Genomic DNA, 56058 nt, shown 5'->3' on the forward strand with positions numbered 1-56058 from the left:
CTTTATGATTATGTTTGATGATCGTATTAGCAGGCATTTAATCTAAATGGCAGTTACACAGAATCTGGGATGGTCTCGCTCAGTCACTAAAACAACCTTTTTCACTTAGCAGTCGAAAAACCTTATCTATTTCTTCCAAGATTTTATCTGCCATCGTGCCTTCATTTATCATTAACCATGCCTCACTCGAACCTTTCCAGTCCTGCGGATCAAAGTAGTAGTAAGCAGGCCACTGAGCAGAGGAGCTCACTTTTTTATCAGTTAGCATCGTATTCAGTACAGTTTTCATACCTTCTGTATGTAGACAAGCTTTCACGGCTTCTACAGAAGTAAACTTAATACCTAAAATTGGACGATCAAACCCTGCATTATCAAACTCGAAGCAAACCCAACCCATATCATAGCCAGGAATTATGAATCTAATCTGTTCGTATCTTCTACCCTCGCCGATATAACTAAGATCTAATTCGTAATCAGTTTTTTTATATTTTGCTAACAAATCTACTTTTAACTTGGCTATCAGTTCTTTCTTCATTCGATCTACAGTGTTAGACACCTTGATACTGGCATCAATAGTAGCTGCATTCTGTTTAATAATATCTAAAATTGCGTTGTCTTCATTCATATCTTCTATCCCCATAAACTGCTTTTGAATAAACTTAGTTAGCTGTGCAATAAACTCACTGACACTATGATTCTGACACTCTACTTGACATGCTTTAAGCCAACCAATCAGATCGCTAAAACGAAGATGACTGTATTCCTTGTCTTTTTTCCATTTTTCTAAAACTCTAGCATCGACACTCTTCTCATCAGGTGTACCGTTATACTCATTGAGATAAACAATATGACGACTACTATGACCTCTTTCCTTGAGCTCATGATAATAATCAATCAGTTGATTAGACTGATCTGCTGCATAAGGTTTATTTTCGATACAAATACCGTAGCTTTCATCACCCACCTGACATCTTAAGTAAATATCCATACGCCGCTGAGTGTTACTTTTTCCCGTCACTTCTTCAAGAAAAACCTCTGTTTTCTCAAGGTTGTTAAAGAAAATCTGCCAGTTATAGTCTTGATATATAACAGGCAAACAATGCTCAACAAATAACCTTAAAAAGCTTTCCTGCTGAGCATGACTCCCTTTAGGATCAAGCAGAGCTGCCAAAATGCGACTAAGCCCTAACTCATCGGTACTAATATACTCAAAAGTACTAAAATCTGGCGACAGTTGACGACTATAGAGTGCTTGAGCTGTCTCTAACGCATTAATCTTTTGACTCACACCATTTATCAAACTTTGCACGGTACTCATACTCATCTATCCTCTTAAAATTTCACTCGGTTTTATTTACTTATATTGCTGGTCATTGATTTGCTTCAGCATCTTGATAGTGTTTATATCGTAACTGCCTTCGTAGAACTGGTATAAAAGCTGCTCAAAAATACACTTGTTACCAGCGGCAAAGGCAAATAATGTTAGCGAAGATTGTAGCTTCAAGTTATCTGGTGAACCAAAGATATTTAAAGCGCTTTTATCAGGATGGAGCAGTAGTAATTCAGCACACTCTATTAACCGTGCTCCAAGCACCTCATGCTGCAAATATGTTTTTGCTTGCTCCAAACTCTCTATTGCAAAGCGTCGAGACATTTTACTGTGCCCTAACCCTTTCACCTGTGGAAAGATAAACCACATCCAATGCGTACGCTTACGACCTTGGGTCAGCTCTTCAATCACTTGTGAATAGATAGTGTTTTGGGCTTGGATAAAATCGTCGAACAGGGTTTTATTCATAGTGCTACTCCTGTCTATTTATTTTTCATAAAGTACCAATGCACTATGCAATCGATCCAGAATAACGGCTTTCAAATCCACCGGCTCTACGACCACGGCTAGCTGAGACATACTCACTAGCCAATCTTGTAGACGAGTCGTATTAGCAACTGTAGCGCTGACTTGATTCCAGGTGTCATCGATAATGGTAATTTTCTGATCTGTCGATAATGGGCGCTCGTATAAATGCTGACAGGCAAATTTCTGTACTTTTAAAACCAAGTTGATTTCGACATTTTTACCAAACTCTAGCTTGCCTAGCTTCTGTAAGCTATTTAATGTAAAAACGTCACGCCCTACCCAGTCAGGTATTGGCTTATCTATGACTATTGCCTCGGTAATACGATTGACTGCAAAATTACGATGCTCCTTTAGTAACACATCATCATCGATATGATCATCAGCAGAATTAAAACCTGTGAGATAGATCATATTGTCAATAAAGATCAGTCCTTTGGGATATATCACTCTTTGAACTGGTTTTTCGTCCCATTTATTTTGATAGCTTATTCGTAATTGACGATTCTGTAGCAGAGCCTGATGAATACTTTCAAGCACATCACTATCAAGCGTTGGTGCTTGCACGATACTAGGTAAGGTGATGAGATGATCTGGCCATTGCCCTAGCGGACTTTGATGAAACTTATCTTTATCCTGTCGACGTAATTGAGTGAGCTTGTCTGCGATTTCTTGTTTAAAAGATACTGGTAAGTAGTTTGCGGTATATTTATCCAGCATCTCCCAAAAGAACACGGTTTGCTCGTTAATAACATCGATGCTAAAGCTGGGGTCAATATAAAACCGTGCTGTCTTGCCACTGATATTATTGCCCCATGCTGGCACTCGGACTAAGGCGTCACTATAGAAGATATCGTTAAAGATTTGATTTAGGCCAATCAAATCGTTCTCTAAGTTTTTACGCTCATTTGTATAATTATCAGTATTATCACCATAGTTTTGCATAAGCTCTGTCAGTGACATAGCATCTGCTTCACTTCGAGGCAGGCTTTGATATAAAGCAAATAGACGTGCTGACTTTGTATAGCTGGCAATTTGATGTGCTGGCATAGTATCTTCTCTATTAGACTGATGAAGTAATTAACTCGTTATTAAAATACAGGTTCAATCAAAACGAACCAAAATCGCGGTACCATTATCATAAGCATTGCCATCGGAATCATAAACTTGGTTCTTAAGAGAGATGAGCCAAGCTTGTAAATCGGTTTCATCATTGACAAGTTGCCAATGACGACTCGGCACCAAGTCATGAATACCATCCGTACAGACCAAGATACAATCGCCGCTATTAACCTTAATGTTGCAAGAACTACCTTTTGGTGCTTCACTGCTTGTATAACTGTCATCAGCCGTTAATGCAAAGCATTCAGTAATACTATATAAACTCCCTGCCATACCTTCTCGGTTATAGTCAGCGAACTTCGCTTGGCTACCTTGCTCTTGTGCCCTTTGGTCAATAAGCTCATTCAATAGATTATGATCTCGAGTCAGGCACTGCCACTGTGACGTCCCTTTAGGCAGCCAGTACACACGGCTATCACCTACATGCATTATCGTCGCCTTTATGGTTCCATCGCCCTTTAACTCACAGGTAACCATCGCGAGGGTTGCCGCCGCGCCATGACGCTTAGATGAATGCTTGGTTTGATTAATCAGCTGATGAATAACCTCTGAAGTAATACTCTTCTGATTAACCCATAACCGTCTGACTGCTTTTACCACTGCTTTTGAGCAGTGCTGCGAGTGATTAGAGCTTGCCACGCCATCAGACACTGCTAAACTAAATGGTAATGCAACTGGTGTCACTGCCATCACACCTAGATCTTCTTGATACCAATTATCTAGAAAGAAAAAAGCGTCTTGCTGCAGGTTATTACTAGCATTCCCCAGAAAGGTAATTGCACAGGCCTGTGCAATAGAAGGAGTTTCTTTTAAAGGACAATGGTCAAGAGGAGCAGGAGCAGGAGCAGGAGCAGGAGCAGTCATGATGGTAAGCCTATATGTTTGTCATAGAGGCTAGTATAGCGGACAACCTTTAAATTTATTTTCTAGGTTGAAATATAAGATCATTTAGATAGTACATGAGTAACACAGAGTTGCTTTATATAAATAAAAAGGTGATGAACGTTCGCCCATCACCTCTTATGCACTATCTTAGGTCAATAAACCTTAATACTCTCTTACCATATTTTTTTGGGCTTTGTCATATTTAAAGCAAAAAGGTTGATCTACATAGCTGTCAGACATTCTATAAGCGTCTATATCGCCAGAAAAACAAAAGCGATTCGATTTGATACTAAAATCAAAATCAATCGTATCGCCTTTCTTATTAACGATCATTGGCTTACCATTTGAGTCAACTGCAGCTGATAACGAATAACGAAAAGGTACTACTGTCTTCTTAGCAGGGTCAATCACAACCAAACGATAGGGCTTTTTGTTGACGTACCCTGTGTCATTGGTTTCAAAGATATAGATAATCTGATTACCATTGAAGTTAGGCTTACGCTCTTTCATAACAGTTGCATAGCTTTTCAAACGACTGTCTGTGCAAAATTTCTCGTCCTCATAATCAAAATCACATTCAACTACTGTGACACCATATTTTGTTTTAGGTGCTGCGTTAGCCGTAGAGGATAGACCTAAGATAATCATCGATGCTGCTAGTAGCAGGCTTGTCCTTTTAAACATGAAATTTTTCCTATAAATTTAAATAAATTAAGTATTTTCTATGCGGCTCACTTTCATATGTCAGTAAGTATCCATTTTTAAGAATAGATGTGAGAAATTACTGATCGTTTTGCGGATAGCGTTCTTGATCTATCTCATTCCAATCTGTGTAGGTTTTTTGGGAAAGCACTTTTCCTTGGCGGTCTAATGTATAGCGCGTGATACTCTCGTAGCCATTATCATAAGCATTAGCGCTTTTAGTGTTTAGGTTATAGACATCAAGTTTCCCATTTTTATAGCGACCACCATCGACATCTACGGCATCCCCCATTGGCTCCATATAAGCCATGTCATATTTTGGTGAGACAACGACCTTTCCTGTTTTATCGATGATGCCCCACTTACCACTTCTATAGTCTCCAATCTTGACAGCAGACAGTCCTTCTGAAAACTCCATTGCCTCATCCCATTTGGCTGCTATCACTGTTTTGCCAGAGGTGTCTACAAAACCTGTTTTGCTATCTTCATCACCCAATGTAGATGTGTTATATCTGGCCAATCCTTCTGAATAGTCATCTAGCCAGTTAAATTTAAACGGTACGACTGTTTTACCTGTTTTATCAATTGCTCCAAATTTATCATTTTTACTCACCACTGCTAGCCCATCATTAAAATCACCGGCACTCTGATATAAATAAGGTATGGTCATTTTCCCTACCTTATTCATATAGCCGTATTTACCGTCTTTGTATGCGGCTACCATCCCTTCTTGGAAATCTCGGAAATCAATGTAATAGCCACCAGTCATCGGTGCTTGATGCTCAACAGGTATGACTAATTTGCCCGCTTCGTTAATATAGCCTTGCCAGTACAGATAGTCTTCGTAGTCCTCACCGCCGTCATAGCCTTTGACCATTCCCATTTTCATGATTGCGACACGAGCCATACCTTCAGAGAAACCACTACAACTATAATATTTTGCTGGTACGATGACTTTCCCTCTGTCATCTTTGTAGCCACACTGAGGTTGCTCCGTATTCTCCAATTCAAAAGCTTGTAAGCCAGCGGTTGCACTACCTGCGGCTAACGCTGCATATAGACCCAATAACATTGCCACTTTTCTATTGTTTTTTTTCATTTCAATCTCGTTTGTAGGGTATAAACGCTCTCTGTGATCCAAAAATATATCTATGAAATACAGCCTATAGATATCATTAAATTAAATAAACAATAGTAGTCAACTTTATTTTAATTATCAATACATATGTTATCCGATATAGTAATTTTAAATAGTCTCGAAGAATCTAAAGGCACAAAAAAAGACACAACGTTATCGTTGTTTCCTTTCTATGCTTATAAAGCTTTATACGACTTTGGCATTACTCGCAAATCTATAATTTTCTGGTCAGACTTTTGTAGCAAGCCTTCAAAAAATCCTATTTAAAGGATTTTTACTTGCGAAGCTAAAATTACAGTGTAATTTTTTAACGCTTCTCACCCTTAGAAATTAGGGAGCGGTTTAGACGGAGCTGTTGGGGTTTGCTAAATTAGTTAACCACTACGTTGGTTGCTATTAGTATTACCCTACCAAGCTCACTAATATCGTTATTGCATACATTCAGCCCTGTTAGCTTATTAAGTTGACCAATGCTTTCAGGTATGTGCTTAAGCTTGTTTTACCAAACATCAATCTGATCCAGATTAATGAACTGAGAAATGCTATCAGAAAAATCTCCAAAATTATTATCACCAATATAAAGAAACGCTAACTTAGTAAGCCGACTAATTGAGCTATGCTGAAAAAACCGTACACCTAAACTTGGTAAACTAAGCGTATTAATCGGAGTTTATCATGACCAAGAAAATAAGAAGCTACAGTGACGAATTTAAAGCCGAGGCCGTCAAGAAGATAGCAGACAATAATGGCAATATCTCAGCGACCGCAAAGCACCTTGGCATCGCCATGCAGACCTTATCTAATTGGCATAATAAAGCCAATCAAGGCAAGCTTATCGGCACAGAACAATATGATCCTGATCTTATGACGGCTCTTCAGGAAATAAAGCAGCTCAAACGACAGCTTAAAGTAGCCGAAGAGGAACGAGAGATATTAAAAAAGGCGACGGCGTACTTTGCCAATGAGGAACTTTAAGAAACTGGCCCCTGACGTCAAATCCGTACAGTTAAACTTGGGAGATTTTAATTACGCAGCCTGATGATAAAAGTCAAACCACATCTGCCTTGGCGATCTATAGCCTAAACCCTTTTGAATTCTCGTCTGATTTTAGTAGAGCTCGATATATTGTGTGTTATCGCTGATCGCTGTAAACCTTGTTTTATAGTCCTGATGGTATACAAGCTCATTCTTTAATGTACCCCAGAAGCTTTCTATCGGAGCATTGTCGACACAATTGCCTTTACCACTCATTAAACCAGTAAGCTGATGCTGTTTGATGATTTTGTGATAGGCATTATTGCAATACTGGCTGCCTCTGTCAGAGTGCATAATCAATCCTTGGCTGGGTCGTTTATTTTTGATAGTCATGTTAAGTGCACGGCATACTAAATCTGCTGTCATGCGTTTGTTGATAGCGTAACCGACCAGCTCTTTGGTGTATAAATCTTTAACGCCTGCTAAGTATAGCCAACCCTCGCTTGTCCAGATATAAGTAATATCGCTTACCCAAGACTCATTAGGGCGACTGGCATCAAACTGCTGATCCAGCACATTTGGGTAAATCAGCTTGTTGTGATTAGAGTCGGTGGCCACTTTAAAGCGCTTATGACGACGACATTTAATCCCGTGTTCCTCTTTGATGCTTCTTACCATATATAGGCTAATGTTGTGGCCTTGCTCGCTTAGATGAGCATGCAGTCGATCTACGCCATAACGTTCTTTCGTTTCACTGTGAGCCGCTTTAACCAGTAATTCAGACTGGTTGCGATGTATCTGCTGGTCACTGATGTCACGACTGATCCAGTCGTAATAGCTTGAGGGCTTAACCCTTAACACACGGCACATAGTGCTGATGCTAAAGAAGTGCTGGTTATCTTTGATAAAGGCGTACCTGACTAACTGTGCTTGGCAAAGTACGCCGTCGCCTCATTCGAGCATAGCTCTTATCTTGCGTCGGGGCGAAGCAGTGCTTCGCTTTATCCCTCCTCATTTAGGATCTCGCGTTCCTCTTCAGCCACTTTAAGCTGCTGCTTGAGCTGCTTTATTTCTTGAAGAGCACTCATAAGATCAGGATCATATTGTTCTGTGCCGATAAGCTTGCCTTGATTGGCTTTGTTATGCCAATTTGAGAGCGTTTGCATGGCAATGCCAAGGTGCTTTGCGGTCGCTGAGATATTGCCATTATTGTCTGCTATCTTCTTGACGGCCTCGGCTTTAAATTCGTCACTGTAGCTTCTTATTTTCTTGGTCATGATAAACTCCGATTAATACGCTTAGTTTACCAAGTTTAGGTGTACGGTTTTTTCAGCATAGCTCAACAGTCTGGGAGACTGTTTTAGTGACGCAAGGCATAGCGATAGCGAAGTACCAAAAGGTGGTTATGAGGACATCGCTGAGGCTAAAAGTGCCATTATTGATTATATCTGGAACTACTATCAAACCGTGAGACCACATAGTTTTAATGATTATTTGCCACCAGCAGAAAAAGAGAGACGTTACTTTAATCAAAACCTCTTATTAGCTGTCCTAAATTAGTTGACCACTACACTCAGTACCGTCAAGAAATAAATGGCGAAGCACCTAAAGTCGGCAACGCCTTAACAGATGAGCAGCGAGAGCTCCAAGAACTGCGTAAACAGGTTAAACGGCTGACTATGGAGCGAGACATACTAAAAAAGGCTTCTGCTCTGCTGGCCTTGGACAGCCTGAACGGCTATCGTTAATCAGTCAACTTGCAGAGCAAGACAAGCAGGTCAATAAAAGCCTTCTGTGCAAGCTGTTTGGCGTGATGAAGAGTAGTTACTACTATGGACTAAAGCCCAAGCCAATTAGCCTTGAAGCCGTCAAAACTAGAGCCTTAATACGTCAAATATTCAACGATTCAAAGCACTCAGCAGGTGCTCGTAGCATTGCCGCCATCATGATGAATGAACATGGCATCAAGCTGACTCGTTATATAGCAGGTAAACTCATGGCGCAGATGGGACTTCAAAGTCGTCAAATAAAAATGCATAAATATAAGCACGCTGATAACACGCATAAAATCCATGGAAACCTATTGAACCATAACTTTAGCCCAACAGCACCCAATCAAGTTTGGACAGGTGATGTGACCTATATTCGCATCAAAGGCGGCTGGTGCTACCTAGCCGTTACTTTAGACTTGTATGCCCGTCGTATTGTTGGCTTTTCTGTATCAGATTCCCCTGATAGCGCACTGACCGCTAAGGCGTTGCAGATGGCGTATCAGACTCGCTTAAAGCCAAGTGGCGTGTTGTTTCACTCTGATCAAGGTACCCACACCAGTAAGACATTCGCTGAATCCGTGGCCAGTTGTAATGGCATAACGCAAAGTATGAGCCGTCGCGGAAACTGTTGGGATAATGCCCCAACAGAACGATTCTTTAGAAGCCTTAAAACAGAATGGATACCAAAAGGTGGTTATGAGAATATCGATGAGGCATCAACCGCCATTACTGACTATATTGGGGGCTATTATCAAACCGTGAGACCGCATACTTTCAATAATTATCTAACACCAGCTGAAAAAGAGAAACGCTACTTTGATAAAAATCTCTTATCAGGTGTCCTAGATTAGTTGACCACTACAATCCTAGAGTGGTTCAATCATCCATGCCGTACATGACGCTTTTGGTAGCTAATAGCATATTTATCCAACTCATCTTTGTGACGAGAGTATTTATACCAACGCTCTATATTTTCTAATCGTCCTTTATGGTCTATATTCTTACTTGGATTGATAAAGCTATCACCAAAAGTAGGCGTGTACACAAACCTATTAGGATTACCCATAATGATTTTAAAACTCTCTTTCAGGCACATTGCCATATCTCGTTGCCACAAAAACATATGATCATGGATAAGATTGAGTTCAATGTTATTAAAAACATGGCTTTCTATTTCATTAGGTTGTAATGCGCTATCTAGGAGCGCCACACTGCTCGTCATCACTAAGTCAGCTTTCCCTCCTGTGTTAACTAAAGGCTGAATAAAGTAATAATCATCAAACTTAAGTAAGACTGTTGGTACCGAAGCTACATTTTCTGCAATCATTGAACTAGAGTAATTTAAGGTGGACTCCTTACTCACCAATTTAATGTTAGCAGTGGCAAATATAGGTTGGTACTTAGCTTGTTGATTACTAGGAATCAATAACCAATAATCGATAATATGCTGCTGGTAGTTTGTCCAAAATATATAGCGGTTGATAGAGATACTACGATTACTTTCAATATCTTCATCGTTGACTTGCGCGATGTACCTCACCGCTTTTTCTAATTGGTAATAGTTTCCTGCCCCCAGCCAGCAACGCAGAATCTGTTGATATTCTTTACCTAATAATTGCTTGAATGCAGGATTTTTATTCCACTCTTTTAGCCATATATGAATATCCGTAAATTTGTGCGTTTGCTTTTCGAGTGTCGATAAATCTGTTTTGAAGTAACGATTACTAAAAATCGATTCAGCACGACTGACGGCAGAATGTATATCGGACCGACGCTTGAGATAAGGGTTAATGGCGCGGCTATAGGAAGATAGTTGTTTTTCTGTCAGTTTTAGATATAGAGCAAGCCACTCTTCATTTGCTTTACTTTCAAAATCCGTACTCACTGGCAGTTTATGCTTGGATAACAGTTGATGAACTGTAATATGGTTTTCTAATGCTACTGTAGCAAAATGGCTAGGTTGCTGAGACAATAAGGCTTTCACTGAAAGCTTAAGCATATTGTCTTGCCACTTATAACTATCATCTGCTAATAACATTCCTATTAGTGCTTTTAAGGCATATATATTAGCAAATTTCTCATACAACTCAGGGTTTCGCTGATATTGCAGTACCAATACTAAGCTGGCATATAGTGCCTGTTGATCCTCCATCTCTAGAGCAGATAGCCACCAATTATTAGTGACAGTTTTAGCAATGGCTTTATTTTTCCATTCTTCATTTTCGATGATCACTAATGCCAGTACATCAATAACACTAAAGGCACTGGTCTGGTTTATTTTTAAAGTATCAAATTTTTGCTCGGCACGTTTTTTAAGATCAGCATCGATATCCACTTCTTGCAAAACACTCAGATCCAATGTTTGCCAGGGCATGTTATCAAACAAGCTCTGATGAATTAATGATTTCATGGTGTCAGCATTAATGTGAGAAAAGTCGGCAATAAAATTAACAGACATACTTTTTTTCATAGCGAATAGTTACTCATATTTGTGGTGCTGAGGTCATTTGATTCAGTTTCTCAACTGTATCTTCTGGAGCTTTTAAAGAAGTCTCTTGGTCATCGCCTTCTTTGAACTCAAACCGTATGACCACGTTTCTATCATCTGGATTGGCGACTTCATCTGGGGTGCTGGCATCATTTTCGCCACGTCCAACGGCCGTCAGCTTCTGTAAAAATTGTTGTTTATAAGCAAATTCTGGCATGCTGTCGACGTGTGCCAAGATAGCGTTTGCACGCTGACTACTTAAGGTCATATTTGAGGTATAGCTACCAACTCTATCGGTGTGACCTTCAATGACAATACGATCAATCCTACTTTGTTGCTCCAGAGTCAATCCAAATATAGCTTTGGCATAGACTGGCATAATAATATCGAGGCTTTGTTTACCCTCGTCCTTAAGCGTAGCCTCTCCATAACCAAAATTGGTTTTTTCTGAAACAATAAGCCTTCCTGTTTTTTTATCAATATTGGCAGGGATACCCTTCTCTTCTAGTGCTTTTTTTAAATTGTCCGACACTGCCAAAATAATGGCATCTTTTTTATCTTGCTGCATAGACAAGATAGCAATACTCAATGCCAAAAATATTGCCATCAATCCTGTCATCATATCAGCCAAAGCAATCCAAGTGGTGGCATCCTCTTCATAACTCTCTAAAGGTTCATCGTCATACATTAGCATGTGTGTGCTCCTTTATTCGTCATCTTGATTTATGCTATTACTGGCAGTCAACAATACCGCGGAGGCAGTAATCATCTCTTTCATCATTTTTTCTAAAACTGCATTACTAGTGTTAAATTTATTAATATAAGCATCATTTAGCGTCTCAAAGGCTTTGGTAAATTCTTTTGGCATCGTCTGCCCTAATTCTTTAAGTGCGTCATTAATGTCATCAGTGTGATCTTGCATAGCTCGTAGGTCTTTGACTAACGTACTTTGACCTTTATTCAAAGTGGTTGCGATGGTTGCCATTTGATTCAGGAGTGGCCCATACACTTCGCGTGATCTATCTATAGTTTTTAATGATTCTTCATTAAGTTTTCGTTGTGCCTCATCCATACCTTCAAACTGCTTACCGAGTTGATCTGTCGTTTCCTGTAATCTCTTATTCTGGACGCCAAGGGTTTGCTCAAGGGCTTCATTCTGTTGTGTGAAGAAGGTATCTAGGCTAAATTGATACTCTGTTCTGAAGGCTTCTAATTCGTCTTTTAGTTTTTTTGAGGAGTCATCTAATGTCTTATCAATATCACCTAAAGTATCTCTTAATGCACTGGCACTAGAATCAATCAAGACAGCTGCTCGTGACCCTGTATCTGAAAGCTCATCGTTCATACGAGTTAAATGACCATTCATATTGCTATCGAATTTGACTAATACACCACCTAAATTTTCAACAACGTCTTCAGATATTTGAGTAATAACACCACTCATCGCCGTATTCATGGCGGTTGTTGCCAAGGTAATCGAACTTACCATTCCATTTTTAGCAGTCTCCATACCGTCTTCGATAGCAGGCTGAATACTTGCAAGGTTCTCTTTTAAACCCACATTAAAGTCTGTTAGCGTTTTGTCCTGAGTAACCTGCAACTCACCCATTTTAGCGACTGTCGATGATATTTCTTCGACACTGCTTTGTATTGCACCTTTCATAGCAGTGGTTGCTAATGTAATTGAGCTTGTCATGCCGTCTTCAGCAGCTTTCATACCCTTTTCAATGGCAGGCTGAATACCAGCAAGATTGTCTTGTAGATCAGTATTGAATTCTTTTAATGTTTTATCTTGATTTTGCTGTAACGTTTCCATCTGATCTACTGTAGACGCCATTGCGCTGACTAGTAAATTTGTATTTGTGACAAAATTACCCATCTGCTGAGTCACATCCCCCAGTTTTACAATCAACTGAGTGTTAGTGACTTGACTTTTATCAACTGCCTCAATAACTTTACTGGTCGTCTCATTGGTAGCGGCAATTTCATTTTTGATAGGTATTAATATATCTTCTTTTAAATCAGCCAATAACTTATGAATGACATCACTATTATTTTTTTCTAATGCCTGAGTCATTTTAGCTAAGGGTTCTGTGAGTACTTCTCCAATTTTTTCAGAAATAACATCGCCCAGCTTGTCCATATCGTAGCCAGTTTCGATATTTGTAATCGCACTAGACATACGAGTCAAAGTATTACTAAGAGTCATAAATAGTTGCTGCTGCGCTTCTGCTTGGGTTTTTTGCACATCACCTTGCTGCTTAGTCAGACCACTTATTTCTTGTAAATAATCACTTTGGATATTGGTTTTGGATGAAATATTAGCCAAATTGTTCAGATACTGACTATGGCTTTTCAGTTCATTTAAAGTTGACATATTAAGTGTATCTAACTTAGTTTGGCGACTTTGCATTTCAACTTTAGAATTAACTTTTTGATTTAAAATTTGATTGTTTCTACGAGCCAATATGGAGAAGTTAACAATCATAAAAAATATTGCAGAGCTTATACCTAATATAGAAAAACTAAAAACTGAACCTAAGCTTTTAATGAAGTCAGACAAATTTTCATTATTGATATTACCTAAATCATTTAGCTGTAACCCTACTAAAGATTCGGTAAGAGCAAAAAATGTACCTAATAGCCCTAAACTGGTTAAGATACTAGGCGCAAACTTTAGGATACTACTTGCGCCATTGTTAGTCTTTTTCAGCGCTAAAGCACCAGTTGCAATAAAAAATAAAAATGCTATTAAAATAGCAAAGAATATATAAGGGTTATGTTCTAATGCCATTGCCGTAATTTCAAATTTATTAAAAACCAGCCCAAGTATACTCTGTAATATATTACCTAAATCCATATGACTCTCAAATTAAACAAAAGGTTAAAGGTTAAAGGTTAAAAAAAAGTTGCTCTTTTTTGGTTAGATTTTCTAGCAAAACACTGTAGGGAATATGACATTTTCTATCTGGATGCTGACGAGCATAAAGTGAATAAAAAACACCATCTCCATTTATGCCTTTTTCATCAGGGTCAAGCATTAGTATCAAATCATGCTCTAGATATTCATTTAGTTGACTCTCGCTATAAGTCAGTCTTAATGCTGTAAGCTGGCAATTCTGTTTTTGGTTCAACAGTAAAGTACGTCTGCTTTTATAATAATTATTTTCAACTTTACTGAGTTCAGGAAGTGGGTTTGTACGTAAATAATCATCGCATTGATGCCATAGATTATTATAATAAACTGCATGAATTAGCCAAGTCGATGCATCTTGGGTCTGTAATGGTTCTAGCATTTCTATATTCCATATTGACTAATATTGAGCACTGAAATTTTAGTGCTTCATATCAATTGAAGCTATGTTGTCTGAATCTCTTAACCGCTTCTGCTTTGTAGTGGTCAACAGCAACAGTGAACTACTCTCAGTCGTCTCAAAACTAGTTTGTTTGTTTTTGCTAAAGAATGCATTAGCTCCTAGAGCGACAATAACTAACCCAGCAGAACCTGCTACTAACATTTGATTGGCTGTAACTTTAGTTTTTACAAGCTCTTTAGAGTGCTTGACAGCAATATTGTCTCTTGCTACTTCTACTTTCGCTGGAGTGTTATTTTGTTCTATCTTAGATTGTAGAGCAGCAATCGTTGCTTGAATGCTTGCAATTTCACTTTTAGTAATCGTAGATGAAGACTGCATATGTGTTTCTTGCTGCTGTATCAGCTCATCTTTTAGCTGGTTGAGCTCTTGTTGATATTCAGCAACACGCTGTTGTTCTTGCTTTTCTAGCATTTCTTGGCTCAATTGGTTCTTACCTTGTAACTCTAATGTTTTTCTAATTTCTCTAACTATTTTATCAGGCTGTTGATTCATTTTATTATTGGTATATCTCAGCAGAACACCGTATATCTGTACTAGATCATTTTGCCTTTCCAACATATCGTTGAAATCGTGATAATTAGTTACTTTCCAGTAGCCATCTAACTCAATAGGTAATCGATAGCCCTTTACCTCATTCACAATCATAAAGTCAATATATCTGTTACCTCCATTTGAATCAGTAAAATGAAATTGTGCAGTGACATCCTCGGGGCTTATTTCGGGAATTTTAGCTAAAATACTTCTAACAAAGTTTTCTTCATACCCCACAACGTGCTCAATTTGTTTTCTATTTTCTGCTATCCACTGTTCCCAATTCATTAATACTATCTACCTATTACCAAGATCATTGATTGATATCCGTACAACTCCAATGGTTGTTGGCTTTAACGCATGCTTATATGACGGTTCAATTTAAGACCAAATGTAGGTCGAGTTATATGCATATTAGCAGCATCCAAGCTTTTAGCCTAATACATAGTGCTCTCTTATAGTACTGCTCAGTTTTTGTTTAATGATCAGCTATATGATTCGAATAATAGGGTCTGCTTATTGAAATAATGGCACCATTTTTTTCTAGTACTAAATAACTGTTGGAAGTATTCGGCTTCATACTTTGAAAATCGATTTATATGAGCTAGACAAGCGTATTACCAACCTGAAATAAAACTATCGAAATTCATAAATGAAAATATATTTCATTTATGAAAAGGTACTAAATAATTAAGTGTTTGATTTATATATAAAAAAATACTGGCATATAATTTGCTAATTAAAAGATAGTCGATTTAACACAGGGATAGTCATGGATATTTATAGAGTTAATCAATTAAAAGAACTCCTCGTAGATCAGCTTAATTTGAAAGTAACGGCACACTTGAAAGTGGTAAAAATGAGCGGTGGTGCTATCCAAGAAAATTGGTTGATTCAAGATAACGATTTTGCATTAGTCCTACGAAAAAACTCAGAAGCTGCTGTTTCGGTCAGCTCTGACCGCGAGCAAGAATATCGACTACTCTCACGTTTATACCAATTAGGAATTAAGGTTCCTAAACCAATCTATTTTAAAAAAAACCCAAATTTTTTGAATAGTGATTTTTTCATTATGCAGAAAATCAACGGAGTGGCTGAAGGCCATAAACTGGTTCGGCTGGCCGATGCCAATATCCGAAAAAACATCACGCAAGATATCGGTAGGTCATTGGCTTCTATTCATCAAGTACCTCTTGGTGATGAATTAACGGAATTTTTACCTAAACCTAATAAAGATCAATATCTTGCAGACAAAATTCACTCTTTTCGAGCGCAGTTAGATTTGCTGCAAGCAACTAACCCTATTTTAGAGTATGCCATTAGTTGGATGGCTGATAATTTACCTAGTATTGATGAGTTGGTGCTGGTACATGGAGATTTTCGTACGGGCAACATCATGATTGAAAACAATCATATTTCAGGCATTCTTGATTGGGAGTTTACCCAATGGGGAGATCGCCGTGAAGACATTGGTTGGTTCACGGCTAAGTGCTGGCGTTTTGGTCAAAATAAGAATATTGCTGGTGGCATTGGCTCTTATGAAGATTTCTCTCAAGCATATACTGATGTTTGTGGTGCTGATGTGCCAAAGATCGAATTAAAGTTTTGGCACATACTATCTCATGTGCGTTGGGCGATCATTGCTATGCAGCAGTCAAATCGCAATGATGATATGGAAATACCTTCTTTAGAACTGGCTTTAACCGAGTTTATGGTACCTAAGCTTGAGAAAAACATTCTAGATATCTTGGGAGATAAAGTATGAAACAGCAAACGTTCATTGACTTAATAGAAACCAGTCAAACTGTTATTAAAAATGAGCTCTTGCCTACCTCTGACAATAAATACAGCTTATTGATGGTTATGAAAAGCTTTGAATTATTGAAAAGCTATCTCTTAGAACAAGAAAATCATGCCTCAAATATTCATAAGATATTAGAACCAGTATCCGATATGCCAATTGAAGATAATGAACAAGCCTTAGCATTGTTGAGCCAGAACATTCGAGAAGGTAAGAAAATCTCTAACCTTTCTACGGTTTTAGAATCATTAAACAATGAGGTATTAAAGATAACTGATCCTAAGGTAGCAAATCATGACTGATTCTTGGCTACGTATTTTTCTAGTACGGCATGGTCATGTGGCTTATTTTGATGAAAATAATAAGCCCATAAACCCAAAATATGCTCAGTTATCGCCACAAGGTATTGAGCAAATTAGCTTACTCGCTGAGTGTTTAAAAGACATATCTTTTGAAAGCGTTTACTCATCTACTATGCCCCGCTCTATACAAACGGCGGAAATATTAACCCAATATCAACCTTCAAAAAAGGTATTGGCAGTAGATGCTATTAGAGAGATTAAGTCAGGAAGGCTCAAAGACTTACCTAACGATCAATCTGAAACAGCGTTGAAAGAGGCGTATCTACTGCAGACCAATCAGCTTGAAAATTTTATTCAAGGCGAAAGCTGGAAAGAGTTTAGCCATCGAGTGATTGATTGGTTCGAGCAGACGATATTGTCTAAACCAAGCCGTCAAAACATCTTGATATCTTCTCACGATGCAGTCAACCGAGTGATAATTAACTGGATGTATAACCATCACTTAGCAGACATTTATACCCAAGAGCAAGATTATGGGTGTTTAAACATTTTAGATATAAAGGTTAAAAACAATCAAATTTTGCACAAACGTATAAAGCTCCAAAATTTTACTATTTATAATTCGCTTAAAAATGGGTTATTCAATAGTGCCATGGACGATGTTTATAACATGTATGTCAATAACAATGGGTTTAAGGAATAAACATATGATTACATTATCAGACGATTTATTAGCGTTACAACAACAGGTAAAAGATTTCATCGCCAAAGAAATCATTCCTTTTGAGCAGGACCTTCGTCAGGACAGCCACGGTCCAAGTACTGAGCTGCGTGACGATATTGTTAGCCGTGCTAAAGCGGCAAAACTGCTCACACCGCATGCCAGTGTTGAGATGGGGGGACTGGGTTGGTCACACATGCAAAAAGCCATTGCATTTGAACAAGCAGGCTATTCTGCATTAGGCCCTATCGCTATGAATATTCATGCCCCAGATGAAGGTAATATTCATTTGTTAGATTTAGTCGCTAATGCAGAACAAAAAGAACGTTGGCTACGAAAAATGGTGAGTGGTGAGACGCGTTCTTGTTTTGCTATGACGGAGCCTAGTCCAGGTGCAGGTTCAGACCCTTCCATGTTGCAAACCACTGCTGTGTTAGAAGGTGACGAGTACGTCATCAATGGCCGAAAATGGCTCATTACAGGCGCTGATGGTGCGGCATTTGCCATCATTATGGCAAAGATGGAAGATGGTAGTGCTTCCATGTTTTTGACAGATACCGATGTGCCAGGATTTATATTAGAAAGAAATATGAATACTATGGATTCTTGTTTTGCAGGTGGTCATGGTGTGTTAATGTTCGACAACCTACGAATCCCAAAAGAGAATGTACTAGGTGAAGTAGGACAAGGCTTTAAATATGCTCAGGTTCGATTAGCACCTGCTCGTCTAACCCATTGTATGCGTTGGCTTGGGCAAGCTCAACGAGCTCATGACATTGCTACACAATATGCCAGAGAGCGTCAGTCCTTTGGTAAAAGACTGGGCGACCATCAAGGCGTGGGGTTTATGTTGGCGGATAATGAAATAGATTTATTAAGTACTAGATTGGCCATTCATTATTGTGCTCAAGTACTAGATGCAGGACAACGAGGTAACTATGAATCAAGTCTGGTAAAAGTTATTAGCTCTGAAGGTATCTGGCGAGTGATTGACCGAAGTGTTCAGATCTTGGGCGGACAGGCCATGACAGATGAATCTATCGTCTGCAAAATTTTTAAAGATGCTCGTGGCTTTAGAATCTATGATGGCGCAAATGAAGTTCATAGAATGAGTGTCGCAAGAAAACTACTAGGCAAGAAAGATTAAGGAGACGATGACAATGAGCTTATTTGATGTTAATAACAAGAATGTTCTTATTACAGGTGCGTCTGGCGGCTTGGGCAAACATATCACTACTTTATTTGCCCAAAAAGGCGCAAATGTTATTATCTGTGCCAGAAGTGCTGATAAATTGCAGCATCTAAAAGCAAATCTTGAACAAGACTTTGGTATCAACGTTCATAGCTTTGTATTAGATGTAAATGACCGTCAAGCTTTTAACCAAATGATAAGTAGTTTAGAGGACAATGGTGTCAGGGTAGATGTTCTTATTAATAATGCAGGCGTCAGTGATACCAAAAGCTTTTTGAATTATGATGACAACGATTGGGACAAGATTGTTAACACCAATCTAAAAGCTCCTTGGCAGTGCTCGCAAGAAATCGCGCAGCACATGATTGCTTCACATAATAAAGGGGCTATTATTAATATTACGTCTGTCTTGTCTGAGTCAGTCAACTTAGGTGTTAGTCCATACTGTGCGTCTAAAGCGGGTTTACGCCATCTAACAGAAGTGATGGCCGTTGAGCTGGCTCGGTTTGGTATCAATGTAAACGCGGTGGCTCCTGGATATATGGTGACTGATATTAATAAAGAATACCTAATGAGTGATTTGGGGCAACAATTGTTAAAACGTATTCCAAGTCGCAAATTTGTTGATTTTGAAGAATTAGATGGTGCGCTATTATTACTTGCATCAAGAGCAGGTAAAGGAATTACTGGTGTAGAGATTAAAGTAGATGGTGGGCACAGCTGTGCTCCTATATAACGTATATTTTTAAGGGTGCAACGGATGTCTAATAACAAACCTATTAATATTTTATTTACCTATATCCATACCCCAAATATTAATGGGATTCGTTCTTTGGTCGAACAAGCCATATTAGAGATTGATTCACAAGATATTGGTTTTGTTGAATGTCATATTTCTGATGTTGAAGTAGTAGCGCAGCAACTGACCATCAATGGTTGTCAAATAATCTTGTGTACAGGAGCAACGGCTAGTTATTTACAAAAGATACTAAGTATTGAAATTCAGGTCATTAGAACAGGTATGTTTGATGTTATCCAAGCCATCTCTAGTTTGAAGCAATACAAACGTATTGCTTTACTCGGAAAATCTACCACTACAGTCAGTCTAGAAGATTATTCAGAAGTTTTTTTGCTAGATATCGAACAGTTCACTTACGATTCTTATTTCGATGCCAAAAGAACCGTTCAGCTAATCAAAAAAGAAAAGTTTGATGCTGTCATTGGTTCACCTATATCAGTAGAGCTGGCCATTAATGAAGGTCTGGTCGGACAATTAGCGATGACTGTGGTATCGCTTAAAGATCTGTTCGCGAATGCCTTGAGAAGTTTAGAAAAAATAAGGAGAGAACAATCTACCATTATCCGTCTTACGGAGATATTTAACCATCTAAATGAGGGTGTTTGTTTTATCACCAAAAATAAAAAAATATCTTTTATCAATACATCCATGGCCGAACTGCTTAAAAAGTCTCCCGCTGACGTACTGAATAAATCACCTGCAGATATCTTTGGTAACTTAAATCTAGATACCGCTGCTCATAATCCACGCCAACTACTTGATATCGAAAACTACCAGTTGGCGGTTCATATTTTAGAGATGAACAACGATTATATTAATGGCTATATTTTAAGTGCTCAAGAACTCAACGCATTAGAATATTCTAGCAGCGAATTTAGAAAAGTATCTTCTAGAAACTTCAATACCCGCTACCGTTTCAACCAACTCTCTACTCTAAACGCCATTTTTAAGACCACTTTATCCTTAGCGAAAGCCTATGCCAAAACTGACAGTACTGTGTTAATTACAGGTGAGAGTGGAACAGGTAAGGAAGTCTTAGCACAGAGTATTCACAATCATAGTAGTCGTAGTAAAGCACCTTTTGTAGCTATCAACTGTGCCTCTTTCCCAGAAAGCTTATTAGAAAGTGAACTATTTGGTTATGCCGAAGGTGCATTTACTGGCGCCAAAAAAAATGGCCGGATTGGGTTAATAGAGTCTGCACATAATGGAACTTTATTTTTAGATGAAATTGGTGACATGCCTCTGCATTTACAGACACGGTTTTTAAGAGTGTTACAAGAAAGACAAATTAGCCGGCTAGGTTCAACTGCTAGTCATCATCTCAATATTCGCGTTATCGCCGCCACACATGCCGACTTAGAAAACTTGGTTGCCAATGACAATTTTAGGGCGGATTTATATTATCGTCTCAATATTCTTCGTTTATCCATACCACCTTTGAGAAACCGACCAGAAGACATATTGACATTGGCTGATAGTTTTCTAAAGAAGTATAGAAAGTCGATCAAAGACCTACCAGACGCCCTTCCACACTTGTTAAAGAAATACAGCTGGCCTGGAAATATTCGTGAATTAGAAAATATTATAGAGAGAATACAGGTTCTGTTTTATTTTGATAAAAGTCATACTCAGCCGAATTTCTTATCTCTGCATTTGCCAGAGCTTTTTTCATCTACCCAAAAAACAAATGACACCTCTCTGTTAAAGAAAGCCAAGATAAATCAAGAATCACTACTGATAGAACAAACACTTCAGGACGTTGATGGCAATCTAGAATTGGCTGCCAAAAATCTAGGTATTAGCCGTACAACGCTATGGCGTAAAATGAAAGTTATGGATAGTAACGTTTCAAAAGTGAAATAATTTTTCAAAATGAAAATATCTTTTTATATTTAAGCTATTGATTTATATAATTAAAATATTTGGCATTATAGTTGCATCATCATTAACATCGACCATCTTAACTAAGGAAAGAAAGATGATTAATGGAATGATGATGCATTGTAATCTAAATATCACTTCTATCATGCAGCATGCTTTAGCACTCTATTCTGAGCAGAAAATCGTAACTCTAAAATCAGATGGTGTGACTACACATGAGTATACCTATAAAGATGCTTTTGATCGAGTTGCCCAGTTTGCTAATAGCTTAGACCGACTTCAAGTTAGTAAAGGTGCTAAGGTCGGAACGATTGCTTGGAATACTTACCAGCATTTTGAACTCCACTATGCCATTCCTTGTTCAGAACGCATTTATCATACTATCAATCCAAAATTACCCCATGAGCAATTAATACAAATTATCACATCTGCTCAAGATGAAGTTATTGTTGTTGAGCAAGACTGTCTGCACATTATCGAATCCCTCCATGAACATCTTAAACCTTTCGTGAAATATTTCATTGTACTAGGTGAGATAGACAAAACATTAGAGTCATCACTTGATTTTATATTCTATGAAGAGCTTATTGCTAAAGAGTCAATCACTTATGATTGGCCTGATATCGCTGAACAAAGCGCAAGTGGTCTTTGCTATACGTCAGGTACGACAGGTGTTCCTAAGGGTGTGCTTTATTCACATCGTAGTACGGTGTTACACGCACTAACTCTGAGTATGCCTAATGTGGTAGGTCTTGATGAAAGCAGCTGTATCATGCCGATTGTACCTTTGTATCACATCAGTGCGTGGGGTATACCGTTTAATGCAGTGCTATGTGGAGCAAAAATTGTATGGCCCAACTCCTTTGCTGGCCAAATTCAAAAGATTTATAACCTGATTCAGACTCAGTCAGTAGATGTCTCAATGGCGGTACCCACTATTTGGACAGCGCTGAAAAACCATCTGCAAGAAAACAATATCACCGAAACTACTTTAAAACGAGCCATCTCAGGCGGTTCTGCAGCTTCCTACTCCTTAATCGAGAGCTTAAGTCATCATGGTATTGCTCTTGAGAACGCATGGGGTATGACTGAAACCAGCTCTTTGGGCGCTTGCAATAGAGTAAAAGATCTAAAGAATATACCAAAAACGCAAGTACTCAAATGCGGTAGGCCTATTTTCGGTATGCAAATGCGATTAAGGGACCAACATAATAAGTTACTGCCCCACAACGGGATCTCTGAGGGTGTGCTAGAAATCAGAGGACATAATGTCGCACAAAGCTACAGCAATATTGAGAGCAACAATGATAGTAAACAATTGACTAATAATATAGCTGAAGACAAAGAGACATGGTTTGATACAGGGGATATAGCAACGATCGATATGCATGGCTATATGAATATTACTGATCGGGCAAAAGACATGATTAAGACTGGTGGCGAATGGGTAAGTAGCGTCGAAATTGAAAATGCCATGCTGAGCCATCCAAACGTTGCTGAAGCGGCAGTAATTGCCGCTAATCATTCAAAATGGGGAGAACGCCCGCTTTTAATTTTAGTCGCAAAGCCCGAAACGCAGATCGCACATATAGATATAGAAATGTACCTGACCCATAAACTGCATAAATGGTCGATTCCCTCTGCGACTGTTTTAATTGATGAAATGCCTTATACAGGCACAGGTAAAATTAGCAAAAAAACGTTAAGGGAGAAATATTACAACTATTTTATGGAAAGCGAGTAAAGATAATTCTATCAAAAGGACTTTGATATGGATGGCCAGAATTATAGAGATATAGTTTGAGACATCAAAACCAGTCAAGATAAATAAGGCTACAGTCTTAAAATCACATCATAAGAAGAAGCATAACGAATAAATAAGGACGAACTGCAAAGATTGTCACTCGAATTAACAACTTATGGACTGTTATTCACTTAAAAAATCAAAATAAGGTGCCCTACGCTATAAAGACACTAGACTCATATCCACATTGATCCAAGTCTTTATACAAAAGTCACTGAAAATAATACAAGGATGTTTGCTATGTTGACTATGCTAACCAATGCCAGTGTAAAACTGGTCAATCGTTATTTACCATCGTCTTTTGTTTTTTCCATTATTCTCACTCTTATCGCATTTGCAGCTGGTCTTATCTTAACTGGACAAGATATTTTATCTATGGCAGGCCACTGGGGCAATGGCCTATGGTCATTGCATGGTTTTGCCATGCAAATGGCATTAATTCTAATCACTGGCTATGCCCTTGCCAACGCTCCTTTTATTCAGCGATTTTTGGATGCTATGGCAGATAAAGTACATTCGCCAAAAGCTGCTATTATCATAGTAACGTTAGTAGCAATGGCAGGCGCTTTGATCAACTGGGGTTTTGGTTTGGTAATTAGTGCTGTTTTTGCTAGATCTCTTGCCAAAAAAGTAACTAAAGTGGATTATCCCCTATTGGTTGCTTCTGCTTACTCTGGATTTCTAGTTTGGCACTCAGGGCTATCTGGATCAATCCCTTTGGCACTAAGCAGCGGTGGCGATACGTTAAAACAACTTTCAGGAGACATCTTGACCGATGCTATTCCTCTATCACAAACTATATTCGCTCCCTACAACTTAGCTATTCTAATTACCTTAATCGTAGTTATACCCATCCTTAATAGCTTTATGCACCCCAAAAATCCGACGTTAGTTGATCCCAGTATCCTAAAAAATGAGGTTTACCAAGCGCCTAAACATGATACACCAGCCCAAAAGTTAGATGACAGCCGTCTTATTGCTTTTGTCTTACTAGCGCTTGCACTCATGTATTATGTGAATGAATTTACCAGTAATGGCTTTAGCTTAGGATTTAACATAGTCATTGGCCTGTTTTTATTTATGGGATTATTAGCCCATGGCACTCTTGAGCGCTACTATTTGGCTGTCAATTCAGGTATCAGCAGTATTACTGGCATCGTATTACTGTATCCATTCTATGGTGGTATTATGGGTATAATGACAGGAGCAAACCTCAATGGTATTTCAATTAGTACTGAGGTGACTGAATTTTTTATCAATAATGCCTCAGCAGACAGCTTTCCCGTGTTTGCATTTTTAAGTGCTGGTATCGTAAATGTTTTTGTGCCTTCAGGTGGTGGTCAATTCGCCGTTCAGGGGCCTGTCATGATACCCGCTGGTACAGCGCTTGGGGTTAATCCTAGTGTGACGGCTATGGCAATTGCATGGGGAGATGCCTGGACAAATATGATACAGCCATTCTGGGCATTACCGTTATTAGGTATTGCAGGACTTGATGCACGTGCCATTATGGGATATTGCTTGATTGTGTTAGCAGTTTCAGGACTGGTTATTATGGGTGGACTTTGGTTTCTGGTTTGAGAAAAATCATTGTTTACTGAAATCAAAAACCATAACTAAAAGTAAAAAATTATCTAGGACAATGCATTAGATGCATTGTCTTTCTACTCGATGTTTGCTTAAAAAATCTTGTTAATAACGAAGTTCAACAATTTTAATTGTAGTGAACTGCCTCAAGTATATCGGAAGTTGAGTAATCAAGTCAGTCGATGATACCTTACTAAGTTAAAAACTCATAATACCGTTGTTCAAACTCAAAAGATGACACATAAACAGTAGTGAGCTATGCTAAATAAACCTTGCACGTAAACTTGGTAAACTAAGCGTATTAATCTGAGTCTAGGATGACCAAGAAAATTACAACCTACAGTACGGAATTCAAAGCAGGAGCCATCAAAAAGATAGAAGACAATAACGGCAACATCTCAGCGACTGCAAAGCAACTTGGCATCGCCATGCAAACGCTATCGAACTGACATAACAAAGCCAATTAAGATAATCTTGAAGGAACTGAGCAGTACGATCCACAGCTTATGGCCGTGATGGAAGAGAACAAGCGCCTCAAAAGACAGCTTAAAGTTGCTGAAGAGGAACGAGAGATATTAAATGAGGAGGAATAAAGCGAAGCACCGCTTCGCCCTAACGCAAGATGAGAATTATGCTCGAATGAGGCGACGGCGTACTTCGCCAATGAGAAATGTTAAGAAACATTCCAGTAGACTGTTTTAGTGACGCAAGACGCAGGGCTATGACAGCAGTGACAGCAGTGACTGAGCTATGCTAAAAAAACTGTAGAACCAAACTTGGTAAACTAACGACTCAATTAGGAGTTTATCATGACTAAGAAAATCAGAACCTATAGTGCAACATTCAAAGCAGAGGCCGTTAAAAAGATAGCAGATAATGATGGCAATGTTTCAGTAACGGCAAAGCAGCTTGGCATCGCTATGCAGACATTATCTAACTGGCAAAACAAAGCTAATAAAGGCAAGCTAATCGGTACTAAAGAATATGATCCTGAGCTTATGGCTATACTAGAAGAGAATAAACGTCTTAAACGTGATCTCAAAGTTGCTCAGGAAGAGAGAGATATTCTAAAAAAGGCCACGGCGTACTTCGCGAAGCACAGTTGATGAGGTACGTCTTTATCAAGGATAACCAGAAAATATTTAGCATCACTTGTATGTGTCACGTATTAGATGTCAAGCCATCAAGCTATTATAACTGGATAAATCGTGGTGTTAGTAATCAGCAGATCCACCGCAACCAGTGTGAGCTGCTGGTTCACGTGGCTCATGATGAGACTAAGCAGCGCTATGGCTATGAGCGATTGCATGCTTACCTTACAGGGCAAGGATATGCCATAAGTAAATATATGGTTAGACGCATTAAAGAAGAGTGCGGCATTAAATGCCGTCGTCACAAGCGCTTTAAAGTCACCACCAACTCAAACCATAACAAGCTTATCTACCCAAACCGTCTAGAACAGAAATTTAATGCCAATCGCCCTAATGAGGCTTGGGTCAGTGACATCACTTATATTTGGACAGATGAGGGTTGGCTATACTTAGCAGGGGTTAAAGACTTATACACCAAAGAGCTTGTCGGTTACGCTATTAACAAGCGTATGACCGCAGATTTAGTATGCAAAGCATTGAACATGGCCATCAAGAACAAACGGCCCAGCAAAGAGCTAATAGTTCACTCTGACAGAGGCAGTCAGTACTGTAGCCATGCCTACCACAAGATCACTAAACAGCATCAGTTTACAGGATCTATGAGTGGCAAAGGCAATTGTTTCGACAACGCTCCGATAGAAAGTTTCTGGGGCGTATTAAAGAATGAGTTGGTGTATCACGAAGACTATAAAACAAGGTTCGAAACCATCAGTGATATCATTAAATATATTGAGCTTGAGTACAATCAGACTAGAATCCAAAAGGGTTTGGGCTATAAAACGCCAAGACAGGTGTGGTTTGATTATTATCGTCAGGCTGCGTAACTAAAATCTCCCAAGTTTAAGTCTACGGGATTGACGGCAGGGGTCAACCTTTATCATGCTGCATTTTGATGGGTTTAGATTTTTCGATTTGGTATTGCATATGAGTAGGACGCTCAAACGCCGTAATCCGCTCCCAGAACTTAACGGGTCCCGTTTGAATGCTACGTAAAGCTTCGACGCCATTGCGCTCCTCGTCACCTTCATTCACCAACTTAGCAACCCCCACCGCTTTAAATGAGCCATAACTGGCATGGTCACTCAGCGCTTCAAATACCTGATCAATCGGTTTTTTGACAATGCGCTCTACTTTTATTTTAAACATAATATGATCTCGTTAAGATTAAAGTTATTTAGCTTACGGCTATTTCAGCAATAAATATAGCCGTCACATTGTGAAAAATTATTACCGCGAAGAGCCTCGTCCCTTTGAAGGACGCCTGCCATTAGTAGCAGGTTTACCATTGCCTCCAGATTTACCATTACTGCCTGACGGCTTACCACGACCAGTAGGACGTCCATCCCTACCTTTAGAACCTGCTGGTTTTCTAGCATCGTCCTTGGCGTATTTGTTACGCCCCTTTGCTGCACCTGCTGATTTTGTAGATGGTTTTGACTTTGACGAAGCATCCGCACGAGGTTTCTTTCGTGGCGTATTGCGGGATTTCTTGTTTGAGTGATTGTCTTGCGAAGAGGAATCTTCTACAGATTTAAGCAACACAGACAGCTCTTTTGGGGTTAAGTCTCGCCAGTCACCAACGGGAAGACCTTTGAGACTTACATTCATAATCCGCGTACGTTCAAGCTTAACGACTTCGTAGCCAAAGTGCTCACACATACGGCGAATTTGACGGTTTAGACCTTGAACGAGCGTGATGTTAAAGACATTAGGAGCTACTTTAGTCACTGGGCATTTTTTGGTCATCTTGCCAAGCATCGGTACACCGCCCGCCAGACCTTCGATAACACTATCCGTTAACGGCTTATTTACTGTAACTAGATACTCTTTTTCATGGTTATTACCAGCACGTAGTACCTTATTGACCAAATCACCGTTATTAGTCAAAAAGATCAAACCTTGAGAATCTTTGTCCAAACGGCCAATTGGAAAAATACGCAAACTATGTCGCACAAAATCGACAATATTATTTTTCTCAGAGCTTTCCGTGGTGCTCACAATGCCCACTGGCTTATTCAACGCAATAAAAATAAAATCATCAGGCTCTCGTGGCTCAATAGGCTGCCCGTTGACTTTTACCGCATCTCCAGCAACCACTTGATCACCTACCGACGCACGTTTGCCATTGATGTATACATTACCTTGTTCAATAAAGCGGTCAGCGTCTCGCCTAGAGCAAATACCACTTTCGCTGATGTATTTATTTAAACGAGTCGAGGAAGCGTTGAACATAAAGCACCGTTTTACCTGATAAGAAGCGTTTTTTGCTAAGAAAAAAGCCTAAATTGAATGGATCAACAATAACGAAATAGCTCACATTATATAGGAAATCGACTGACCCTTTGAGGAGAGATGGGTAAAAACTTAGAAATGTATCGCGTCATGTAATTTTGGATGATGTCGAAAGAACTTATTTATGAGGTTGTGAGTTTAAAAAGCCTCACCATTCATCATACGAGCAGTGAGGCTTTTTTCTAGTTTTTCAGCTATATAATTTTTCAAATCTGTTCTTTTGCTGATTACTCTACTAACTTATCTTCCACACTACTCAGCATCATCCAACAGTTTGTTAAGCTCGTCTACCATTGGATCGTCAATGATGCTGCCTTCTACATAGCTGATTATCTCATCTACAGTCGTCAGATCCATTTCACGAATACCTAAACTGGCCAGTTGCGCATTAATAGACTCTAAGCTGTCGTTATCTTCAGCATCATCTAGCAAATCTTCTTCAAATCTACCTCTGACAAACCAATACATCTTTTCTAATACGGTTTCTTTTTTGGTTAAAGTAGAATAACCATCGCCATAAATAAATAGATTGAAATGATAAGGTATTTCTACATCGTTAATGAAGAAAGTACGCTGACACTCTAATGTATAGGCTTGAATCTCTTCACTCTCAGCGCTTTCATCACTTTTGTTATCTTCATCATATTCAATCGCCTCTTCTATCAACTCACCTAATATCCGATAGTCGCCGACTTTGATTTTATGATTATAAATGATAGCAGAGTCTGCGATTGCATCAAAAATAATGGCACTGACATCTAAGGTATGGTTGTCGATATCATAAAATGCTTTTAACGCTGGCAAAAACTCGGTCAGCTCTTCTTCTGGCACTTGAATGAGAAACTGCTGCTCGTATATTTTAATCATATCTTCAGGAGCATAGGTATTAGCAGTATTGGTCTCGTTTCTACCTGTTGGCTGCAAAGGTAAAAAATTATACGGGTTATGTTTGGTCATTCAGAACTGCCTTTTTGCTTAAGTTAAATTTATTAAATGTCTGTTGCTCAATCTCTAAGAGCTTTTGAACGCGCTACTATGCTTCAGTACCGTAAAACTTTAGGATTTATGGGCGTATTGTCTCTTATTCAGGCAATTTTAGATAGACAGTTATAAATATACAAGTTCAATCACTCTGGTTTATACAGACAGTTAGAATAATAAAGACTAAGAAAAGATACTAGCCAGCAGCGGCTCAATATCTTCTTCTCTTTTCTCCAGAGCTATTACATACTAATTATTAATTCACTTGCTGCCATCCTGACGTTGAATGATGCTCATCTTGATGTGCAAATAAAGGGTGAGCTTTGGCTTCATGCAAACTCAGTACAGGGGTCACACAGACATCTTTTGCTGAAAATACACGTTGCCAATGCTCAAGCGTTTGACTGGCGAATTTTTTCGCAATTGTGTTGGTCGCGGCTTCACTCTCAGGTCTATTGGGCATGATACCAAGTTGCCAGTGTATTTCTTTAAGCGACGGTAGCTCCAATACCTCACATAGCCCTTGCCAAAACTTAAGCTCCAAGGAACCAACCGCCATATGGCGCTGGTCAGCGGTTTGGTACAATCGATAGCATGGCAATGCACCGCCTAAAAAGTCATGCTGCGGCAGTAGAGTGTCGTTTAAGCCATTTCCTGAAAGGCTATTAATCAGTTTGCCTGTGACCTTTGGCATGACCATATGATTGTACAAACTGTGCGTCATGCTAATAGCAATGTGTCGTCCCCTGCCCGTACGCTGCGCGGCAAATACGGCAGCCAACAGTGCTATCACTGCTGTATCACTACCACCTGCCAAATCCGCAAACTGAATATTGGGCATGGCCTGCTCACCCTGCGCTGTCCTTAGTTGATCTAGTACACCGCTCATAGCCATAAAATTGATATCATGACCTGCCTTATTGGCCCAGTCATGATTCACTTGAGAGCTGTTTTTTGAATCAGCATCTTCTAAATAAGCACCTTCTTTTGTGTAATTGCCTGCTACGCCATAGCCAGTGATTGACACTATTACTAGCTTTGGATTGATGGCATGCAAGGTCTTAGCATCTAGCCCCATTTCTGCCAAGACACCTGGGCGAAAGCTATCTAGCATCACATCAGCTTCTTTAAGATGTGCTTTTATAGCTTCAATCTCTTTGGGATCATGAAAATCATATTTTTCGGTCGTCTTACCGTGGTTTAGAGCTGCGAATAATTCACCAAATACCCGAGCAGGATCACCTTGTTTGGGTTCGATTTTAAGGACGTCTGCGCCCAAGTCCGTAAGCAAGCGCGTGGCAAAAGGTCCTGGTAGATTACGAGTCAGATCGACCACTCGTAACCCTCGTAGACAGTCCGCCATTTGATCATGATTTGATAAATGCGCATCAGTCATCGGAGAACGTCTCGCCTTTGACTGCCATGTCTAACAAGATTTGAGCAGGCTCAAAACGCTCACCATATTTCGCGGCCAGCTCACGGCTACGCTCAACAAACGCACTCACGCCCATTGCATTGATAAATTGTAGCGTACCACCATGCTGCGGGGCGAACCCCCAACCAAAGATAGACCCTATATTGGTGTCGGCAACTGAGCGCACAACATTTTCCTCATAGCACTTAGCAGATTCATTGGCTTGAATAAACATCAAGCGATCCACCAAATCTTGCTGCGATGGTTGCTCTGACTTTGGCGGATATAAATTTATCAGATCAGGCCATAGATGTTTATCACCCTCTGTTGGATAGTCATAGAATCCTTTGCCATTTTTCTTACCTTCGCGCCCATGCTCATTAACCAATGTTTTTAGTATGTCATAAGAAGGACGCACTACGATTGGCTTACCTTCGGCTGCCATATCCGCTTGCTGCTGTTCGCTGACATGCAATGCTAGGCTTAACGACACTTCATCTTGCAATGCTAAGGGCGGCATCGGCATACCTGTTTTCATACCGGCAACTTCGATGCTACGCGGATGCACACCCTCTCCTAGCATCGCGATACCCTCTGATACATAGGTGCCAAATACCCGCGAGGTATAAAATCCGTGACTGTCATTGACGACGATAGGCGTTTTACCTATTTGCACAACATAGTCGAAAGCTTTGGCCAATGTTGCATCATCAGTTTGCTCGCCCATGATAATCTCAACGAGTGGCATCTTGTCTACTGGCGAGAAAAAATGAAGACCGATAAACTGGTTTGGTCGCGTACTGGCTTTTGCCAGTCCTGTAATGGGTAACGTTGAGGTATTAGAAGCATAGACGGCCGTGTTTGAAATCACTGCTTCACTTTGCTGGGTACATTTGGCTTTAATTTCTCGGTTTTCAAATACTGCTTCAATAATAAGATCACAATCTGCTAAATCATCGTAAGAGACTGTTGGCGTGATACGTTCTAGTAGAGCTTGTTTTTTCTCTTCGGTAGCGTGCTTTCGGCTGATGGCTTTATCCAAAATATTAGCAGAGTACGCTTTGCCTTTTTCAGCATTAGCAATCTCTGTGTCCAATAGCACGACATCTATACCTGCTTTGGCAGTGACATAAGCAATGCCAGCGCCCATCATGCCAGCGCCCAAGATACCGACTTTTTTAGTGGTTGTGCGTTCAAATCCTTGAGGACGAGACTGACCTTTTTTGATGCTATTCAGCTGCGTCCATAAGGTGTTGATCATGTTTCTAGATTCAGTGGACCGTACGCAAGCGGCAAAATAACGCGACTCGATCTCAAGCCCTGTATCGATATCCACTAGGCATCCTTCAAACACACAAGACATAATATGGGTGATCGCAGGATAGTTACCATGTGATTTCTGATTAGCCATGGCTGGGGCGATAGAGAATATAGGAACTACCTTTGGATGCTTGCTATCGCCGCCAGGAATTTTAAAGCCTTTCTTATCCCATGGCTGCTGCGCACTTGGATTATTTTGAATCCAGTCTTTTGCTTGCTTCAGCATATCTGCTTGATCAGTAGCAGTCGCATCAATAAGTCCGATGTCTTTTGCAGCAGCAGCGCGAAGTTCTTTGCCTTGCGTCATCAGCTCCAGTGCTGCTTGAATACCGACTAACCTTGGTAAGCGCTGAGTACCACCGCCGCCAGGTAATAAGCCCAGTTTCACCTCAGGCAAACCAAGCTTGGTCTTGGGTGTGTCAATCGCAATACGATAATGACATGCTAGCGCGAGCTCTAAACCGCCGCCTAATGCAGTTCCTGTCATAGCAGCGACGATAGGCTTGCCTGAGGTCTCAAGCTTGCGCAAACTCCCTTTTAGTTCTTCGGTCAATGCAAACGCTTGCTCGGCTGTCTTTATCTGGTTCAATTGATCAATATCTGCGCCAACCACGAAGGTTTCTTTAGCCGATGTGAGTATCAAGCCTGTAGCTGAATCATCATTGATGAAACTATCGACTATCGTGGCGAATGTCTCCGTAAAGCCATCACCGATGACATTCATTTTGCGTTTGCTTTGGTCAATCGTGACGGTGACGATACCGTCGTCATCATGCTGGGCAGAGAAGTTTTCTAATTCATTAATGGCTGTTACGCTATCTGCTGTTTGGTTAGCTGCCTGGTTATTTGTCATCATTTTTATCCCTTAAATGATTCTTTGTATATTGCGTTTTAGTCTAATTGGTTTCAGTCTATTTTAGAAAAAAGTTAAACGCGCTCAATAATGGTGGCAATACCCATGCCACCGCCCACACATAGCGTAATCATAGCGGTCTGTAGGTCGCGTCGTTCTAGCTCATCAAGAACAGTCGTCATGAGCATCGCGCCAGTTGCCCCAAGCGGATGACCCATAGCGATTGCACCACCATTGACATTGACGATATCAAGCGAGATGCCAAAATCATCAGCAGTATTCATCGGCACAGCAGCGAAGGCTTCGTTAATTTCCCAAAGGTCTATATCAGAGGCCTGCATGCCCGCTTTATCAAGGGCTTTTTGGCAAGCTGGCGTTGGACCTGTGAGCATAATGGCAGGCTCTGAGCCAATGACTGAGGCCATTGTGATCTTGGCGCGTGGTTTTAACCCTGCTTTTTGACCAGCCGCCGCGCTGCCAACCAAACAGATAGCTGCCCCATCAACGATGCCTGAAGAGTTACCCGCATGATGCACATGACTCACGGTTTCTATCGTGGTATATCTGTCCAAGATAACGCTATCAAAGCCCATTTTTCCCGGCATGATAAAGGAAGGTTTAAGACCCGCTAAGGTCTCGACATTGGTATTAGATCGGATAGTTTCATCTTTATCTAACAGCATCATGCCATTGATATCGGTAACAGGGACAACCGATTTGTCGTAATAGCCGTTCTCCCAAGCCTGTGCCGCGCGGCGATGCGACTCGGTGGCAAAGGCATCGACATCACTACGACTAAAGCCTTTGAGCGTCGCGATGGTATCCGCGCCCACGCCTTGCGGTACGAAATGCGTGGCTTCATTGACCCGTGGATCCATGTACCAAGCACCACCATCAGATCCCATCGGCACACGGCTCATAGACTCCACACCGCCTGCCACCACCATGTCTTCCATACCTGACATGACTTTGGCCGCCGCTAAATTGATAGATTCTAAACCAGAGGCACAAAAGCGCGACAAGGTAAGACCTGCCACATTTTGTGCCCAACCAGCATCAATCACAGCGATACGGGCAATATCAGAGCCTTGCTCACCCACCGGTGTTACGCAGCCAAGTACCACATCATCTACCAAACTGGTATCCAAGTTGTGGCGCTGTTGCATCTCCTGTAATAAGGTGCGTGTCAGCCAAATTGGTGACGCTTGATACAAGGAGCCGTCCTTTTTTCCTTTGCCCCGAGGCGTGCGGATAGCATCATAAATATAAGCAGTCTCAGTCATAAAAAATCCTTTTTTTATTTTTTAAATAAACAATAGTTATTGTAGTCTTATAATATAAGCATCTATATAAAGCGTGACGCCAGCTCTTTCATAATTTCATTGGTGCCGCCATAGATTTTTTGCACGCGGGCATCGGCATATAAACGGGCGATAGGGTATTCTGTCATATAGCCATAGCCACCAAATAGCTGCACGCATTCGTCGATGACTTCGCACTGTTTTTCGGTAACCCAGTATTTGATTAATGAGGCATGCGGTACTGATAATTTACCCTCAAGCATCGCATCGACTGCCGCATCACACATGGTACTGGCAGCGAGATAATCGGCATAGCATTCCGCCATCTTAAAGCGGGTATTTTGAAACTTCCAAATAGGTTTGCCAAAGGCTTTGCGCCCTTTTACGTAGTCTAGCGTTAAGTTGATAGCAAGCTTCATCGAGCCAACCCCGGATAGCGCAATGATTAAACGCTCACGCGGCAACTCCTGCATCATTTGTATAAAGCCCATACCTTCTACCGTACCCAACAGGTTGGTTTGTGGCACACGTACATTGCTAAAGAACAACTCTGAGGTATCCTGCGACGTCAAACCAATTTTATCGAGATTGCGTCCACGCTCAAACCCTTCTACTTTGTCCGTTTCTACGATGATAAGTGAGACGCCTTGTGCGCCTTTTTCACGGTCTGTTTTGCATGCTAATAAAATCAGATTGGCATGCTGACCATTGGTGATAAAAGTCTTAGAACCATTGATAATGTAGTCATCACCATCTTTTACCGCATAGGTTTTGATGTTTTGTAGGTCGGAGCCAGTACCAGGCTCGGTCATGGCGATAGCGCCGATATATTCGCCCGTTGCCATTTTGGGTAGCCACGCTTGTTTTTGTTCTTCAGTACCGTGGTCTAAAATATAAGGCGCGACAATACCTGAATGCACCATACCGCCAAATCCTGATTGATTGGCCTCTGTCTGAGCGTAGATAAGTGCCGCTTCATGACCGAAATCGCCGCCGCCGCCACCATACTTGCTTGGTATCGCTGCACATAGAAAACCCATGTCGCCCGCCTCTTCCCATGCATCACGATCGATCATGCCGTTTTTGCGCCACTGCTCGTCTTTGGGGTCCCAAGATTGAAACATTTTTAAGGCGCTGTCATACACCATCTGATGCTCTTCGGTCATCCAGTTTGGGGTAAGTTTTTCAATACTCATGATGTCTATCCTTGACAAGGTGGAGTGAATAACAACTATATAGTCAAGTCTATATAAGTCCGCTACATCGTCATCCTCGCTAAGCATACTAATGTATAACTTGCACTCGGTTTCCTTGTATCGAAATCATATTAAACTGACTATAACTAAGCCATTTTTTAAATTATGGTAATTTATATTACCGTTATAAATATACTATAAATTCTTTGTATTTATTAATACATGAGTCTTATACTAGGCTACGAAAAACCACTTCGCAATCAATTAAATAAAAATGGTAATTTATATTACTTATTAATTTAATCACGTTAAATTATGGAACAAATCATTTAACTGGTAGGACGTATCAAATAGCCAATACTTTAAGAAGCGATAAATATGAAAACCTTTAATCAATCAGATAGCCTCACGCAAACTCGATCTCTAGCGCCCCTATCCGATATGCGGCCCGCAACTTTGGATAAAATTGAGCAAGCTGTTCGTAAAGTCTTTGCAGGATTTGACGCTAATGAGGTGACGATGGCGCAAATTGCAAAGTCTGCAAACGTCTCTTTGCAAACGCTCTACAAGTACTTCGGAGATAAGCAAACGCTGTTTTATACCATTATGGATATTGTGCTCGGCAGATTAGCCGCTCGAATTATGGATCATCTGCAAGGGATTGATAGCGTACAAGATCGTCTACGTAAGACACTGTGGGTCTGCTTTGATTTTGTAGACTCGCACCCAGATGCGGTGATGGTGCTGTCTTCGGTCTCGGCCTCGCGTATACGTAATATCGCAATCTATGAAAACAAAGAGTTAATTGGGGCGTTTTTGGCGGTATTAGAAGATGGGCAAAATCGTGGGGTGCTAAATGACACTGTTCCACTGCACATACTTTTCGATGTGTTTATGGGGTTTATCAGTCGACTTGGTTTAATGCATACCATTCGCCAAACAGAAACACCGTTAAATGCAGAGTTTGATGCGCTATTTGTGATTTTATGGCGGGCCATCTCTAAGCCTGAAGCTTAAAATGAATTTTATAAAACTGATATTTAGCAGTGTTTGACTCTTACAAGAAAACATAACGTAAAAAACCCCACGATAAAGTGAGGCTTTTTTATATTTTTTTCGGTCAATGTGATTATTCAATCAATGTAATTAACAGCTCGTGCTGTTTATACGCTCAAAACTTTTTAAATACTGCTAGATTTTGGCAATCCATACTCTGCATGGTCAACCACATGGTTGTTTTGTTCAATAGTCAGTCGATAGCCTTTGATAATGCCGTCGTATGGCAAACTGCCCTCATACTGCTGATAATGTTCGCAGATACTGTCTTGAATCACTGATTTACGTGCAGCATCGTCTAATTTGGCAAAACTGCTAGGCAAGTGTACTTGCGCAAAACGTGAAGCTGCACCACGAGACATCCAGTTATCAGCACTCGTAAATGTGAAATCCACTTCCGCTCGTAAGCTATATCTAGGTAACGTATTAGAGTAATTCGCCAAGTCATATTTAATTTGAGCAACATCTTCTGCGAATGGCTGATACGGTATCTCAAGTACGGCAAACAGTTTTGCCAAAAACTCATCAGCGGTAAAATATTTGTCCATATAGCTACCATCAAGCCCAAGGAATTTGCTCGACAATACATGACGCAGGCGGTCATAGGCTGGAATGGTATGTTTAAGAGGATAGCCCATTTGCTTGACGATATCTTGCGGGCGCAGCTCAAGCGACTCTATTTGATTGATAACATATTGCGCTAGAGAATGGCGTGGGTGATAACGACGGGTATATTTAGATGGGTTAGCAATGTGGCTCATGATATTGAACACCTTAGACTCCTGTAACTCCGACGAAAAAGTATGATATACGCCCAAATAGGCAAAAAATCAGGCACAAATGAGGTTGTCGGAGTACAGGCTCATGCGCTTTACCAGAGTTGTTTTATATCGTGCTGGAAGTTGCAAGGTTTGTCACGCCGCCATTAGACTATTGTCATGGTCGGCAATAACAAAACTGTTAAACCCACGATAGTTCGTTCAACGATGATAGCACATCAGATGACAAAAAATAAATACCGATATTTGTGACCGTTTGTGAATAATTCTTTTTCATTTTGCGCATTCAATCTTAGACGTTTCTATGCATCATCTATTCATGTATTAAAAAAAGGCTTAACATCGAAGCATTAGTGTTGAAGTATTAAAAAATTAACGCTTAACGATTGACATCAACGACTATTCGACCACGAACTTTACCATCCAACAACTCGCTTGCTGTCGGAATGACTTCGCTTAGACCAATCTCTCTGGTAATGGCATCCAATTGCGTCATATCCAAACTTGTGCTCAAACGCTGCCATGCTTCTACACGCTCATCATAAGGTCGTGTCACACTATTGATACCAAGCAAACTAACACCGCGTAAAATAAATGGCGCAACAGTAGCAGGGAAATCCATGCCTTGAGCCAGCCCACAAGTAGCGACCAAACCATCTTCACACGTGCTAGCACAAACGTTGGCCAGCGTATGACTACCAACAGAATCAATTGCGGCAGCCCATCTCTCTTTACCAAGCGCGCGTCCCGGACTACTCAACTCTGCTCGGTCAATGATCGTCGTTGCACCGAGGCTCTTTAAGTATTCCGCTTCTTCTAGACGTCCCGTAGAGGCTGTGACAGAGTAACCTTGGTTTGCTAGAAGTGCGATGGCAAAGCTACCAACGCCGCCATTAGCACCAGTTACCAATACTTCGCCACGCTCTGGTGTGAGTCCATGACGTTCCAACGCAATTATACAAAGCATCGCAGTATATCCTGCTGTACCAATTGCCATCGCCTGACGTTCAGTCATCGACTCAGGGAGCGGGATAAGCCAGTCACCGTTTAATCGCGCCTTTTGTGATAGACCGCCCCAATACTTCTCACCCACACTCCAACCATTTAACAATACCTTGTCACCAGCTTTGTAGCGGGGATGGCTGCTTATTTCGATGGTACCCGCTAAATCAATCCCTGGAACCATGGGAAATGTGCGTACCACAGGGCTACGACCCGTGATGGCCAATCCATCTTTGTAATTGAGTGTGCTATATGCCACACGAACCGTCACATCACCCTCAGGCAATTGCGCGTCCTGTATCTCAGTCAGATTGGACTGATAAACATCGTCATTTTTTTCAATTAATATTGCTTTAAACATAGTAGCTCCTATTTAGACCAATCGTCTATAAATAAGTAAAAAATAATTTAGACCGGTCGTCTAAAAATATAAATAAAAAAATTACTTCTGTATCCCTGCTGCAAATCCTCGGAAAAAGATATCTAATGGACTGACGTCTTGTACCAACTTGGCACGCAAAACCGCACCTTCCCAACCAATCCAAAAGAAAGCAGCAATCTCATCACAGTCACTATTCGAAGGTATTTGTTCCTGTTGTACTGCCAGACGCAAGCAAGCCGCTAAACGCTTTTGCCAATCAACTAATATACCTTCTAGTTCACAGCGAAAACTCTCAGGCAACACGACAATCTCTTGACCCAAGTTGCCTACTAAGCAGCCGCGTCGAAATTCATGCTTGATCATTCCCGACTTAGCATCTTCAACAAAATCACTAATACGCTGCATGGGAGATACTTGCTCATTCAGAAAACAATGATCTAGCTTGCGAGCAAAATACAACGCGTACTGCCGTAATACTTCCTGTCCAAACGCTTCTTTGTTTTTGAAGTAATTGTAGAAGGAACCTTTAGGCACATTGATACGTTTGAGTATGGCATCGATACCAGTGGTCGCAAAGCCTTGCTCTGTCAGCATCTCCATCCCAGATCTTAAAAGAGCTTCACGGGTATCCGTAAACTCTCTCTCAACATTGGGTGGACGCCCTCGACGGGCTTTTGGCTTAGTAATCGTCATGCACAAATATTATGACCGATCGTCTTTAATGTCAATCAATTATTTTAAGTGGTTTATTTCCCATCAGTCGCTTGAGTTTTTTGACTATCCTTGTCATCAGTCTTCACCATGATATGTCGCCTCATCCATCCAAACGATGGGATCTTCGCACAGATGAGTTAAGTGATACCAAATATCACTACTACGAGCGATACGGTGATGACCGTCTGCAAAGTAATCAACGTCCCAGCTATTAGGTAGATTTACCAAGGTTCGTCTAGCTACCGCCACATCCAAGCTTTCATCATCGACTTCTACCATAACTCGTACCATCTGAGTGTTAGAGGTAGGGAACGACAGCTTCATATCAGCCACGTCAGGAATACGGTCAGCCAATACCTCATTTGGATAGATACAAGGCGCAATCAATAGCGCGCGCAAGTTATATTTATGGGCGAAATGATTGGCAAACCAACCACCAAGCGAATGCCCTGCCAACACCACTCGCGGGTACTGTGTCATTTTTTCACGAATCAATGCATCGTAAATCTCAAATATTTCTGCAAAATTGTCTCGATAATTGACCGTTTGACAGTATTTTGGCTCACGCGTGATACAAGTATATTTACTGGTCTCATTGCTTGAATCGAGACCATGAAAAAACAATAAAAACGTATCGTTGTTTTCAATAGGAAACATCATAAGGTTCTCCTTTTTTAATCATTATTTAGGTTTGCTCTTGGTAATTTAGTTTATAAATTAAACTGGTTTTTGGGTGGCAACATGCGCTTGGTACAAGCTCAAAAGCTCCTCACAAGCTTGCACTGAGATATTTTTTGCAAAACCTTCGTTAAACCAAAAGTCATAAACCGCTTGGACAACGGCTTTTACCGCTTTCGCATTTTCTGGCTTTTGTTCTATTAGTTTCATCACAATGTCTTGCGCTTGTATATCCGACTCGCTATAGGGCGCGCTCCAGCCCACGCCATAACGATAGAGCACATCATTGATTGCTAATATAAATATGGCGTTTGATATGCCAAATGACCCGATAATCCTGTCAAGCATTGCACAGCGCTCTTCATAAATACTGACCTCTATCGGCATATCAGCTTGCTCAAACAGACAATCACAACTCACCATGTGCAAGGGTTGACTAAAATCATCCCACAGCAATGGATAAATTCCGCGAATTACGCCTTTTTCCACTACATTAAATTGCCAAATCGCATAATGCGTATTTGGCCCCTTATATGGCACATGTATGAACCACTGCATCATCGCATCACTGTCAGACATGATATGAGTACTACCAATCCGCACGCCCTGATTGGGCAGTACGTTCGTGTATAAACGATCCATGTCATCACTATAGAGGGTCACTTTACGTAAGTTTTCATCACTGACATCGCCTAGCTTTGCTCGTGCTTCAGTTATGTTTCGATAGGGTTTAAATGGCGCTACCCAACTAAGCGTCTCATTAGTATTGTTCACGAAATAAATATCATCTTCATAACTGTCTATAGAAACCGTTTCGAGGTAAAACAATGGCTGTTTTCGTACTCGGCCTTTCTCATCATTTGTTAATGCCGTTATACCAGATAGCTTTGAGCCATCCGACCATTGCATATTGTCTAACCGTTTTTGTTCAAACTGATACGCTAATTTAGTCATCGTTATATCCTTATTATTTTGATTTTGGTTTTTTCGCTGCAGTTTTTCGTTGTTGTTATATTCTGAGTGCCGATTTCAAGCCAGCCGAGCCTATTCGCCATTGTTTAAATGACGTCATTATCTATAAAGTTAAGTAAATTAATCGACTTGGTAAGGTGGTAGTTTTTAATTCTGATAGACTTTTTAGCCACAGTTTTTCGCTGTTGCATTGCTTATATTTTTGCAACGCAAACGAGCATTTTTTCTGTTTAGTTTTTTTTGTTTATTAATAATGATGGTTTGTATAATTTGTACAGACGCAGAAGTTTAGGATTAAACGTAAATAACACTACTAGAAAGACTTCGCTAAGATAGCATTTAAAAACTCAGTTAAGAAGTGAAGCATTGCGCCCCGAGGGTTAACTGGTTTTTATCTCATATCATTTTGCCTGACCTAATAACTATAGTATAAGCTCACATAAAAATAAAGCTGTTTAAAACTTTCTACGACAACTGGTGTCGCTTCTTTTTAAATGAATTGTAGTTTAGTCGTTAGCAAGTATCCCAACGCATTAAGTATAATTAGCGACAGTTTCATATTACTCAAGTATCCTCAATAAACGTCCAATTAACAATCCTTATCAAAAAACACCTTTTAAGATCAACGTGAGTTTGCTATCTTGCCGCGCAACCCTTGTATTCTAATTAAGCCTACCCCACTTTGACCTATCACACGTAGTATTCGCATCTGTATTGGATTTTATGACACATAACCTTGAGGCCAGCTCAAACGCTCGCCGAACTCAGTATTTTCAAGTATTTTTGATGGGCGTTAGTGCCTTTATTATGAACACCACAGAATTTGTCCCGGTGGCGCTGTTGAGCGACATTGCCCAAGACTTCTCTATTACGACGGCAGAGACCGGCTGGATGTTGACACTCTATGCTTGGATTGTCGCAGCGATGTCATTGCCACTAATGCTATTAACCAGTCGATTTGAGCGCAAACGTTTACTCTTGGGTCTTTTTGCCGTATTCATTGCCAGTCATGTGCTGTCCGTATTTGCGTGGAGCTTTAATGTGCTGCTCATTAGCCGAGTTGGGATTGCTTTATCGCATGCGATATTTTGGTCGATCACAGCTGCTATCGCGATACGCGTCGCACCTGAAGGCAAAAAAGCCATGGCGCTTAGCGTACTGGCGACGGGTACGTCGTTAGCAATGGTACTGGGTGTGCCGCTAGGACGCTTAATTGGGCAATGGTTCGGCTGGCGGGCTACATTTGGCGGTATTGGCGTCATCGCCTTAATTGTATTTATTCTACAAGCGAGACTCTTACCAACGCTACCTAGTATGTTTGAAGGGTCTTTTAGAAAGATTCCAGAACTCCTTAAAAACCCTTTATTGGTCTGTCTATACCTGCTTATCTTATTGGTCTTTACAGCGCACTACACAGCTTATTCTTATATAGAACCATTCATGCGCCAAGTCGGTAATATCAGTGAAAACGCTGCGACTTTTGTACTGTTATTATTCGGTGCAGCTGGAATTGTAGGCAGTGTTATTTTCAGTCGGTGGGGTGATCGGTTCAATACCAGATTGATGCTGATATCGACCATACTGATGCTCGTGTCTATGCTTGCACTATTGCTAGCAGTGGCCTCTGTATGGGCGCTCAGCTTTATCGCCTTGCTTTGGGGCACGGCACTCATGCTACTGATTATCTCGATGCAAGCCAAAGTCATCATGGTCGATGTCAATGCGCAAGACATGCTGATGTCGATGTTTTCAGGTATTATTAATTTGGGGATTGGTACGGGTGCACTATTCGGTGGTTATGCCGTGACGCATCTTTCACTATCTAGCGTAGGATACACAGGTGCGGCTATCGCAGTTGTGGCATTACTCTTAATGCTATTTATGATCAAGCGCTTTCCTGAGTTGAGTAAGCGACTTGGCTAGCTAATAAACTGATATTAGATAGTATCCAAAAAACAGCAGACAGTAAGTAACCGTCAGAAAATAACAAGCAGAATGCCAGCCATATAAATGGGCTGGCATTTTCTTTATGTGTGAATACAACGATATAGCCTACAAATCATTTCAAGGATTTCTTAGACACCGATTGAACGAACGTTCAGGTGCGGTTATACTAATTTTATTGGACATAAGTATACTTAGGCTATAAGTGTATTTAATAAAGGACTGATAGGGATTGAGCACAAAAGGATGAGTGTGAAATGGATACTATTCAAAACAAGGAAGTCATTACCTACAATTTAAATTTAGTGACGATATATATTGCGAATTTTCAACTTGTTGGAGATTCGTGATGCCTGATGGAATGACTCAACAAGACAATCCAGATCAAGGAAATCAGGGTAGTACCGCTCCTCTTAAGCTAGGCAGGTTACATTATGCTTGGATCGTTGCTGCGACAGGTTCTATAGCAATGTTCTGCGGACTTGGGTTAGGACGATTCGCATTTGGCATGTTACTGCCATCCATGTCATCTTCTTTAGGATTAAATTATACTCAAAGCGGAATCTTGGGATTCACCAACCTGATAGGATATCTGGTTGCAGTGCTTCTAAGCCCTTTTATTCTACCTCGGTTGGGTACTCGAACGACTGCGACGGCAAGCCTCCTCCTCATTGCTGTCTCTATGTTTGGTATGGCTTTTACCACTAGCTTTCCAATACTTTGCGCACTCTATGTACTGACAGGTATCGGTAGCGGCGGCGTGGTCTTACCGATGATGAGCGTCATGTCGCATTGGTTTTTTCCTTCACACCGCGGGCTTGCTTTAGGACTGGTCATGGCGGGTCCTGGATTTGGTATCATTTTATCGGGCTTTGTCGTACCCAAACTCTTACCTATCTCTACTCTACTGTCTTGGCAGACAGGTTGGCTGATTTTTGCCGTGATTAATATTGCGGTAGCTTGGCTTACTTTCACTTTGATTCGCAATCATCCAGATGATGTCAGCCAAAGCCCTTTTGGGCGCGCACCTATCTTGCCTGTTAAAAATAAGAAGAAGCTAGAACGTAACAATATTAAGCTACTCGTACATTTAGGTGTCATCTTTGCCATTTATGGCGCTACTTATATGGTTTACGTCACCTTTATCGTCACCAGTATGGTTGGCTCGTATCAACTGAGTGAAGCGACTGCTGGTGGTGTTTGGGCATGGATTGGACTGCTTAGCATGTTTTCAGGGATGTTGTTTGGCTGGATTTCTGACCATATTGGTAGACGCCTTGGTCTAGCGTTGGCTTTTTTCTTCCTTGCCATCGCTTATCTGTTGGTCGGACTCACTGATTGGCATTTAGGACTGTATTTATCAATTATCCTGTTTGGCCTAGTGGTTTGGAGTGTGCCTGTCATTATGGCAGCTTCTGCAGGCGATTATTTCGGGCCTGCGGCAGCAGCGAGTGCACTTGCGGCACTGACTTTTGCTTTTTCAGGTGGGCAAGCTCTTGGGCCAGTGGCCGCAGGCTATCTTGCAGAAATCACTGGAGACTTTAGTATCAGTTATATGATATCTGGTATCGCCGCTTTTGTAGCGCTTGGGCTTGCCTTATTATTGCGTCCACAAAAACAAGCTTAATTTCAGTTTCCATAGTATTGATACTGCTAGCTATACTTTGCTATTGCTGGCAGTAGACATCTATATGCTCATCCGACCTAATTATCTTATTGTGGAGTGCTGCTTTGATACTATTTATGATTGGGCAGTTGCTTAGGTTAAACAAGCAATATCGATAGATAAGCCTTATACTTTTCAATAAAAATCAGTTGCTTACAGCATAATTATATAGAAGGGAACAAAATATTATGTGAGCGAGATAGTATGGTTTTTTAATACTTGATACCGCAGCAGCATACTCTAAAAACTTACTCATACAAGGCAATATCCTTGCAGTTTTGCAATCAAAACGATTGCTAGCTTTTTAAAAAGTGGTTACACTCGGTTGACAAACTATTACATTGATGACAAGGAAGTCGCTATGCCTCGTAATACTTCACGTTCTAAAATTAGCCATACCACTCTCAAAAATTTTACTAAAAGCATGCTTGCTATCAGCCTATCTATCGCTGGTATTTCTCACGCAAATGCTTATGACAGTGTCACCTTTTTCGGTGATAGCCTGACCGATGGTGGATATTTTAGTCCCATAACTCAAGATATTTATGGACTTGCAGAATCAGGTCAGTTCACTACCAATCCTGATAATACATGGGCAACATCATTCGCTAAACAACTGGGTACCACTGCCGTTGCTAATACTTTAGGTAGTCCTCAAAATAGCAATAACTATGCTATTGGTGGTGCAAGAGCAGGCGATAACACAGTACAAGTTTTTCCTACTAGTTCAACTAGTGCAATCACTGTTGACGTTGCATCTACCAACAGTCAAGTAAATAGTTATCTCGCCAATAACATAGTAGATTCTAATGGATTATATGTGGTATGGGCAGGGGCAAACGACTTGCTTGCAGCAGCGGACCCTACTAACAATGCCCAAGCTACCATACTTGGAGCAGTAGCTAGCCAAACCAAAACGATTAATGCACTAAAAGATAAAGGCGCCAAATATATTTTAGTACCCAATATTCCTGATATTGGTTTAACTCCAAGAATTATCGCAGCACAGGCAGCTGCCGATGCAGCTGTCAAAAAAGCTATTGAAGATGGTGAAAGTGCTGATGTTATTGCTAACATTCCAAATCAAACTATTCAAGCGCAAAGCACTGGTGCTACTAGTCTATACAATCAATTTATGCTCAGCGGCGTGGCGGGTACTGGGGCTAATATCATACCGCTAGATATGTTTAGCTTAACTCAGGAGATCATTGCGTCGCCTGCTCAGTATGGTTTCACTAATGTCACCGATGAAGCTTGCGGTGACAACAATAGCTCTCTAACTTGTGGACCTGATACTCTTGTAGAAGCAAATGCCAACGAAACCTACTTTTTCGCTGATGGCATACATCCAACAGGCGCTACCCATCAACTGATTGCTGACTATGCAAATGCTGTAGTCACAGCGCCTAGCTTAATCGGTGTACTGCCACATATTGCAACGACAACGGGACTTGCAACCAATGAGCGCTTACAGTCACACGTCAACCAAATTCAAAGCAGTGAGCAAAAACCTGCCCGTACACTATGGGCCATCGGTGAAGTGGCTAATCAAGAAATTGCAGGGTTTGATGGTGATAATAATACTCAAGTATTGCTGGGTGTAGATTTTGCTCATCCTAACTCAGCAAATGCAGTGACAGGCTTGTATGGCAATATCACCCAAAAAGACTTTGAAAACTCAGACGTTGGCACAGGTTTGAGTGATATTGATCTGGGAGAAGTTGGTTTTGGTGTCTATCATAGCAACAAGTTTGGCGGTTTACAGATTAATGGTGCTGCAGGATTTGGCAACATGGATGTCGATGTCACACGTGCTGTCACACTTGGTAGTAACCAACAACAGTTTAAGTCAAATGCTGATGGCAAACGCTTTTATGCCAACTTGCAGGCAGGCTATCCGATGCAAGTGAGCAATATTGCCGTCACGCCTTATATCGGTGCAACAGCGAGCCGCGTAAAAATTGACGGACTCAAAGAAAAAGAGCTGTCTGGCATTGCCATGCAGTTCGATGAGCAGAAATACTCTACGACATATGGCAAGCTTGGTCTTAAGGCTAATCATAGCTTGATGAACAACCTCAACTTATTTGGTGACATTCATTACCAAAAGCAGCTAAGTGACAATCGCGAAGCGGTAACCGCACGTTTGAATACTCTACCAAATATCAGCTTTGAAACGCCTATGGTCGAAACTGATGATGATAACGTTGCTATGACACTTGGCCTATCTAGAAGCTTTGGCCTATTGAATGCCAACGCTGGTGTCACACATTCACAAGGTAATGACGACGACTCAACCAGCCTATTCATTGGACTTAATGGTGCATTCTAAATAAGTCGTTAATACAGAATAATGGTATAGGTGATAGTTAATCGCCTATACCATTCTAAATTCAAAAGTTGCCATAACCTACTACGGTTTTTGTTCTCTAACCTTTCCTCTCGTAAAACCTTTCAACGACAAAACCTACTATCACAAACTCTCTAAAAATCTACTTTACCGCGCAAAGCCTTTGTCTTACCGCGCTGGGTCTTTTTATCTACCCGTTTACGTTTGGCATTTCTGCTTGGTTTGGTGGGCTTTCTGGTTTTATTGACGTAAGTGGCTTTGGTGATAAAGCCTTGCAAACGCTCAAGCGCATCTATTTTATTGCGCTCTTGGGTTCGAAACTGCTGCGCCTTGATAATTAGCACGCCTTCCTTTGTTATTCGGCTATCTTTGCTATTTAGCAATCGCTGCTTGTATTCATCACTCAGACTTGAGTTGTTAATATCAAAACGCAGGTGAATGGCAGAAGATACTTTGTTGACATTCTGCCCACCTGCGCCTTGCGCTCGTATGGCGCTGATCTCTATCTCATTATCGTTGAGGCTAATATTGTTGTTAATGAAAATCATAGTTTGCTTTTATCGAATGTGAATGGATATGGTTTGTGATAAAGCATTATATAGTCAACCCTCTATAAATTAGGTACGGTGTCAGTCTCGCTTAGTATACTGCTTGTAATACTTTCACTTGGCTTTCTAGGGCGTGTCCTCATTTTAAAAATGAGATAAATCGCAGTCAAACAAGGAAAATAGCGCAGATAATATCGAGATATTAGTCAGCTATTTGACGCCATTTGGCAAGATTTAGCCATTTTTAACCCATTTAGATAACTATAGATTGAATTGAGGACACGCCCTAGTATCTGAATTATATTGAACCGACTGCCTATATTTAACTAAATATGGATTGGTCTGCTACTTTGCCAACAGTTGACGACAACGTTCAATCACTGGAGCATCGACCATCTCTCCATCTACTTTAAATACTGCCTGGCCGCTCCGCTCGTACTCCTCGACCACACGCTGTGCAAATAACAAAGTCTCATTTGTTGGTTGCAATGCTTGTTGGACAACTGCCACTTGTTTGGGATGAATACACAGCATTCCTGACATGCCCATTTGTGACCATAGCTGTACTCGGTCATTCAGCCCAACTTCATTATTGAAATCAGGATAAATAGTATCGATGGGCGGCGATAATTGGTGCAATTTTGACGTCAGGATTAGTTGATAGCGGATTTGATTGGCAATGATATCAGCAGCAGGTGTTCCTACTTGTACTTGCAAATCGTTGCACAGATCTAAAAACCCATAACTAAACGCAGCCAAGCCGACTGCTTTTGCTATACTATCGATTTGATACAACCCCATCGCACTCTCAATCAATGCAATCACAGGTAAATTGGTAAGCTGATGTACGCTTTCTATATCATCTACTTGCTCAGCTTTGGCCAATAACACGCCAGCCAAATTAGGCGTTTTCTGACAGAGCACTATGTCTTTAAAGAATTCTTCGCTACCAGCCTTATTAATACGTAGCCAAATCGGCTGATAACCTGCACTGTCGTGATATTGCTGTAATGCTTCGCGTGCGGACGCTTTATCTTCTGGCGCAACAGCATCCTCTAAATCGACAATAACCGCATCTGCACCACTAGCAAATGCTTTCGCTACTCTATCAATGCGAGTCGCTGGCACAAACAGCCATGTTGTATTTTGAGAAATCGTTTTTATTCTATTTTTGATAACTGAATCCATGCTTAACTCCTATATCGTCCAAGTAGCTATTAGCATATTTATTATGCCACTATACAGCTGAACTCATTTAAAATTAGCAGTTTATTCGATAGTGCAAAACCAAATCAAAAAAACCGCATGAAAATTTATCTCATGCGGTTCTTGAATCTCATGCAGTTTTAAACAATTACTTTCTTATCTAACCTATGTCTTATAGATTGTCTAATTAAGCCAGCATACCACCATCGACAACGATAGTCGCGCCTGTCGTATAACTTGAGGCATCAGATACTAGATACAATACGGTACCAGCCATTTCATCAGGCTCAGCCACACGTCCTAGCGGAATCGAGTGTAGCGCCATTTTTAAGACTTTATCGTTAGTAGTCAATGCAGAGGCAAACTTAGTATCCGTCAAACCTGGCAATAGAGCATTAACACGGATATTAAGTGGACCACATTCTTTAGCAAATGCTTTGGTCATGCTGATGACTGCCGCTTTAGTAATTGAGTAGATACCTTGCTTATCGCCTGCTACTAAGCCATTGACCGATGCGGTATTCAAGATGACACCGCCACCCTGCTCTTTCATCATTTTGCCAGCAGCCGTCGACATAAAGAAGTAACCACGGATATTAACTTCAACCGTTTTATCAAAAGCGGCTAAATCTGTATCTAAGATATGGCCATAGTAAGGGTTGGCTGCTGCGTTATTGACCAAGATATCGATTTGACCAAATTCACTTTTGATATGCTCAAAAATTGCGTCAATTTGTTCCATATCTCCTACATGACAAGCAAAAGCACTGGCCTTATGACCGTCAGCTTTGATGCTATCAGCGACTGCTTGGCAAGCATCGATTTTGCGGCTTGAGACAATCACATGTGCGCCTCTTGATGCCAATAAACGAGCAATAGACTCACCAATACCACGGCTAGCACCAGTTACTAGAGCAACCTTACCGGTTAAATCAAATAAATCTTTCATCATTATTCCTTATATTTTTATAAACTTTATATTCTCAAACATTCATTCTTGAACGCTGTCACTATGTTGCTAAACGCAGATAATCGCTGTCATAACTAACAGCGATTATCGAGCACTAATGAACTAAACAAAGAGCGCTCAACGATCACAGTTACGCTAGCATACCACCATCTAAGGTGAAGGCATGACCATTCATAAAGCTGCTTTCATCGCTGGCAAGCCACGCAATCGCACTAGAGATTTCACTGACGTTTCCTAGGCGGCGCAGTGGACTAGCCTTAATCGTTGCTTGCTGCGTACGTTCATCCATCGTTGCCATGGTATTGCGTACCATTGGCGTATCAATGAAGCTTGGGCATACCGCGTTAAAACGGATATTGGCACGAGCATACTCATGGGCAGCAGATTTGGTCAGACCCATAACGCCATGTTTAGCCGCACTGTAGGCTGAAATCATAGGTGCTGAACGCAGACCAGCAATAGATGCGACGTTGATCACATGACCACCGCCATTAGGCAGCATACAATTGACCGCAGCACGCATACAGTGCCACACACCTTTTAAATTCACGGCGATATTACGATCAAAATCATCATCGCTTAGCTCATGCATTGGTGAAGGCTTGTGGTCGATACCAGCGTTATTCACCACAACATCTAGGCCACCAAGCGTTTCTACTGCAAAGTCAAACAACGCACGCACTTCATCACCACTGGTCACGTCTACTTTTTTAAAGACGATACTGTTGCCAGCATCTTGGCCTTGCTTGGCAACCGCTTCACCCATCTCTTCTGCCATATCACCAATGACGACTTTTGCGCCGCGACTGGCTAGCAACAACGCACTTGCTGCACCGATGCCTGATGCACCGCCCGTGATCAAAATTCGTTTGCCAGCTACATCTGATGCAATTCCATTTGTATTCAGTGTCATGATCTATCCCTCTACCTTAAGTACTAGTTTGCCAAAATTTTCACCATTAAAGAGCATCATCAAAGTATCAGGGAACGTCTCGATACCTTCAACGATATGGTCTTTTACTTTCATATCACCTGACTGAATCCAGCCAGCAATCTCTTTCATTGCGATTGGGTATTCTTTGATATTATCGAACACCACGATGCCTTCCATGCGAGCACGATTGACCAATAATGATAAATAGTTCGATGGGCCTTTTACTGCTGTGGTGTTGTTATATTGGCTGATAGCCCCGCAAATAACGATACGCGCATGTAGATTAATCTGGGTAAGCACGTCATTTAAGATATCACCGCCTACGTTGTCAAAGTACACATCGACGCCGTCTGGACAGGTTTTCTTTAGGGCTTTTTTCACATCTTCGTTTTTGTAATCAATCGTCGCATCAAACCCAAGCTCATCGACCAAGAACTTGCATTTCTCAGCACCGCCTGCAATACCAACGACACGGCAACCTTTAATTTTAGCAATTTGACCGACCAAGCTACCAACGGCACCAGCAGCTCCTGATACCACTACCGTCTCGCCTGCTTTTGGCTGACCCGTTTTTAGCAGACCAAAATACCCTGTCATACCCGGCATACCGAGTACGCCTAAGTAGTAAGACAGCGGCGCTAGACTTGGATCAACTTTATGTAGACCTGTGCCATCACTGACCGCATACGACTGTACGCCGTCGTGACCTGCGACATAGTCACCTACTGCAAATTTTTCATGCTTACTTTCAATCACTTCACCCACAGTACCGGCGCGCATAACTTCACCAATTTGTACTGGCGCGATATAAGATTTGGCATCGTTCAACCAACCACGCATCGCCGGATCGATAGAGATGTATTCAACCTTAATCAGCAGCTGACCATCGGTAATCGTCGGTATTTCTGTCTCGGTATAATTCCAAGTTTCAGCGCTTGGCTCGCCTACTGGTCTTGCTTTTAGGCGCCATTGTTTGTTTATCGTTGTCATGTCTCTTTCCTTAGAGTTGTCCTTAGAACCAGTCCGCTTGCATATCAGTGCAAACCGAGTTGGTGTTGGTTAATAATTCGATGTCGCGTTTAACTAATGGTAGTTCCCAATCGATGAAGTATTTGGCCGCTTGTATCTTGCCTTTGTAGAAGTTTTGCTGCTCGACATCTTGCGTCGTACTTAGTAGCTGCTCAGCTTTACTGGCTTGGCGAATCCAAATCCAGCTCAGTACAATTGAGGCAAAAATATTCATTAGTGCTTGAGCATTACCAGTCAATGTCAGCGCTTCTTCTGTCTGCAACACTTTGCCCAAATGCACGAGCACTTCATGCAACTGACCCATATAAGGCATCAGCTTGCCTGCAAGTTGCGCACTCTCAGGCGTAGTGATGCTTTCCAAATCTTGTGTAATTTCACGTTTTAGGATTTGAATGCCTAACCCACCTTTTTGCCATAACTTGCGGAATGACAAATCTAGCGCCTGCACACCATTTGTGCCTTCATGGATAGGATTTAGACGATTGTCACGCCAAAACTGCTCAGCTTGATATTCGCGCGTATAGCCTGCGCCGCCCAATACTTGAATACCCAAATCATTGGCTTTTGGACCATACTCAGATGGCCATGCTTTTAGCACTGGCGTTAGCAAATCTAATAGTTCGGTTAGCTCATTTTTTAGCGTTTCGTCTTCACAGGTATTGATACGGTCAATTAGGTTTGAGCCATATAAGCACAATGAGATGCCGCCTTCAGAGTAAGCTTTTTGTGCCAATAGCATTCGCTTTACATCACCATGCTGAATAATGGCCGTTGCATCGTCTTCAGGCTTATTGTTTGGCGCAATGCGACCTTGTGTACGGTTTTTGGCATAATCTAGCGAATACTGATAGCCACGATAACCAATCATAGAAGCGCCAAAACCGACAGCGATACGTGCCTCATTCATCATTTTGAACATATAACGCAAGCCAAAATGCTCTTCGCCAATTAAATAACCATGACAATCACCTTCATCACCGAAGCTCAATGCCGTAGAAGTTGCACCTCTATAACCAAGCTTATGAATCAGTCCAGTCAGATGTACATCGTTGCGCTCGCCAACAGACAAGTCATCGTTCAAGCGATACTTAGGCACGGCAAATAAAGAGATACCTTTGACGCCGCCTGGACCACCTGGCACTTTGGCCAATACCAAATGCACGATATTGTCAGACAACTCATGATCACCTGCTGAGATATAAATCTTGCTGCCTTTAACGCGGTACGAGCCATCATCCTGTTTTACAGCGATGGTTTTGATATCGGCAAGCGACGAACCTGCATGCGGCTCAGTCAATGCCATGGTGCCGGTGAATTCACCTGTCAGCATACGCGGCATAAAGGCTGCTTTGATATCATCACTAGCAAAATGCGAGATGACGTTGATTGCCGCAGTGGTCAGAAATGGATAGGCAGTCGTTGATGGATTGGCTGCCATAAAGTAGCCTGCCACAGCTGTCATCACTGTCTCAGGTAACTGCATGCCGCCGTCTTCGAAGCTATAACGACCTGCGATAAAGCCAGAATCACGGAACGCATCAAAAGCGACTTTTACATCGTTTATCATGCTGACTTTTTTACCATCGAACTGCGGCTCGTTCTTATCTGCGATATGGTTGTGCGGTAAAAATAAATCTGTCGCAATCTTGTTTGCCGTCTCTAGCACAGCATCAAATGTCTCACGGCTATGTTCTGAGAACTTTGCGTGCTCGGTGAGTGATTCTGTGCCTAGTACATCATACAACTGGAAAGGTAATTCGAAATCGTTTAGGAGGGTATCTGCGGCCATAGTATTCTCATTAACTAATTAAATGTGGTTATCAATTGATATTAGTCTAATTTGATACCTGTCCGTATTGTCATTTATGACATAATTATGGTCAAACAAGACATAAACAGAGTGTCTAACCGGTTAAAATCAGCCAAATAATGGCTATTTTGGTAAGCACAGCAAAGGAAACGAGTGACTTATGCCCTATTTCAAACCTTTTAAAATGATTATTCTTGGCTTCGATGGTGTGCTCGGTAGTGTACTATCTGGCGCATTGGACTTGTTTTCATTCACGGGGGTCAGCTGGCAGCGCTTCTCGAATGAGTCTGTAGAGCCACGATTTAATGTACAGATTGCAAGCTTAGGTGGTGGCGATATCAGGTGTAGCAATCGGTTAATCATGCAAGCCCACTGTGATATTCGAGACGTAACAGAGTGCGATTTATTGCTTGTGCCCACTATTGGCGATTCTATTGATAAGGTATTAAAGCAAAATAGTGAGCTGCTGCCACATTTAGTACGGCTTGCGAATACCAAGGCTGATATAGCAAGCAATTGTAGCGGAGCATTTTTTTTGGCAAAGGCAGGATTGTTAGATCATAAGATAGCCACCACACACTGGGGCTATGCCAATAAATTTAAGGCAGATTTTCCATTAGTGGACCTACAAGAGAATCAGTTTGTGACCCATTCAAGAAGCGAGTCGACAAACCAGTCGGGCAATATATTTTGTGCAGCTGGCGGCAGCGCCTTTTATGATTTAGGGCTATTATTGATTGAGCGCTACTGCGGACGTGAGATCTCTACGCAAGTGGCAAAAACCCAAATTATTGATAGCAAAAGAGGTAGTCAAAACAGCTATACCAATGTGACCCTGCACAAGCCGCATTCCGACCATTTGATTAAACAAGTCCAAGAATATATCGAAGAGAACTTTCAACATTCTTTGCAGGTCAGTAGTTTAGCCGCTATGGTAAATATTACCCCGCGCACTTTAAACAGGCGCTTTCAGTCCTGCGTAGCAATGCGACCGATTGAATATATTCAGGCCGTCAGAATTGAACAAGCCAAACGCTTACTTGAATTAGGCGATGTATCAATAAAATCGCTTGCCGATCAAGTAGGTTATGATGATATCTCTTCATTCACGCGTCTATTTAAACGTGCGACAGAGCTGACACCAAAAGAGTATCAAGATAAGTTTTCGCGGTTGGCTATTTAAAAAGGACAGTGATTAGCGTTTAAGCAGTCTGCCACAAGCCTTCCACTTGGATGGCATCAGCCTTAATGGTTGGGTAGTCGGTAAATACCAACTGATAGCCACCATTTACATCAGGACTCATCTGGCAAGTTACTCCTAGCGGAAAACTGTATTTTTTGCCGATATGACCAAAAGGCATACCACTATATATCGGCAATCCTGTCAATTCATGCAGCTGACGAATGACTGTGGCGACATCATAACGTTTGTCATAGCTGTCCTCGCCCGTACCAGACAATGCTCCAAATACAATCGCTTGCTGATTTTTAAAGACGCCTGCGAGATATAAGTCATATAACATGCGCTCAATACGATACGCCTGCTCGCCGACATCTTCTAAAAACACAATACCGCCATCGATACGCGGTAAATACTCACTACCTGCCATCGCTGATACGACACTTAAGTTACCACCCCAAATCGTACCAGTTAACAGTTTTGGCTCACCCTTTGTCAGTATGGCAGGTAGCTGCTGACTGGTTAACGAAGCATCTTGTATACTGATAGTTAGATTGGGATTGGTCAGCACTTCAACAAACTGCTGACAGCTGACTTTATCAGGCGCAGTTTTGCCAAACTCACTATAGAGCATCGGTGCGGCAAGCGAGCTCATTGACCCTTTTGCCAATAGCGCACATTGGATAGCTGTCACATCACTAAAGCCTGCGAGTATCGTGCCGCGCTCCTTCATAACCCGTCCTAGCGTCGCCCAGTCCACCATAGACAATATACGCATGGCACCGTAACCACCGCGCACACCTAACAGAAGCTTGGGCGTGGCTATTGCTCCAGTGGCAAGATTTTGAAAATCGCTAGCACGCTGTGAGTCCGTTCCCGCAAAGCGTAAATACTGACGATTGGTAATAGCAGGATTCTCTACTTTAAACCCAGCACAAGCCACACGATCTAATGCCAACTGATTACGCTCATCACTACCACCAACGTTAGAGCTAGCAAAAAGTCGCGTCTCAATCGTGGGCGTGATACAACCTGCCTGCGTCAGTGATTCCTGTGACGTTTGTGCTAATGAGCGATTATCCAATAACGAAGTTGGCAGATCATCCTTGGTCAGTTGCGAGTTATTGCCAGACTCGATGTGACTGGCTGCCAGCGCTTGAGAAATACCTTGGCTCGCTAATACCGCTGTGCCTGCACTCACACCGATTCGACGTAGAAACTGCCGACGGTTTAGCCCAGATGTTGTTTCAGTTGCACGACTATTTTTATCATCTGTCCATGCCTGACGCTTAATCCCCATATCTTACTGCTACCTTATTAGACCTCTTGCAAAAGTAGCAGAGGGAATTAAAATAAGAAGAACATTCATCGTTGTCTAGGAACCATGCCAAACAT

The 56058-nt window shown here is 41.1% G+C and carries 45 protein-coding genes and 3 pseudogenes; 17 read left to right on the forward strand and 31 right to left on the reverse strand.

The annotated features are described in order from the left end of the window. Positions 1–79 precede the first annotated feature (79 nt). The 6 genes from QO187_RS09405 to QO187_RS09430 all read right to left on the reverse strand — a co-directional run bounded on the left by QO187_RS09405 (position 80) and on the right by QO187_RS09430 (position 5663). Positions 80–1318, reverse strand: coding sequence for a PD-(D/E)XK nuclease family protein (locus QO187_RS09405; RefSeq protein WP_185156568.1), 1239 nt, complete (start codon positions 1316–1318; stop codon positions 80–82). Between the two features lie 36 nt (positions 1319–1354). After that, positions 1355–1798: a DUF1810 domain-containing protein gene (locus QO187_RS09410; RefSeq protein WP_102092565.1), complete on the reverse strand. Its 444-nt coding sequence runs from the start codon at positions 1796–1798 to the stop codon at positions 1355–1357. Positions 1799–1816: 18 nt separating this feature from the next. Beyond that, on the reverse strand, positions 1817–2905 hold the full coding sequence (locus QO187_RS09415; protein ID WP_102092566.1) for a YafY family protein: 1089 nt from the start codon (positions 2903–2905) through the stop codon (positions 1817–1819). Positions 2906–2959: 54 nt separating this feature from the next. Continuing rightward, positions 2960–3841, reverse strand: coding sequence for a PP2C family serine/threonine-protein phosphatase (locus QO187_RS09420; protein WP_102092567.1), 882 nt, complete (start codon positions 3839–3841; stop codon positions 2960–2962). Positions 3842–4024: 183 nt separating this feature from the next. Continuing rightward, a complete protein-coding gene (locus tag QO187_RS09425) occupies positions 4025–4546 on the reverse strand; it encodes a hypothetical protein (RefSeq protein WP_102092568.1) in 522 nt (173 codons plus the stop codon). Between the two features lie 97 nt (positions 4547–4643). Continuing rightward, a complete protein-coding gene (locus QO187_RS09430; RefSeq protein WP_228153119.1) occupies positions 4644–5663 on the reverse strand; it encodes a WG repeat-containing protein in 1020 nt (339 codons plus the stop codon). 714 nt (positions 5664–6377) lie between these two features. Between QO187_RS09430 and QO187_RS09435 the strand changes: the two are divergent. Further along, positions 6378–6664: pseudogene (locus tag QO187_RS09435) on the forward strand (transposase); the annotation flags it as partial. 64 nt (positions 6665–6728) lie between these two features. Here QO187_RS09435 and QO187_RS09440 read toward each other — a convergent pair. Then, positions 6729–7954 (reverse strand): annotated as a pseudogene (locus QO187_RS09440) (IS3 family transposase). Between the two features lie 470 nt (positions 7955–8424). Between QO187_RS09440 and QO187_RS09445 the strand changes: the two are divergent. Then, the gene (locus QO187_RS09445; RefSeq protein ID WP_228153209.1) at positions 8425–9300 is read left to right on the forward strand and encodes an IS3 family transposase; all 876 of its coding nucleotides are present in this window, start codon (positions 8425–8427) and stop codon (positions 9298–9300) included. A gap of 29 nt (positions 9301–9329) precedes the next feature. Here the strand turns inward: QO187_RS09445 and QO187_RS09450 are convergent, their stop codons facing one another. From QO187_RS09450 to QO187_RS09470, 5 genes are read right to left on the reverse strand one after another with little or no spacing between them, the layout of a single operon-like run. Continuing rightward, positions 9330–10907 carry a hypothetical protein gene (locus QO187_RS09450; RefSeq protein ID WP_102094037.1) on the reverse strand — a complete coding sequence of 526 codons (1578 nt, stop codon included), beginning with the start codon at positions 10905–10907 and terminating at the stop codon, positions 9330–9332. Positions 10908–10932: 25 nt separating this feature from the next. Then, the gene (locus QO187_RS09455; protein ID WP_095570343.1) at positions 10933–11631 is read right to left on the reverse strand and encodes an OmpA family protein; all 699 of its coding nucleotides are present in this window, start codon (positions 11629–11631) and stop codon (positions 10933–10935) included. Between the two features lie 12 nt (positions 11632–11643). After that, on the reverse strand, positions 11644–13797 hold the full coding sequence (locus QO187_RS09460) for a hypothetical protein (RefSeq protein WP_102094035.1): 2154 nt from the start codon (positions 13795–13797) through the stop codon (positions 11644–11646). Positions 13798–13828: 31 nt separating this feature from the next. Then, entirely contained in the window at positions 13829–14233 is a 405-nt protein-coding gene (locus tag QO187_RS09465) for a hypothetical protein (protein ID WP_102094033.1), read from the reverse strand. Positions 14234–14272: 39 nt separating this feature from the next. Continuing rightward, positions 14273–15133 carry a hypothetical protein gene (locus QO187_RS09470; protein ID WP_102094031.1) on the reverse strand — a complete coding sequence of 287 codons (861 nt, stop codon included), beginning with the start codon at positions 15131–15133 and terminating at the stop codon, positions 14273–14275. 484 nt (positions 15134–15617) lie between these two features. Here QO187_RS09470 and QO187_RS09475 point away from each other — a divergent pair, with 484 nt between their 5' ends. The 10 genes and pseudogenes from QO187_RS09475 (at position 15618) to QO187_RS09520 (ending at position 26910) form a co-directional block, all read left to right on the forward strand. Beyond that, positions 15618–16610: a phosphotransferase family protein gene (locus QO187_RS09475; RefSeq protein WP_102094030.1), complete on the forward strand. Its 993-nt coding sequence runs from the start codon at positions 15618–15620 to the stop codon at positions 16608–16610. Then, positions 16607–16948, forward strand: coding sequence for a hypothetical protein (locus tag QO187_RS09480; protein ID WP_102094028.1), 342 nt, complete (start codon positions 16607–16609; stop codon positions 16946–16948). Before QO187_RS09475 ends, QO187_RS09480 begins: the two co-directional genes overlap by 4 nt. Further along, positions 16941–17651 carry a histidine phosphatase family protein gene (locus QO187_RS09485; protein ID WP_102094027.1) on the forward strand — a complete coding sequence of 237 codons (711 nt, stop codon included), beginning with the start codon at positions 16941–16943 and terminating at the stop codon, positions 17649–17651. Before QO187_RS09480 ends, QO187_RS09485 begins: the two co-directional genes overlap by 8 nt. Before the next feature lie 4 nt (positions 17652–17655). Then, positions 17656–18816 (forward strand): acyl-CoA dehydrogenase family protein, encoded by a 1161-nt coding sequence (locus tag QO187_RS09490; RefSeq protein ID WP_102094025.1) that lies wholly within the window; start codon positions 17656–17658, stop codon positions 18814–18816. A 13-nt stretch (positions 18817–18829) separates the two neighbouring features. Beyond that, entirely contained in the window at positions 18830–19597 is a 768-nt protein-coding gene (locus QO187_RS09495) for an SDR family NAD(P)-dependent oxidoreductase (protein WP_102094024.1), read from the forward strand. A 24-nt stretch (positions 19598–19621) separates the two neighbouring features. After that, positions 19622–21526, forward strand: a complete 1905-nt coding sequence (locus QO187_RS09500) for a sigma 54-interacting transcriptional regulator (RefSeq protein ID WP_102094022.1) — start codon at positions 19622–19624, stop codon at positions 21524–21526. A gap of 115 nt (positions 21527–21641) precedes the next feature. Next, complete coding sequence (locus tag QO187_RS09505) at positions 21642–23288, forward strand: AMP-binding protein (RefSeq protein ID WP_102094021.1); 1647 nt, start codon at positions 21642–21644, stop codon at positions 23286–23288. A gap of 300 nt (positions 23289–23588) precedes the next feature. Then, the gene (locus QO187_RS09510) at positions 23589–24929 is read left to right on the forward strand and encodes a short-chain fatty acid transporter (RefSeq protein WP_102094019.1); all 1341 of its coding nucleotides are present in this window, start codon (positions 23589–23591) and stop codon (positions 24927–24929) included. A gap of 323 nt (positions 24930–25252) precedes the next feature. Further along, positions 25253–25519 (forward strand): annotated as a pseudogene (locus QO187_RS09515) (transposase); the annotation flags it as partial. Positions 25520–25744: 225 nt separating this feature from the next. After that, a protein-coding gene (locus QO187_RS09520; RefSeq protein WP_102094018.1) for an IS3 family transposase occupies positions 25745–26910 on the forward strand; the annotation gives its coding sequence in 2 pieces (ribosomal slippage) (positions 25745–26003 and positions 26003–26910; 1167 coding nt in all). A gap of 43 nt (positions 26911–26953) precedes the next feature. Here QO187_RS09520 and QO187_RS09525 read toward each other — a convergent pair. The 7 genes from QO187_RS09525 to QO187_RS09555 all read right to left on the reverse strand — a co-directional run bounded on the left by QO187_RS09525 (position 26954) and on the right by QO187_RS09555 (position 35443). Then, the gene (locus QO187_RS09525) at positions 26954–27232 is read right to left on the reverse strand and encodes an SRPBCC family protein (RefSeq protein ID WP_228153208.1); all 279 of its coding nucleotides are present in this window, start codon (positions 27230–27232) and stop codon (positions 26954–26956) included. 81 nt (positions 27233–27313) lie between these two features. Further along, positions 27314–28318, reverse strand: a complete 1005-nt coding sequence (rluF, locus tag QO187_RS09530; protein ID WP_101205290.1) for a 23S rRNA pseudouridine(2604) synthase RluF — start codon at positions 28316–28318, stop codon at positions 27314–27316. Between the two features lie 312 nt (positions 28319–28630). Then, entirely contained in the window at positions 28631–29335 is a 705-nt protein-coding gene (locus QO187_RS09535; protein WP_102094016.1) for a hypothetical protein, read from the reverse strand. Positions 29336–29615: 280 nt separating this feature from the next. Further along, entirely contained in the window at positions 29616–30755 is a 1140-nt protein-coding gene (locus QO187_RS09540; RefSeq protein ID WP_102094014.1) for a CaiB/BaiF CoA-transferase family protein, read from the reverse strand. Beyond that, entirely contained in the window at positions 30748–32949 is a 2202-nt protein-coding gene (locus QO187_RS09545) for a 3-hydroxyacyl-CoA dehydrogenase NAD-binding domain-containing protein (RefSeq protein WP_228153207.1), read from the reverse strand. The genes QO187_RS09540 and QO187_RS09545 overlap by 8 nt, the downstream gene beginning before the upstream one ends. 71 nt (positions 32950–33020) lie before the next feature. Next, on the reverse strand, positions 33021–34229 hold the full coding sequence (locus QO187_RS09550; RefSeq protein ID WP_102094012.1) for an acetyl-CoA C-acetyltransferase: 1209 nt from the start codon (positions 34227–34229) through the stop codon (positions 33021–33023). Positions 34230–34291: 62 nt separating this feature from the next. Further along, entirely contained in the window at positions 34292–35443 is a 1152-nt protein-coding gene (locus tag QO187_RS09555; protein ID WP_102094010.1) for an acyl-CoA dehydrogenase family protein, read from the reverse strand. A gap of 378 nt (positions 35444–35821) precedes the next feature. Between QO187_RS09555 and QO187_RS09560 the strand changes: the two genes are divergently transcribed. Further along, the gene (locus QO187_RS09560) at positions 35822–36460 is read left to right on the forward strand and encodes a TetR/AcrR family transcriptional regulator (RefSeq protein WP_156410701.1); all 639 of its coding nucleotides are present in this window, start codon (positions 35822–35824) and stop codon (positions 36458–36460) included. 164 nt (positions 36461–36624) lie between these two features. Here the strand turns inward: QO187_RS09560 and QO187_RS09565 are convergent, their stop codons facing one another. The 5 genes from QO187_RS09565 to QO187_RS09585 form a co-directional block, all read right to left on the reverse strand. Next, positions 36625–37260, reverse strand: a complete 636-nt coding sequence (locus QO187_RS09565) for a hypothetical protein (RefSeq protein ID WP_371548174.1) — start codon at positions 37258–37260, stop codon at positions 36625–36627. Between the two features lie 397 nt (positions 37261–37657). Beyond that, a complete protein-coding gene (locus QO187_RS09570; RefSeq protein ID WP_371548176.1) occupies positions 37658–38641 on the reverse strand; it encodes an MDR family oxidoreductase in 984 nt (327 codons plus the stop codon). Positions 38642–38722: 81 nt separating this feature from the next. Beyond that, entirely contained in the window at positions 38723–39355 is a 633-nt protein-coding gene (locus QO187_RS09575; protein ID WP_371548177.1) for a TetR/AcrR family transcriptional regulator, read from the reverse strand. Positions 39356–39451: 96 nt separating this feature from the next. Then, entirely contained in the window at positions 39452–40036 is a 585-nt protein-coding gene (locus QO187_RS09580; RefSeq protein WP_371548178.1) for an alpha/beta hydrolase, read from the reverse strand. A 57-nt stretch (positions 40037–40093) separates the two neighbouring features. Next, complete coding sequence (locus QO187_RS09585) at positions 40094–41008, reverse strand: hypothetical protein (protein ID WP_371548180.1); 915 nt, start codon at positions 41006–41008, stop codon at positions 40094–40096. Between the two features lie 741 nt (positions 41009–41749). Between QO187_RS09585 and QO187_RS09590 the strand changes: the two genes are divergently transcribed. The 3 genes from QO187_RS09590 to QO187_RS09600 all read left to right on the forward strand — a co-directional run bounded on the left by QO187_RS09590 (position 41750) and on the right by QO187_RS09600 (position 46968). After that, positions 41750–42949 carry a sugar transporter gene (locus QO187_RS09590; protein WP_102094000.1) on the forward strand — a complete coding sequence of 400 codons (1200 nt, stop codon included), beginning with the start codon at positions 41750–41752 and terminating at the stop codon, positions 42947–42949. Between the two features lie 370 nt (positions 42950–43319). Beyond that, positions 43320–44597: a YbfB/YjiJ family MFS transporter gene (locus tag QO187_RS09595; protein ID WP_102093998.1), complete on the forward strand. Its 1278-nt coding sequence runs from the start codon at positions 43320–43322 to the stop codon at positions 44595–44597. Between the two features lie 400 nt (positions 44598–44997). Continuing rightward, positions 44998–46968, forward strand: coding sequence for an autotransporter domain-containing protein (locus tag QO187_RS09600; RefSeq protein ID WP_102093996.1), 1971 nt, complete (start codon positions 44998–45000; stop codon positions 46966–46968). A 152-nt stretch (positions 46969–47120) separates the two neighbouring features. On the opposite strand, the gene arfB is transcribed toward QO187_RS09600, so the two are convergent. The 6 genes from arfB to QO187_RS09630 all read right to left on the reverse strand — a co-directional run bounded on the left by arfB (position 47121) and on the right by QO187_RS09630 (position 53462). Then, complete coding sequence (gene arfB / locus QO187_RS09605; protein WP_102093994.1) at positions 47121–47534, reverse strand: alternative ribosome rescue aminoacyl-tRNA hydrolase ArfB; 414 nt, start codon at positions 47532–47534, stop codon at positions 47121–47123. A gap of 345 nt (positions 47535–47879) precedes the next feature. Beyond that, entirely contained in the window at positions 47880–48722 is an 843-nt protein-coding gene (locus QO187_RS09610) for a CoA ester lyase (RefSeq protein WP_102093993.1), read from the reverse strand. Between the two features lie 205 nt (positions 48723–48927). Next, a complete protein-coding gene (locus tag QO187_RS09615; protein ID WP_197707707.1) occupies positions 48928–49692 on the reverse strand; it encodes an SDR family oxidoreductase in 765 nt (254 codons plus the stop codon). 148 nt (positions 49693–49840) lie between these two features. Continuing rightward, positions 49841–50623, reverse strand: coding sequence for an SDR family NAD(P)-dependent oxidoreductase (locus tag QO187_RS09620; RefSeq protein WP_057760664.1), 783 nt, complete (start codon positions 50621–50623; stop codon positions 49841–49843). 3 nt (positions 50624–50626) lie between these two features. Beyond that, positions 50627–51634, reverse strand: a complete 1008-nt coding sequence (locus tag QO187_RS09625; RefSeq protein ID WP_102093991.1) for an NADP-dependent oxidoreductase — start codon at positions 51632–51634, stop codon at positions 50627–50629. A 22-nt stretch (positions 51635–51656) separates the two neighbouring features. Further along, entirely contained in the window at positions 51657–53462 is a 1806-nt protein-coding gene (locus QO187_RS09630) for an acyl-CoA dehydrogenase (RefSeq protein ID WP_102093990.1), read from the reverse strand. A 181-nt stretch (positions 53463–53643) separates the two neighbouring features. On the opposite strand from QO187_RS09630, the gene QO187_RS09635 reads away from it, so the two are divergent. Beyond that, on the forward strand, positions 53644–54666 hold the full coding sequence (locus QO187_RS09635) for a GlxA family transcriptional regulator (RefSeq protein WP_101205632.1): 1023 nt from the start codon (positions 53644–53646) through the stop codon (positions 54664–54666). 19 nt (positions 54667–54685) lie between these two features. Here QO187_RS09635 and QO187_RS09640 read toward each other — a convergent pair whose 3' ends face one another. Then, positions 54686–55963, reverse strand: a complete 1278-nt coding sequence (locus tag QO187_RS09640) for an LD-carboxypeptidase (protein ID WP_102093988.1) — start codon at positions 55961–55963, stop codon at positions 54686–54688. Between the last annotated feature and the right edge of the window lie 95 nt (positions 55964–56058).

It is taken from the genome of Psychrobacter sp. Arc9 (assembly GCF_041431295.1).
Classification (GTDB): Bacteria; Pseudomonadota; Gammaproteobacteria; order Pseudomonadales; family Moraxellaceae; genus Psychrobacter.

Excerpts from the sequence above, each read along its gene's own strand:
- QO187_RS09635 (WP_101205632.1), top strand. The coding sequence starts at position 53,644 with ATGCCCTATTTCAAACCTTTTAAAATGATTATTCTTGGCTTCGATGGT.
- QO187_RS09470 (WP_102094031.1), bottom strand. The coding sequence starts at position 15,133 with ATGAATTGGGAACAGTGGATAGCAGAAAATAGAAAACAAATTGAGCAC.
- QO187_RS09545 (WP_228153207.1), bottom strand. The coding sequence starts at position 32,949 with ATGATGACAAATAACCAGGCAGCTAACCAAACAGCAGATAGCGTAACA.
- QO187_RS09485 (WP_102094027.1), top strand. The coding sequence starts at position 16,941 with ATGACTGATTCTTGGCTACGTATTTTTCTAGTACGGCATGGTCATGTG.
- QO187_RS09475 (WP_102094030.1), top strand. The coding sequence starts at position 15,618 with ATGGATATTTATAGAGTTAATCAATTAAAAGAACTCCTCGTAGATCAG.
- QO187_RS09480 (WP_102094028.1), top strand. The coding sequence starts at position 16,607 with ATGAAACAGCAAACGTTCATTGACTTAATAGAAACCAGTCAAACTGTT.
- QO187_RS09455 (WP_095570343.1), bottom strand. The coding sequence starts at position 11,631 with ATGCTAATGTATGACGATGAACCTTTAGAGAGTTATGAAGAGGATGCC.
- QO187_RS09460 (WP_102094035.1), bottom strand. The coding sequence starts at position 13,797 with ATGGATTTAGGTAATATATTACAGAGTATACTTGGGCTGGTTTTTAAT.
- QO187_RS09600 (WP_102093996.1), top strand. The coding sequence starts at position 44,998 with ATGCCTCGTAATACTTCACGTTCTAAAATTAGCCATACCACTCTCAAA.
- QO187_RS09610 (WP_102093993.1), bottom strand. The coding sequence starts at position 48,722 with ATGGATTCAGTTATCAAAAATAGAATAAAAACGATTTCTCAAAATACA.
- QO187_RS09630 (WP_102093990.1), bottom strand. The coding sequence starts at position 53,462 with ATGGCCGCAGATACCCTCCTAAACGATTTCGAATTACCTTTCCAGTTG.
- QO187_RS09575 (WP_371548177.1), bottom strand. The coding sequence starts at position 39,355 with ATGACGATTACTAAGCCAAAAGCCCGTCGAGGGCGTCCACCCAATGTT.
- QO187_RS09540 (WP_102094014.1), bottom strand. The coding sequence starts at position 30,755 with ATGACTGATGCGCATTTATCAAATCATGATCAAATGGCGGACTGTCTA.
- QO187_RS09510 (WP_102094019.1), top strand. The coding sequence starts at position 23,589 with ATGTTGACTATGCTAACCAATGCCAGTGTAAAACTGGTCAATCGTTAT.
- QO187_RS09415 (WP_102092566.1), bottom strand. The coding sequence starts at position 2,905 with ATGCCAGCACATCAAATTGCCAGCTATACAAAGTCAGCACGTCTATTT.
- QO187_RS09490 (WP_102094025.1), top strand. The coding sequence starts at position 17,656 with ATGATTACATTATCAGACGATTTATTAGCGTTACAACAACAGGTAAAA.
- rluF (WP_101205290.1), bottom strand. The coding sequence starts at position 28,318 with ATGTTCAACGCTTCCTCGACTCGTTTAAATAAATACATCAGCGAAAGT.
- QO187_RS09425 (WP_102092568.1), bottom strand. The coding sequence starts at position 4,546 with ATGTTTAAAAGGACAAGCCTGCTACTAGCAGCATCGATGATTATCTTA.
- QO187_RS09465 (WP_102094033.1), bottom strand. The coding sequence starts at position 14,233 with ATGCTAGAACCATTACAGACCCAAGATGCATCGACTTGGCTAATTCAT.
- QO187_RS09620 (WP_057760664.1), bottom strand. The coding sequence starts at position 50,623 with ATGACACTGAATACAAATGGAATTGCATCAGATGTAGCTGGCAAACGA.
- QO187_RS09495 (WP_102094024.1), top strand. The coding sequence starts at position 18,830 with ATGAGCTTATTTGATGTTAATAACAAGAATGTTCTTATTACAGGTGCG.
- QO187_RS09505 (WP_102094021.1), top strand. The coding sequence starts at position 21,642 with ATGATTAATGGAATGATGATGCATTGTAATCTAAATATCACTTCTATC.
- QO187_RS09590 (WP_102094000.1), top strand. The coding sequence starts at position 41,750 with ATGACACATAACCTTGAGGCCAGCTCAAACGCTCGCCGAACTCAGTAT.
- QO187_RS09565 (WP_371548174.1), bottom strand. The coding sequence starts at position 37,260 with ATGAGCCACATTGCTAACCCATCTAAATATACCCGTCGTTATCACCCA.
- QO187_RS09430 (WP_228153119.1), bottom strand. The coding sequence starts at position 5,663 with ATGAAAAAAAACAATAGAAAAGTGGCAATGTTATTGGGTCTATATGCA.
- QO187_RS09615 (WP_197707707.1), bottom strand. The coding sequence starts at position 49,692 with ATGATGAAAGATTTATTTGATTTAACCGGTAAGGTTGCTCTAGTAACT.
- QO187_RS09570 (WP_371548176.1), bottom strand. The coding sequence starts at position 38,641 with ATGTTTAAAGCAATATTAATTGAAAAAAATGACGATGTTTATCAGTCC.
- QO187_RS09535 (WP_102094016.1), bottom strand. The coding sequence starts at position 29,335 with ATGACCAAACATAACCCGTATAATTTTTTACCTTTGCAGCCAACAGGT.
- QO187_RS09420 (WP_102092567.1), bottom strand. The coding sequence starts at position 3,841 with ATGACTGCTCCTGCTCCTGCTCCTGCTCCTGCTCCTCTTGACCATTGT.
- QO187_RS09585 (WP_371548180.1), bottom strand. The coding sequence starts at position 41,008 with ATGACTAAATTAGCGTATCAGTTTGAACAAAAACGGTTAGACAATATG.
- QO187_RS09595 (WP_102093998.1), top strand. The coding sequence starts at position 43,320 with ATGCCTGATGGAATGACTCAACAAGACAATCCAGATCAAGGAAATCAG.
- QO187_RS09640 (WP_102093988.1), bottom strand. The coding sequence starts at position 55,963 with ATGGGGATTAAGCGTCAGGCATGGACAGATGATAAAAATAGTCGTGCA.
- QO187_RS09555 (WP_102094010.1), bottom strand. The coding sequence starts at position 35,443 with ATGAGTATTGAAAAACTTACCCCAAACTGGATGACCGAAGAGCATCAG.
- QO187_RS09560 (WP_156410701.1), top strand. The coding sequence starts at position 35,822 with ATGAAAACCTTTAATCAATCAGATAGCCTCACGCAAACTCGATCTCTA.
- QO187_RS09525 (WP_228153208.1), bottom strand. The coding sequence starts at position 27,232 with ATGTTTAAAATAAAAGTAGAGCGCATTGTCAAAAAACCGATTGATCAG.
- arfB (WP_102093994.1), bottom strand. The coding sequence starts at position 47,534 with ATGATTTTCATTAACAACAATATTAGCCTCAACGATAATGAGATAGAG.
- QO187_RS09405 (WP_185156568.1), bottom strand. The coding sequence starts at position 1,318 with ATGAGTACCGTGCAAAGTTTGATAAATGGTGTGAGTCAAAAGATTAAT.
- QO187_RS09625 (WP_102093991.1), bottom strand. The coding sequence starts at position 51,634 with ATGACAACGATAAACAAACAATGGCGCCTAAAAGCAAGACCAGTAGGC.
- QO187_RS09500 (WP_102094022.1), top strand. The coding sequence starts at position 19,622 with ATGTCTAATAACAAACCTATTAATATTTTATTTACCTATATCCATACC.
- QO187_RS09550 (WP_102094012.1), bottom strand. The coding sequence starts at position 34,229 with ATGACTGAGACTGCTTATATTTATGATGCTATCCGCACGCCTCGGGGC.
- QO187_RS09450 (WP_102094037.1), bottom strand. The coding sequence starts at position 10,907 with ATGTCTGTTAATTTTATTGCCGACTTTTCTCACATTAATGCTGACACC.
- QO187_RS09410 (WP_102092565.1), bottom strand. The coding sequence starts at position 1,798 with ATGAATAAAACCCTGTTCGACGATTTTATCCAAGCCCAAAACACTATC.
- QO187_RS09580 (WP_371548178.1), bottom strand. The coding sequence starts at position 40,036 with ATGATGTTTCCTATTGAAAACAACGATACGTTTTTATTGTTTTTTCAT.